Genomic DNA, 57671 nt, shown 5'->3' with positions numbered 1-57671 from the left:
CAGCAGTAATTTTACCAGTAGCATCCATTTGGATATTTGCCTGAGCAATCATCATTCCTTCTTCTTCTTCTGCGCTTAAGTAAACTGGAGTAGACTCTAAATCTACCACTCCATTAGTTACTTTACGGTAAGGTGTTTCAATGAAACCCATTCCGTTTACTTTAGCATAAACACCAAGAGAGGATATCAAACCAATGTTTGGTCCCTCCGGAGTTTCAATCGGACATAAACGACCGTAATGCGTATAGTGAACGTCACGTACCTCAAATCCAGCTCTCTCTCTCGAAAGTCCACCAGGTCCTAGTGCAGATAATCTTCTCTTGTGCGTAATCTCAGCAAGTGGATTCGTTTGATCCATAAACTGTGACAACTGGTTTGTACCAAAGAAAGAGTTGATAACTGATGATAATGTTTTAGCATTAATCAAATCAATTGGCGTAAACACCTCGTTATCTCTAACGTTCATTCTCTCACGAATAGTTCTAGCCATACGCGCTAAACCAACACCGAATTGTTGAGACAATTGTTCTCCAACTGTTCTAACACGACGGTTTGATAAGTGATCAATATCATCAATCTCTGCTTTAGAGTTGATCAATTCGATCAAATATTTCACGATAGTTATGATATCTTCTTTGGTCAAGACTTGCTTTTCCATTGGAGTATCTAAACCTAATTTTTTATTAATTCTATAACGACCAACTTCACCTAAGTTATAACGTTGATCAGAGAAGAATAATTTATCTATAATACCACGAGCAGTTTCTTCATCAGGCGGTTCTGCGTTACGCAATTGTCTGTAAATATGCTCAACAGCTTCTTTTTCAGAGTTTGTTGGATCTTTTTGTAACGTATTATGAATGATAGCATAATCACCTTGATTAGCATCTTCTTTATGTAACAAAATAGATTTAACGTTAGAATCAATGATTTCTTCCACATTATCTTTATCGATAATTGTATCTCTATCAAGGATTATTTCGTTACGTTCGATAGAAACTACCTCACCAGTATCTTCATCTACGAAATCTTCATGCCATGTATTTAATACACGAGCAGCTAATTTTCTACCGATATATTTTTTAAGACCTGTCTTAGATACTTTAATTTCCTCAGCAAGGTCAAAGATTTCAAGGATATCCTTGTCTCTTTCAAAACCAATTGCACGGAATAAAGTAGTTACAGGTAATTTTTTCTTTCTGTCAATATAAGCATACATTACGCTGTTTATATCTGTAGAAAATTCTATCCAAGAACCTTTAAAAGGAATTACTCTGGCAGAATATAATTTAGTTCCATTTGCGTGGAATGATTGACCAAAGAAAACACCTGGAGATCTATGTAATTGAGAAACAACTACACGTTCAGCACCATTGATAACAAAAGTACCACTCGGCGTCATGTAAGGAATTGTACCAAGATATACATCTTGAACAATTGTTTCGAAATCCTCATGTTCTGGATCTGTACAATATAGTTTTAACCTTGCTTTTAAAGGTACACTATACGTAAGACCTCTTTCTATACACTCTTGAATAGTGTAACGTGGTGGATCTACAAAATAATCAAGGAATTCTAATACAAAGTTGTTTCTTGTATCAGTAATTGGGAAGTTTTCCATGAAGGTATTGTAAAGCCCTTCGTCGCCTCTTTCGTCAGATTTAGTTTCTAATTGAAAAAAATCTTTAAACGATTTAACCTGAACATCTAGAAAATCTGGATATTGAGGTATGTTTTTTGTTGAGGCAAAATTTAATCTTTCAGTCTGATTTGTAATCATCAATGGAGAAATTTTGATTAAAAAAAGTAGTTTTTGTGCAAAACACTGTTTAATTTATAAAACAATCTATACTTTTTTTTTATAATCGATACATCTTTAAAAATAATTCAAGAGAGACTCTTTCCTATATTTTCTTTCATCGTATTGATTTAAAAACCTATTGTATTTATGCTATTTTATAATAAAACTTAAAAATAATTTTATTATACGAAAAATGGTTTAGGCCTTGGAAAAACATCCAAGACCTAAACCTTATTCTTAAAACAGAGATAAACTATTTAAGTTCAACCTCAGCTCCAGCTTCTTCTAAAGATTTTTTAAGACCTTCAGCCTCTTCTTTAGTTACACCTTCTTTAACTGTACTTGGTGCGCTATCAACTACATCTTTAGCTTCTTTCAAACCTAAACCTGTAAGTTCTTTAACTAATTTCACAACAGCTAATTTAGAAGCACCAGCTGCTTTTAATACTACTGTAAACTCAGTTTGAACATCTTCAGCAGCAGCTTCACCACCACCTGAAACTACTACAGCTGCAGCAGCTGGTTCGATTCCGTACTCATCTTTTAATATTGTTGCTAATTCGTTAACTTCTTTAACTGTAAGGTTAACCAATTGTTCTGCGAATTGTTTCAAATCTGCCATTTTTTCTATCGTTTTAAAATGATTTGTAAAAATATAATTTATTTATTGTGCGCTTTTTTAAATAAAATTAGAGTAGAACTCTATTTTATTATGCTTCCACTTCTTCTGAAGCCTCTTCGCCTTTTGCGAATTGGTTTTGAAGTGCAGAAATAACTCTTTGAGCTGGTGATTGCAATAATCCAATGATTTCGCCGATAAGCTCTTCTTTAGATTTAATAGTTGCTAATGCATCTAATTGATCATCTCCAATGTAAACTTCAGCATTAATATAAGCTCCCTTCAATACAGGTTTAGCCGATTTTTTGCGGAAATCTTTGATTATTTTTCCAGGTGCGTTAGCAACATCTGAAATAAAGATAGCGCTACTTCCAGTTAATACTGAAGGTAAATCACCATAATCATTATCAGAAGCTTCCATTGCTTTTGCAAGCAAAGTATTCTTAACAACCTCTAATTTTATACCTGCTTTAAAACAAGCTCTTCTTAAGCTTGAAGTAGCCTCTGCATTAAGTCCAGAAATATCAGATACATAAATAATATTTGTACCGGCTAACTGTGCAGTTAAATCTTCAATCGCGATTGATTTTTCTTCTCTAGTCATACTAAAAATTTTTAACTACCAATTATACTGCTTTAGGATCCAATGCAATTGCAGGACTCATCGTGCTAGTTAGGTAAATACTTTTGATGTAAGTTCCTTTAGCCGCAGTTGGTTTAAGTTTGATTAATGTTTGAATAATTTCGTGAGCATTGTCAATAATTTGTTCAGCCCCAAAAGAAACTTTCCCAATTCCTGCATGCACAATACCAGTTTTATCAACTTTGAAATCGATTTTACCAGCTTTAACCTCTGCAACAGCTTTTGCAACATCCATAGTTACAGTACCTGTTTTAGGGTTAGGCATTAAACCTCTAGGTCCTAAAATACGACCTAATGGACCTAATTTACCCATAACAGAAGGCATAGTGATGATAACATCAACATCTGTCCAACCGTCTTTAATTTTTTGTAAATAGTCATCAAGACCAACAAAGTCAGCTCCAGCAGCCAAAGCTTCCGCTTCCTTATCTGGAGTAACTAATGCCAATACTTTAACATCTTTACCAGTTCCGTGAGGTAATGTTACCACACCTCTTACCATTTGATTCGCTTTTCTTGGATCTACACCCAAACGAACTGCGATATCAACAGACTCATCAAATTTTGCAGAAGCAACTACTTTTATTAATGCCGCAGCATCTTTAAGAGAGTATAATTTGTTCTTTTCAATTTTTGAAGCAGCCTCTTTTTGCTTTTTTGTCAATTTTGCCATGTCTTTCTCTTAATTAAAAAGGAGCTTCTCCTGATACAGTTATACCCATAGATCTAGCTGTTCCAGCAATCATGCTCATAGCAGATTCGATTGTGAATGCATTTAAATCTACCATTTTATCTTCAGCAATTGCTTTGATAACATCCCAAGTAACGCTAGCTACTTTTTTACGATTTGGCTCACCAGATCCAGACTTTAGCTTTGCAGCTTCCATTAACTGGACTGCCGCTGGAGGAGTTTTTACAACAAAATCAAATGATTTGTCTTTATACACAGTAATTTGTACTGGGCATATTTTGCCGGCTTTATCTTGTGTTCTAGCATTAAATTGCTTACAGAACTCCATGATGTTCACACCAGCAGCTCCTAAAGCAGGTCCAACCGGTGGCGACGGGTTCGCAGCACCTCCCTTAACTTGTAGTTTAACTACCTTACTAATTTCTTTAGCCATTTTTTAAAAAATTTAACACTGCAAACATTGGAAGCGATTGCAATGGATATTATAGATGTAACAAAAAATTATACTTTTTCAACTTGCATAAAACTCAACTCCAATGGTGTTTTTCTTCCGAAAATCTTAACCATTACTTCCAGTTTACGCTTCTCTTCATTAATTTTTTCAACAGTTCCGTTAAATCCATTAAAAGGTCCATCAACAACCTTAATAGTTTCTCCAACGTTGAAAGGAATAGAACGAGTATCTGTATTAACAGCTAATTCATCAACCTTACCTAACATTCTGTTTACTTCTGAAATTCTCAAAGGAACAGGCTCACCACCCTTAATTTCCCCTAAAAAACCAATAACACTTGTTATAGACTTAATAATATGAGGTATTTCTCCAACAAGATTAGCCTCGATCATAACATAACCAGGGAAATAAACCTTGTCTTTGATTATTTTTTTTCCTTCTTTTACGGTAACCACTTTCTCAGTAGGAACTAAAACTTGCGAAACATAATCAGTCATTTCTAATCTTGCGATCTCAGTCTCAATATATGCTTTTACTTTATTTTCTTGTCCACTTACTGCTCTAACGACATACCACTTTTTAACATTATTATCTGCCATAACAAAAAAATTTAAGCTTTTATCCAGTTAAAAAATCCAGCTAAAGCTTTTGCGAAAATTTCATCAACTCCCCAAGTTGCCAAGGCGAATAATACTGAAAAAACGGCAACAACAATCGTTAGACGTTGCACCTCAGGCCATTCTGGCCAAGTTACATTTGACTTTAATTCCTCAAATGCTTCCGATATATAATTTACAACTTTTGTCATTATGATTAGTTTTTTGCACGGGCGGAGGGATTCGAACCCCCATCAACGGTTTTGGAGACCGCTATTCTACCCTTGAACTACGCCCGTATGTTAAAAGCCAGTTAGATTTCAGTTAAGAAAATTAACTGGCCTTATATAATATTTAGGATTAACCTACAATTTCAGTTACTTGACCAGCACCTACTGTTCTACCACCTTCACGGATAGCGAAACGTAAACCAACGCTCATTGCGATTGGGCTTAATAAAGAAACATTGATAGTTAAGTTATCTCCTGGCATTACCATTTCAACACCTTCTGGAAGAGTAATAACTCCTGTTACGTCAGTTGTACGTACGTAGAACTGTGGACGGTAGTTATTATGGAATGGAGTATGACGTCCACCTTCTTCTTTTTTCAAGATATAAACCTCAGCTTTAAAAGTAGCGTGTGGTTTTACTGATCCTGGCTTAATGATAACCATTCCTCTTTTGATAGATTCTTTATCAACACCTCTTAACAATAAACCTACGTTATCTCCAGCTTCACCTCTATCAAGGATTTTACGGAACATCTCAACTCCTGTAATAGTAGAAGTTAATTTTTCAGCTCCCATACCAATGATTTCAACTGAATCTCCTGTATTAGCAATACCAGTTTCGATACGACCTGTAGCAACAGTTCCACGACCAGTAATTGTAAATACATCCTCAACTGGCATTAAGAAAGGCTTTTCAGTATCTCTGATTGGCTCTTCGATCCAAGCATCAACAGCTGCCATCAATTCAAGAATTTTTGGTACCCATGCTGGATCATTGTTCAATCCTCCTAAAGCAGAACCTTGAATTACTGGACAGTTGTCACCATCATATTCATAGAAAGACAATAAGTCTCTAATTTCCATTTCAACAAGCTCTAACAACTCCTCGTCATCAACCATATCCACTTTATTCATGAATACAACCATTCTAGGAATACCAACTTGGCGACCTAAAAGGATATGCTCACGAGTTTGAGGCATTGGTCCATCAGTTGCAGCTACCACAAGAATAGCACCATCCATTTGAGCAGCACCAGTAACCATGTTTTTTACGTAATCCGCGTGACCTGGACAGTCAACGTGAGCGTAATGACGATTAGCAGTTTCATATTCAACGTGAGATGTATTAATTGTAATACCTCTTTCTTTTTCTTCAGGAGCATTATCAATTTGATCAAATGATCTTGCTTGACAGTAACCAGCATCAGATAATACTTTTGTGATTGCTGCTGTTAAAGTAGTTTTACCGTGATCTACGTGTCCGATCGTACCAATATTTAAGTGTGGTTTCGAACGGTTAAAGGTTTCTTTTGCCATTTTACTTAATTTTTAATCTTGTTATATATTAATTTTTATTTCTTACTTACTTGAGCCAACTACGGGAATTGAACCCGTGACCTCTTCCTTACCAAGGAAGCACTCTACCTCTGAGCTAAGTCGGCAGAGAATGATGTTATGGTTTTAAACAATCAATTGTTTTACCAATTGAAATCTTTCCACACACTCTTATTCGGATTAACTCCCAAAAGGTCGTTGATCCTGCATCGAAGTTTTCGGTGCTCAAACTTTTAAATCAAATTTACTCGAAAGAAAACTTTCTGATAAATCGTTATTTAAAAGATTGTGGGGAGAGCAGGATTCGAACCTGCGAAGTTTACACAGCAGATTTACAGTCTGCCCTCGTTGGCCGCTTGAGTATCTCCCCTTTTTCTTATCAATAAAACCATGAACATCTTCCAATCGTATTGGAAATTTAGAGCCGGCGGAGGGACTCGAACCCACGACCTGCTGATTACAAATCAGCTGCTCTAGCCAACTGAGCTACGCTGGCAATATCAATAAAAAAAGTCCGCTATTTCTAACGGACTGCAAATGTAGAGATTTTATCTATGAATCAAAACATTTTTTTAAAAAAATTTATATTAAATATGAGAACTTATCTTTTCTTTTCTTTTTACTAACAATCTCTCTAACGATTCTGAGGAAAGTTCTATAGCTTCTTCAAATGTTTTACATTGTTTTTTTACCAGAAAATCATCACCAGGAACATTAATTTTTATCTCTGCAATCTTATTCTCCTTGTCACTTGTGTTTTCAACTTTTAAAAAAACATCGGCAGAAACGACTTTGTCATAATACTTTTCAAGTTTATCTAATCTATCTTGAACAAAATCTACTAGCTTTTTGTCAACTGTAAAGTTAACTGCATGAACACTTACCTTCATAATTTTCTTTTTTAATTATTAATCATTCTCAAAATCACTTTCGTCCACGAGGATGAGCATCTTTATGCACACTTTTAAGCCCCGCTAAACTATTATGTGTATAAACTTGGGTAGAAGCAAGGCTAGAATGCCCTAACAACTCTTTAACTGAATTCAAATCTGCACCATTATTAAGTAAATGCGTCGCAAAAGTATGTCTGAGTATATGCGGGCTTTTTTTTACCTTTTCTGATACAGTACTAAAGTAAGTATTTATTAATCGATACACAAAAGTTTCATTCAATTTTAACCCTTTTTTATTGAGAAAAAAATAATCGTCATCTACAATTACAGACAAACCAATCCTTTCCTTTAAATACAACGAAAACTGACCCAGAACTACAGGCAAAATAGGAATTAGACGTTCTTTATTTCGTTTTCCTAATACCTTAATCAAAGCATTGGAAAGATCAACACTTTCAATCTTTAATTGAATTAGTTCTGCCCTTCGGATACCTGTTGTATAAAACAAATCAATTATCAGTTTATCTCTAACCTCTTCAAAACCACTTCCGTTTTGCATTTGATTTAAAACAGCATCTACTTCGTTTTCAGAAAATGGAATTTGAATATTTTTAGAAACTTTTAGCGCCTTATGTTTGACTAACGGACTAAGCGGAATTTGTTTTATCTTCAATAAAAACTTGTAATAAGCTTTTAAAGAAGCCATTTTTCTATTTACAGAAGCATTGGTGACTCCTTCATCAACTAACGAAATAATCCAATTTCGTATGTTATTGTAATCGACATGATCTATATTTTCTTGATTATAATTAACTTTGCTAAAAGACTGAAAAGAACTAATATCAGCACAATAAGCCATTAAAGTATGAGGTGAATACTTTTTCTCGAACTGTAGATAATCCCGAAATGCGTCTTGATTTGTAGCCATAAAAAAACCGTTAGCATCAAAGTTATAAATTTTTGATGACTAACGGTATTTTATTTAATGGAATCGATTAACTCTCTAAGTTATCTCTCATATTTTGGATATAAGCCGCTTTTTGAATTTTGATTCTATTGGTTACTGAAGGCTTAATAAAAGCAGTACGTGCTCTTAGTTGACGAACAGTTCCTGTTTTATCAAATTTTCTTTTGTAACGTTTTAACGCTCTATCGATATTTTCTCCGTCTTTAATTGGTATAATTAACATAATATAGACACCCCCTTTCTTTAAGTGTGCAAAAGTAATCAAACTTCTCAATTATAAGGCATGAATTAAGGAAAATTTAAAAATATAAAACAATTAAGCCTTACTATCACAATCAAACCAATAAAAAAAGCCAATTCATCAATGACAAATTGGCTTTTTTGATACAAATAAATACCTGTCTAAATTTAATACTTATTATTCAACAGCAGGTTTATAATTTTTATTATCAATAATCATTTTGGATAAAATTTCTTTTAAAATTTCAGAGGTACCACCACCAATTGGACCTAAACGACTGTCTCTTAACAAACGTGCCAACGGATATTCTTCCATATAACCGTAACCACCTAACATTTGCAAACAACTGTAAATTGTTTCATCCGCTACTTTAGTAGACTTTAATTTAGCCATGGTTGCCTCTTTAACCACGTATTCGCCTTTATCTAATCTTGCTACAGCAGCATAGTTAAAGACTTTACAGTGCTCTACATCTGTTGCGTGCTCAACGATTGTATGTCTTAATGCTTGGAATTTATCAATGGTTCTTCCAAAAGCTTCTCTTTGAGACATATATTCTATAGTATAATCTATAGCATACTCTGCTCTAGCATGACCGTTGATAGCCATAATCAAACGTTCTAATGCAAAATGCTGCATAATATATGGGAAACCTTTACCTTCTTCTCCCATCAAATTTTCAACAGGAATTTCGACATTATCAAATGCAATTTCGGCAGTATCTGAAGCTCTCCAACCCAACTTGTCTAATTTTGTTGCAGAAATTCCTTTTGTATTTTTATCAACAAGAAGAATACTTATTCCTTTATTTCCTTGACTAGGATCTGTTTTAGCAGCCACTACATAGTAATCTGCATAAACACCATTTGTAATAAAGGTTTTAGATCCGTTAATGATATACTTATCCCCTTCTTTGATTGCAGTTGTACGCATTCCTGCTACATCACTACCACCAAAAGGTTCACTAATACACAAAGCTCCTATTTTATCACCAGCAATACTAGGTACTAAATATTCTTGTTTGATTCTCTCATCCCCTTCAGCATTCAAATGCGTCATAGCTAAATATGAATGTGCCCACATTGCAGCAGCAAAACCTGATGATTTAATTTTTTGAAGTTCTTCTAGAAAAACAACCGTGTAGAACAAATCTAGATTTAAACCTCCATAAGCTTCAGGACATCTGATTCCAAAAAAGCCCATTTCACCAAACTTTTTCCATATAAATCGTTCAATTGTACCTGTTTTTTCCCATTTTTCAATATGAGGCACTACTTCTTTTTGTAAAAATTCTTTCAAACTTTTTCTAAACAATTGGTGCTCTTCTGTGAAATAAATTGATTCCATATAAATTCTATCTTTTTTTTAACAAATTAAGTTTACTAAAACACATCGCAATAGCAATGTATCTCAGCGTTATTATTTTTAAATGTCGTAAATGAGTGATATGTATAAATCTAAAAAGAACAGGTTGCAAAAGGAAGATTTTACAATTAATTATAGATTTTAGTAGTACCCAATTATAGACTTTTAATTAAAGTCCAAATATAAAGTAATTATTTTTGCTTTATCAACAGGAAAACCCTTAACTTTTGTTAAATCCTCAATATTTTTAAAATCTCCGTTCATACTTCGATAAGTAACAATCTCTTTAGTTAATGGATATCTAAAATAATAGAACTTTGATAATTCCTTTAAAGAAGCATTATTAATATCTATTTTTTTTATTTCAGGAAGTGCACCAATCTTAAAATGAAGATTTAATTTCTCAATTACTTCGGGCGATAATCCCCAAACGTCATTCATTTGTTCCATAGAAACAAAGCCACCTATAATTTCTTTTTGTTTCAAAATACGCGAGGAGATCACTTCACCTATTCCATAAACTTTTATTAAATCCTCTTGTGTTGCTTGATTTATATCTATGACAACTATTTTATCTTTTTTAAGAAAAACTGGATTAGAATTTGAATCATATTCTTTAAACTTCTTTTTATTGTTTACCCAATCAGGGAATTTAAAAAAAGGTGCTATCTTCTTTAATAAGGAATCTGATATTTGTGTTACTTTTTGAAATTCTTGTGCCGAGTTAACAAATTTATTTTCTTTTCTAAAATTTAACAAACGGTCTATTTCTGCAACCGACATTCCTAGTTTGTATCCTTTGTAATCTGTAATGAAATTTGGATTAAAAAGATAAACCATATTATTCTGGCTTTTATCATTACGTTGTATAGAATCGAATTCTGCTTGCAGGGAAAGCCACTCTTGTTTACCAGCCTCTTCTTTGAAAACAATTGAAAAGTCACCGAAAAAATAAACAAGCTGTAAAGAAATTATAATTAAAAACAAGAATAAAACTCCTATTCTCTGTTCCTTAGAAAAATTAAAATGAGATCGAATATTTTTAAACGCCATTAGATACCTTAATTTATTTAAAAATATAACTAATATTCAAAATAAAACACTTTTCGCCTATTTAATTTATAAATAAAATTACTACAAATAGAAAAACCTTGTTCTATAAACATCTGAAACATTTAAAAAATAAAAACACAATTACTTACTCTTACTTGAAAGCAAAATTTAAAACACAAGATTCAAAATAAAAATTTTAACAAGATTTTCTTATTCAAGAACTAGTATTAATGGAGTGAAAAACTCTAAAAATTATAAAAAACTATATTTTATCAGTGAAAACTTTAATTATTGTTTTTATTTTTTACAAAAAACAATACATTTGAGATCTAAAAACAACAAAACCAAAAAACATATGTCAATATGGAAAACGAAACCGCTTTCGGTTTTACTAAATGAAGCTTCAGAAGATGAAAAAGGATTAAAGAGAACACTATCTGCAAAATCACTTGTAGCGCTAGGAGTTGGTGCTATTATTGGTGCGGGATTATTTTCTCTAACAGGTATTGCAGCAGCAGATAATGCCGGTCCAGCAGTTACACTCTCATTTATATTAGCCGCAGTAGGATGTGCATTTGCAGGACTTTGTTATGCAGAGTTTGCCTCTATGATCCCTGTAGCAGGAAGTGCATACACCTACTCTTATGCTACAATGGGAGAATTTGTAGCTTGGATAATCGGTTGGGATTTAGTATTAGAATATGCCTTAGGAGCCGCAACAGTAGCGGTCAGTTGGTCTCAATATGTAGATAAATTTCTCGGGAATTATGGCATTCACATACCGCAATCCATCTTGCATGGTCCCTGGGACACGACACCAGGAATCATTAATTTACCCTCCATATTAATTATCTGTTTACTTTCTGTTTTATTAATACGCGGTACAAAAGAATCTGCATTAATAAATAACATACTTGTTATTTTGAAAGTTACCGTGGTAATTGTATTTATTGCTTTAGGATGGGGCTTTATGAATAGCGCAAACCACACACCTTTTATACCTGTAAATGAAGGAGAAGCTCTTTTAAGTTCTGGTAAGATGTCATTTCTTAATTTCTTTAGTAGTGATTATTTTGGTCATTATGGATGGAGTGGTATCTTAAGAGGTGCTGGAGTTGTATTTTTTGCTTTTATTGGTTTTGACGCCGTATCTACTGCTGCACAAGAAGCAAAAGATCCACAGAAAGGAATGCCAATTGGTATTTTAGGATCATTAATAATTTGTACTATATTATACGTTCTTTTTGCTTTTGTTTTAACTGGTTTAGAAAACTACCTTAATTTTAAAGGTGATGCAAGTCCTGTTACTACTGCATTTGCAAAAACAGGATACACCTTCTTAAATTCTGCACTTACGATTGCTATTATTGCAGGATATACTTCTGTAATGTTAGTGATGTTAATGGGACAAAGTAGAGTTTTTTACAGCATGAGTGTAGATGGTTTATTACCTAAATTTTTCAGCACTTTACATACTAAAAACAGAACACCTTACAAAACGAATCTTCTTTTTATGGTGTTTGTGAGTTTGTTTGCGGGATTTGTTCCTGTATCAGACCTTGGACACATGGTAAGTATTGGTACATTGTTCGCTTTCTCACTTGTTTGTATTGGAGTAATTGTTATGAGAAAATCCAATCCAGATGCAGTACGAGGTTTCCGCGTACCATTTGTACCATTGTTCCCTATTATAGGTGTACTAATCTGTTTAGTATTAATGGCTGGCTTACCTATTGAAAGTTGGGAAAGATTAGCAATTTGGATGGTACTTGGTGTTGTAATTTATTTTTTATACAGCAAGAAAAATAGTAAATTAAACAACCCAGAAAAATAATTTACCTCAATTAATAAAAAAAAGGATTATAAAGTAGTACTACTTTATGATCCTTTTTTTTTATTAATCAAATTATAATTTATAAATCAAATACAGAAGTTCTTTTGGCACGAACTAAATCTTTAAGCCTAATCCAAAAAGCCAAAGTAAGATAAACACCAAAACCTAAACCTACTGTTACAAACGAAATGTATATAAAGAATAATCTTACCGTACTTGCTCGCATCCCTAATGTATCTGCCAAACGAGAAGAAACATGAAAACCATGTTTTTCAAAAAAGAACTTTAGTTTTATAATAGCAGACATTGCAACTTAAATTTTTAGTTATTTACAAAATTACAAAATAAACCCATTCAGGAGTTACAAATAAGCTAATTGAATTATTATTTGATTATTAATTAGTTATCATTTTTTAACAATTCTATTCCAATTACACATTCTAAACATCTACTATTATTGCAATACTCTTTTTTAAGTTGCAGCAATGATTGCGTTTCTAAAGCATTCTTGGGTTTAATTCCAAAAGAAATAAACTTATCAATAATTGCATTTTTCTCTGCAGAAACTTCAGTTAAAAGTTCCATTAAATCCTCAGAAACTTCTTTTCCTAAACTTTTAGCATAAGCGAATTGCAATGGAATAATTGTATTTATGAGAATTAAATCAATAAACGATTTAGAAAGTGTTTTCTTTTTTTTGGGACTTTCTTTATCAAACTGATAATGATTTTGCCAATAGGGAGCTGCGCAAATTTGAAACAGCTGATAACTCTCTTTCAAAGATCGTAAATTACTTATTTTTGAAAACAAGTTCTGATGTATATGGTATAAATTAGCTAATTGTGACAATCTTATAGTTGGGAAGTTATCCGGTCGATGTTTAAAAAACTGTACCGGTGGAACAACTATTTTATCTAATTGATATTTATGTAACAAATAAAAATAGCGGAATTTTAAATCTTTAAAATAGTTATCTTCTTTTTCGTTATCTAATAATCCTGCAGTTCCAAAAATAAGAGCTTCAAGATTTTCGACTTCAAAACTTTCTTTACGAATTACTGAAAAAGGAATAGATTGGGCAATTTTCATAAAAATTTCACCGTTTGTGTTCAAACCGAAATTTTTTGCTAACAAACAAAATAAAACAGATTCCCAGTCTTGATTCGTTTTTTCTAATAAATCAAAAATTGGTTTTGATTTTGTCTCTAGACGTTCAAAAAAAAGACGCTCTTGCCAATTTTTAAAAGTAAATTCATCAATAGTACTCAAATCTTTTTCGCAATAAATCCATGATTTAGGTGCGACCAAAGAATGGTAATTATTTAGAGTATCAGAATCTACATAATCCTTAAGTTCTAATACCGGAATTTCGCTATTATCACTTCTAAAAACTGCTGCATCATTTTCCCATACTACATGCAAAATTACATTTTCATAACCGGAATCTTTCTCGTGCTGATGGAGATACCAATCCGATGATTTAAGATGAATCTCTACGTTTCCTGCCCATTTCTGATTTTCAATTTTAATTTGTGCATTGAAAAAATCGGGACCTGCAAGTTCTAGATACTGCCCAACATGGATGATCGTAAGGTTCTCTAAGTTCGAGGTTTTTAAATTTAAGGAATCAAACTTCTTGAATTTCCAGAGATAATGTAGAAAATCTTCTTTCATCTTTACCGTATTAGATTGAATACTAATGTAGTAAAAATAATTAAAAGTAAGTTATTTCGAACATAAATTGGAATTACATCCCTTTTAAGAATGGTAATTGAAAGATTATGAAGTAAATATTTAGCGCAGTAAGTACAATTTAGCGCAAGCACGAGCATCAGATAAAGCTTCGTGATGATTTAATTGAATATTCATTTCTCGGCAACAATCACTCAACTTTGTTGGTTTAAGCCCTTTAGCTTTATATATTTTTACGGTACATTCCCAACGAGAGGCAAGGTTTAAATCGTCATAATCTAAACTATAAAGCGCCATAGATTTAGACAAAACATTCCTGTCGAAACTTTCGTTATGCGCCACTACAATTTTGTTTTGCAGCCTTTTTTTTATTTCTGGAAAAACCTCGGCAAAACTTTTCGCATTCATGGTGTCTCTAGGATGAATTCCGTGAACTTGAATCGTAAAAGGAGAATATAAATTATTTGGAGGTTTGATCAAACTGACAAATTCATCCACTATTATTCCGTTTTCTACTGAAACAATCCCAACAGAACATGGATGAAAAGCAGTTGCTGTTTCAAAATCTATTGCGGTAAAAGTCATTTTTGGGAGTAAATTATTCAATTAAAAATTAAGAGAGATTCTTGTGTTTTTTTTTATGACACAATCACTTTTAATTAAAAAAGCCACAAATTAAAATAGTTAACGAAAAATAAATTTTAGCTAAATAGTCTAACTCGTGGCAAAAAAAAAAATCTTATTTTATAGAACCAATAATATCGTATTTCGTAATAATGTGGTGTGCACCATTTTCTAATTCGACCAATACGGCTGCATTATCTTTAGTAAATAATTTTGAAACTTCTTCTATAGCAGTTCCTTTTTTCACAATTGGGAACGGTTTACCCATAATATCCTTAATCGGTTTATCGGCTACATCTTTATTAGCTACATAACTTTGAAACAGATCACTTTCATCTACAGACCCTACAAAACCGGTAATATCTATTACTGGTATTTGAGATATTTTATATTTTCGCATGCGTTCTATAGCGTGTGAAACTAACTCTTCTGTACGAACTACGATTAATGGTTTAGTGATATGATCTTTGATTACATCTTCTGCTTTTGTGATTTCTTCTTCAAGAAAACCTCTTTCACGCATCCAATCATCATTAAACATCTTTCCTACATACCTGCTTCCTGAATCATGAAATAAAACAACTACTACGTCTTCTGGTTTAAAATGTTCTTTAAGTTGCAACAAGCCTTTTATGGCAGCTCCGGCTGAATTTCCGACAAAAATACCTTCTTCTAAAGCTATTTTTCGGGTATAAACTGCTGCGTCTTTATCTGTTACTTTTGTAAAACCATCTATCAATGAAAAATTTACATTTTCTGGCAAAATGTCCTCTCCTATTCCTTCTGTGATATACGAATAAATTTCATTCTCGTCAAAAATTCCTGTTTCATGGTATTTTTTAAATACCGATCCGTAGGTATCAATTCCCCAAATTTTAATGTTTGGATTTTTTTCTTTCAAGTATTTTGCAACACCCGAGATTGTTCCGCCTGTTCCTACTCCTGAAACAAAATGAGTTATTTTCCCTTCTGTTTGCGCCCAGATTTCTGGTCCTGTTTGCTCATAGTGTGCAATAGCATTGGATGGATTATCGTATTGATTTACATACCAAGAATTTGGTGTTTCTGTTGCTAATCGTTTGGAAACTGAATAATAAGAACGTGGATCTGTAGGCTCAACATCTGTAGGACAAACGACTACTTTTGCCCCAACAGCACGAAGAATATCCATTTTTTCTTTAGACTGTTTATCTGATATTACACAAATTAATTTATAGCCTTTAATGATTGCTACCAGAGCCAATCCCATTCCTGTATTTCCAGAAGTTCCCTCAATTATAGTTCCACCTGGTTTTAAGCGACCATCAGCTTCTGCATCTTCAATCATTTTAACGGCCATTCTATCCTTAACAGAGTTTCCGGGATTAAAAGTTTCTACTTTGGCCAATACTAGCGCCTCTACTTCTGCGGTAACTTTATTAAGTTTTACTAAAGGAGTATTCCCTATAGTCCCTAATATATTTTCTGCGTATTGCATTTAATTGTAATTTTTTAGATTGTAATTTTTTAGAAAAACTTTTGCAAAGATACGTTTTTGTTACAAAACATTCTTATGAATGCTATTTTGCGTTCGTGATAATAGCGACATCCTTTGCTTGCGTTCTTAAGCAAGGAAAGATATAGCGGATAGCACGTTAAAACGCCATGAAAAATTACAAAAACTTTTTTGTATGAATTTAGTTGAAGAAATTCCAGATTAAACCAAAACGAATGGTAAAATCGCGGGAAGGATTAGTGGGAGAAGCATAAAAATCATTGCCCATAAGTGAGGAATTAAAATGTTCTAGCTTGAAGTAAATTCTGGTTCTTTGCACTTTGGCATTTACAAAAAAATCAAGATTAGGATGATTGCCTATTTGCTTGTTGGTTTGTACAAAAAACTCGCCTATCACAGGATTATAATCATTCGCAAAATACTTAGAAAAGTAATTTAATGTTATTCCTGTTTGCAGAAACAAAGCTTTTTTGAACATGTAGGTTGTATAATAAATCGTGTTTCTGGTTACTATATCTGGAACGTTTAAAATTTCATTTGTTTGCTTTACTTTTTGATACAAGATGGTGTTGTCTAAAGCAAATTTTCCGAATTTAAATTCTCTACTGGCTTTTACCGAAAGGTAATTAATGGTACCATCATATTGCGCTGGGCCAATAATTTGAGTTCTAGCTGTTTTTTGAAGATCGGTAGAATTGTCCTTGAAATACAAATGATCATTCATTACTGACAAATATACTTCTGCATTTATCCAAGGTGAAATGGCATTGGCTTTTATAACATTAATTTTTTCGTTTTTAAAGTTATTTGACCAATTGTACTGCACATAACTACTCTGGTACAAATTATAATTGCTATTAGGCAGTTTGTTGATGTTTTGATACTGAAAAGCCAATTGAATATCGTCATTCCAATCGTATTTTAATTGCGCATCGAGATTAGAAAGAGATTGTGCTGTAATTGATCTTGAATATAAAAACGTACCGTTCCATTTATCATGTCTGTACTCATACTGTCCGCCGGCACTATTGATTTTTTGGCTAAATGCACTAGGAATCGTGTTTTGATTGTTAAAAATAAGGATTCTGTTGTAGTAATAATTGGATCTGAAATCATCTGCAAAAAAAACAAATTTCCCTAATGTAGTATTTTCATAAACCAGACCTGCACGATTATACATCTTATTGTACCTTGTTTGATCATTGATTCCGTAGTCTAAGAATGAATTTCCAAAACGTGATACGATTTTATTTCCCACAAAAGAAGGAATAGTGGCTTGATAGAATTCGAAAAACTTATTTTCGTAATTGAACTGATGCGTAATATAAAGATTGTTGGATCCTTTTTCAGGGTTGATTCTAAAATTATGATCTACAAAAATTCTCTTCCCTTTTAAGAATGACTTAGCATCGTTCAAATAAACTTCAAAACGTTGTCGATTGTTATAGTTAGGATCTTTACTTTCAAAATCTTGAATGGTGGTGATGCCGCCATTCTCACCGTTTAAAATATCTTGATAGGTATAATGCGCATTTGCAAAATAGCGTTTGTTTTTAGTATTATAACTTGTTGTAAATCTAAAATTTCCTGTACTAGCAAGTTGATTGATATATTCGCCCTCTGAACGCAAACCTTTGTAAGCTATAGAAAAATTAAGATTTTCAGAAGTGTTTAAGGTAATAAAAGCATCTACTGATTGCCCTTTTTTGATGGTGGTTTTAAAATACAATTCGGTTACAGGAGTAGCCACAGAATAATATCTAATTTGGTTGGCTTCTAAAAAATTAAAATGCTTTGCTTTAAAACCAAATTCTGGATAGGGAGATAAGTTCGTGAGGCTATATTGTAGCGTATTGTAAGTTTGTCCCTCATTTGCAAAAGGCAAAAGACCAAAAGTATCTTTTCTTAAATAATTATGACTGTACTCTTTTTGAATAGTCAATGAAGTATCGATATAGGTAGTGTCTCTCTCTAAAGTAATTACTCTATAAAGGTCGATTGGAGCTATTTTAATTTTTGTTGTATCCTTTACTTGCTTTGGCTGACTTGGAGTTTGCGCAATACATATATTAGTTAATAATAATAAAAGAAATATCGCTTTTTTCATAAATAAATAAACAGGAATTAATTGCTAAGCAAAAATAAGATTAGTGTTGAGTTTTACCTCAAAATTATAAAAACCAAAGGTAGTTAAATAAATAAAAAGATGTGATTAAAGCTGATTCAATATCATTTTTAAAACTTATTCCTCTACTAAAACTATAATTAAATTTATCAAGATTTTAATTACTGAATAAAAATAGCCGGGGAAATTTATTAACTATTATGCTACTCTTTGATTGTAAACTACAATTAAGATTTAAAATTGTATCTAACTGCGCTAGGATTGCAACAGCATTTTTTTTATTTCATTTTCAAATACCTCTAAGGTATAATTTCTAGACCAATTGGCAGCAAGAATTTGTTTTTTATCAAAAACCTGTTGATTATTAACCACAGTTTCGATCTGCAAAATATCTTGTTCAAAGTTCATATTTAATAGAATCCCACGATTGTTCTTGTCTAACATATAAGGAACACAAGAAACCGGAGTGGCAATTGGAACACAACCCCAAAACATTCCTTCGGCAATGGCTTTGGGCCAACCTTCACTCTTAGAAGGTAAAATTACAAAGTCACTTTCTTGATATGCTTTTTTTAAAGTTGCTTTGTTTTGATTCCCTTTTAAAACAACAATTCCATTTAACTGATTGGCATAGCAATAGTGTTCTAAATTCTTTCGTTCTTTTCCGTCACCATAAAGAGTTAATTTAACTTTATATCCTTTTTGAAACAATTGCTGTACCAACTGAATGGCATACAATGGGTTTTTACCTGAAACTAAAGCGCCAACAAAAACAAAATCAATCGTTTGCTGAAGAGTCTTTTCTAAAATAGGTGTCTTTTCGGCTTCTGAATACGTTGCGGTAAAAAAGGGTTTTATATTTTTTGTACTTCCCTCCCATTCTCCATAGACTAAAACGGTCATGTTACGAGTTAAAAAAGTATTCGACAAAATCCATTTTTGTAATTTATATGTCCAAGGTTGTTGTGATTTTGGATCCCAATTACCAGCATATTTAGCTGTTTTAGGTTTTGATGGAAAAGCAATTTGAACTAAACAACCTAACAAACCAATATTTCCAGGACAACGCAAGTGAATGTGATCGGCAGAACGCATGGCTCTGAAAATTTGCCAACTAATTTTTGGTGTTTTTATTACTGTTCGAAATAATCCCTTTAAACTCAATACATCAAAATTATCAATGGATAAAAACTTGATTTTAGGATGAATATAAGAACTATCAATTGCTGTTTTAACTGTGAATGTTAATGGAGCAACCACAATAAGTTCTGTTGCATATTTTGCCCAAATGTTCATTTCATTTACATAAGGGGAATAGGCAAAATAGTGGTTTTCGTATTTTAGATGAGAAACGTGAGTGATGATGAGGAATTTCATAAAATTGAATTAAAGTTTATCAAACGAGTAATGACACTTTTAGGAGATAAGAATTCCTCAAAATATTTTCTAGTATTCTTCTCTAATCTTTCTCTAACTTGTTTATTTTTTAAAAGAGTTTTAATTTTATCATCCATACTATCTAAATCATCTACATACAAAATATGTTCATTTTCTTTCAATTCACTAGGAAGTTCATTAATGTGGTGTGTACTAATAATTGATTTACCTAAAGCCAAAAATTCGGCTAATTTCCATCCATGACAAGACAAAACTGCTGGAGTATTAAAGACAACCGCAGATTTTTTTATCTTTTTAATGTATTCCTTTATGCTATATCTTTTAGTAACAACTAAATTTTCAAATCCCATATTATCGCCATTATTTCTAGGTGCAAAACCTCCCTCAAAAAAAACATTAGTTCTCTTACTTGACTTTATGAAAGCTGCACGAGCATTATTAGTTTCTTTTTCATTTCGCCATATTGAACCTGCAAAAAAAATATAGTTTTCTACAGCAGGAGTATAGTAATAGGATCGCATTGGTAGTCGTTTCGATTGTCTCCAATAGTTAGCGAAAAACTCTCTTTTATTAGAAATATATCGTTTGAACTTTATGAAATTAAAAAACGAAATATAAACAGCAAATGGTAAATTCCATATCTTAATAGCAAAACTAGGTCCAATTGGTTTAATCTTATGCAAAGATTCTGTTGGTAAACTAGAAGTATTATAATTTACTTTCCCATAGATATCGCACCATTTCAGTTCTTCCATATTTATGGTATTAGAATCTGTAGAGTCGATAATGATTTTAATATTTAAATTGCCTTCTTCTATAATCACCGCAAAAATTCCTTGTCTGAATTTTGGAAATTTATCGATGTTAAATGAATATTTAGAAAACACTTCCTGAAGTCCCTTTAAATAAAATGAATCATAATAAACATCACATAATGCGTAAACATATACCATTTTATTGAATTTTATAATTTATATAAATCAATTATTAGAATTTGGTTTGCTAAAAGTTAAGCTCCACCATCCCATAATTCTACCAACAGTTTCTGTAAAGACTTCTTTTCTATTGCTTTTTGTAAATACATTACTGAATCTTATCAAAGTTAATACGATAGTAATTGCATGCCATTTTAATTTATCCTTCAAAATTGGTTTTGGATTCTTCACCCTCCAGACATACCAACCGTTGCGTACTACCATTCTCCCATAATGATATTGGTTCGGTCTTCCGGAAGCATCATGATAATGATATAATTGAGCCGCTGTATTTAGATATAATTTCCCTTTTTTGGCCACTCTTATACAAAAATCGGCGTCTTCATATAAACCGTAGCCTTCAAAATAAGTAGAAAACTGAAAGCTATCAAAAACTGTTTTTTTAAAAGAAGAAACTCCACCCATTAATTGTTCTACTGGATATATTTCTCCACTAGGTGGCAAAAAACCAACACTTCTGCCGTGAGAAAAAAGACTAGAAAATCCAGGAGGGCAATCACTATCCAAACCTAACTTTTTTCGTAAAACAAAACGAGAACTCTCTTTGCGTTTCCAGCCATCAAAATAAAATTCCTTTTTCGAGGCCTTATATTCTTTGCCAACTTTTTTCCATTCTGTTTCATTAATGATGTAACCTCCAACTCCTAAAGCGTCAGGATGAATTTTATAGGTAAGTAACAATTTTTCGAAATAGTCAACTTCTAAAACCGTATCATCATCCAAAAAACAAATAATTTCGGAATGCGAATTTACCTTAGTAATTCCAAAATTACGTTGTTTGGTTAAACCTCTTTCTTGATCAGAAACTAGAAAATAAACTAGATTTTTAAACTGATTATCTTGTAAAGCAGTTTGTGTATTTTGATTGAGAGAGCCATCAACAATTAAAATTTCGTCTGGATAAATAGTTTGTTCCTTAACCGATTGCAATAATTTAAACAATGGTTTTGGACGCATGTAGGTACATATAATTAAAGAAAACCTCATGATTTTAATTTTAATTGATGAGCCCAATATACACTTCGTTGCCACTGTTTTTGAAAACAGATAAAATAGCGATAGGGATTCTTAATATTTTGATGTTTGTAATATTTAAAAAACAATACCGTTTTGTACCCTAAAATTTGTTCCTTTGAATTATGAATTATTTGATATAGCATTACTGTAGGAGATGGTTTTGGCTGAATCGCTTCTTCTTGCCAAAGTAATTTTGGCTTTGTACGAAAACCTCCAATAGGTGCTTTGAGATGAATAATTTCAGGATAAGGCAAATACAAAACATCATGACCTTGATTGCGCAACTGCATTCCGAAATCACTGTCTTCGCCATACCCAAATTCAAAAGCCATATTAAATCGAATGTTTTTTAAAACTTCAGCTTTTACAATACTGCAACCCGATCCAAAACTTCCCCATTGAAAACGAACATTAAAAGTTGGTCTTTCTATTTTTTGCAAACAACTTACAGAAACGGCATTAGCGCCTAATTTACGAATACCATAAAATACTTTTTCAATAAAATTATCCGAAATTCTGATGTCATCGTCAGCTAGAAATACCCACTCACTTTCTACTCCCTTTAATGCTAAATTTCTGGCTTTACAAGCGCCTGCTTGATGAATAAATAAATGCTGTATTTTAAAAGGCCATTTCTCATCATAAATATAATTTAAGCCACTTTCACTTCCTATTTCTGGATTTTGTTCGACAATTATAATTTGATGTGGCAATACTGTTTGTTTAGAAAGGTCACACAATATATCATACAAATAATGGGCCCTACCAATAGTCGGTATAATTATGTCAATCGTCATTTGGTTTATTACTTGTGCAGAAGATTGTATTTTAATAGGCTCTAAATTAATGTTTAGACCTTTTTTATTCTTGTAAAATAAAGAAAAAAGCATAGGAAATATAGGGAACTTTCGTTCATAAATCATTAAATTAAAGAATAATAAAAAGACCCATCTGGTTTTATAATATTGTTTTACAAAACGAAAAAGACTGAAAATTGATGCTTTTTTAGAAGTTACAGAAATTTCACTTTTTAAAAGTTTAGGTTCAGAATAACACAATAATCCTTTTGGCATTGCTAATTTGGCAATTGCATTTAAGTAATAATCAAAATTAGCCTCTTTTGAAACTTCCTCATCTACAATATTAAGAAAAGATGCAGAAATTACACCAACCAAACTACTCATTTGCCAAGTAGGAAAAGTCACTTTCTTATTAATATTTATAAATAAGGATTCCTCTACATAACCTATTTTAGAATCAAAAAAATTACAAGTAGCAGAGGAATAAGATAGCATCATTTTATTGTGATGAAACAAAAACGGAATAATCTCTAGGTTTAACTCTTCTTGCGCTAAAATGTTACACCATACCATATTTTTATCAGGAAACTGCTGGGCTAAAGCATGTAAGGAATCAGCAATTGTTCTTTGAGAATCAAATGGTATTGATTGATTATCAACTGTTACTTGCCTTACTTTCGAATTATAATGATAGATTACAACCAAAACTTACTGTATTATCGATTTATAAAAAGCCAAACTTTGTTTTGCCACAACCGAAATACTGAATTTTTCTATTACTTTTTTTCTTGCTGCAATTCCAAACTCTTGACATAGTTTTGAATTAATTAGCAATGTATTAATTTTTGAAGCGTATTCCATATGATTTTCAGGAATAACTAAAAAACCGTTCACTCCATCATCAATTACTTCTGTTGCCCAACCGATATTAGAAGCTACAATGGCTTTTTGCATCGCCATAGCTTCTAGCCAAGATACCGGTAATGCCTCAGCAAATGTGGGAAAAACACAAACCGTTGCAGCTGAAATATGCCTATTTATTTCTGGGTAAGCAACACTCCCTAAATAAGTAACATTTGAGGATGCCTCTTTAGTAAATAATTTCCGCATCATTTCCCAGGTCGATTTGTTTCCGGTAATAATATCTGGAACGTCTTTACCTACCAAAATTAACTGCGCTAATGGATTCTTACGAATAACTTCATTAAAAATAAAAGGAAGTTCTAACAAGCCTTTTTTTCTAATTAGACTTCCAAAATATAAAATCGTATTTTCATTTTTAGAGTTACTTGCAACAAAAGAATTAGTATCTATAGCATTATGAATAATTGTAAATTTTTTTTTAATGCCAAAAATTTCATTTGTCAAATTGGCTGTAAACTGGCTTACCGAAAGCAAGCCGTCTGCTTTTAATAATGCTCTTTTTTCATGAAATTTATTTATCCATTTTACAGGACGATTGTCTAAATGACAAAAATAGGTATCAGAGCCATTTAATCGAATTACAACAGGACACAGGTGAGGTTGTATAAATGAGGTGATGCCCGTCCAATCTGGAGCCTCGACGATATCTATTTTTTTTTCTAGATAAAGTTTATTGATTATTCCTTGTATTTTTTTTCGAGTAAAATACCAAGAAAGCCCTTTCAGTTTTATATTTTTTATCTGTTGAATACAAATCCCATTGTCATCAAAAATAGCGTCTTCTTTTTGTCCATAAACTAAAACGCGTACCGAACATCCTTCTAACAAAAGTCCTTTTGCTAGATTTTTAATACTCGTCCCAATTCCTCCAGAATTGCCTGTTTTAGCATGAGGATATTCTGGGGTTAGAAAAGCTATTTTCATTTTGTTTGATAATTAAAAACTAAATTGCACAGTACTTTAATAAAATAATATATTCGACAATAATATCTATTTTTTTATAAAAAAATCATTAAGAATTCGAGTCGTAAATAGTCGCGCGCCTGCATCATTCATGTGCCCGCATGAAGAGAAATATTGATCGCCCTCTACAGCATTTTCATAGTTATGAATTTCGGGATATATTTTTTTAACTTTCTCAAAATAATCCAATCCTTTTGTATTACTGCACATCGGCGTCATTACGGCAATTAAATTGATGTGATTTTCAGCACAAATTTTTTTGATCTCTTCATAATATTTATTTTGAATCGGCTTAAGAGCTCTGATATCATTTTTCATATTTCCTTTTTTATTTTTTGATAAGGAATAGAACCCCAAATTGTCTAAAACATTAGTCTTTTTATGAATTGTAGCATAAAAGACTTCTCTAAAACCAATTTTATTTTCATATTTTATATATCGATAAAACGGTATATAATACAAGGCATCAAAATCCTCTTCTGACATAAAGTGCTCTTTAATAAAATTTGAATTATGTAAGTAGGGCAGAAACTTAGCGGAAACACCTTCCGATTGTTTAAAATTAGCTATGCTTAAATCTGCGTCAAGAAGTATATTTTTAATCTTATATTTTCTTTCGATCATTAATTTTAAAAGTAATGATGTCTCAAATAAATGACTACCACTTATTCCAAAGTTAAATGTTTTCAGTCCTTTATCTTCGAACATTTGAGATACAAAATGATTATTAGCTCTAGACGATCCTAAAATAATTACATCATATTTCTTAGGACCCGAATTAAATACAGTTTCTATTTTACCCCTATTCTTGGATTGCAAGAAAACTAAGGTATATAAACCATCCAAAATTACCAAAGACAAAAAAAGGACGCCTATTATTTTAACTAAATAAATTAAAAAATTTTTCATTAAAACTGAAAATATATAAATTCTTTATAATCTGAAAAGGTTCCAAAAGCAGCAATTGCTACCATTGCTAACGCTAATTTAACCAAATTCCATTTGCCTGAAAAAGGTTCTAATCGAGCTCTACAATTCCATTCAATCAAAATGAATGCAAAAATCATAATGACTAATTCATAATTACTACGATCATTTGCTAAGAATTGGAAATTAAATTCACGATTGGTAAACATCCTCTTTATATAACTAAAAGCTTCGCCGATTGATTTTGCTCTAAAAAAGATCCAAGCAAAGCAAGTTATCGCAAAAGTGATTACAATATTAAAAAAAACGTTAACCGATTTTAAATCCCAATTTAATGAAACCATTTCTATATTAGAACGGTTCTTTTTTAATAGCAATAAGGGCAAAAAATAAAGCGCGTTGATGAAACCCCAGGCAATGAAAGTCCAATTGGCACCGTGCCAAAATCCACTCACTAAAAAAATGATAAATGTATTTCGAATTTTCATCGCCATTCCACCACTACTTCCTCCTAACGGAATGTATAAATAATCCCGAAACCAAGAAGACAATGAAATGTGCCAACGACGCCAAAATTCGGCTATATCTCGAGAGAAATAAGGGTAATTAAAATTGCGTAATAAATCGATACCAAATAATTTAGACATTCCCAGCGCCATATCCGAATAACCAGAGAAATCACCATATATCTGGAAGGCAAAATAAACCGCGCCTAGCACTAAAGATAACGAATTCATGGAGGAATAATTATCAAAAATTGCGTTGGCATAAGTAGCGCAAGTATCTGCAATTACCACCTTTTTGACTAATCCCCAAATAAACTGAAAAATTCCTTCTTCAGCCTTTTCATAATTAAACTCTCGTTTTATTTTTACTTGTGGTAATAAATGTGTGGCTCTTTCTATGGGACCTGCCACCAATAATGGAAAGTAACTTACAAATAAAGAGTAATCAACAAAGTTGTATTCGGCTTTAATCCTTTTTAAATAAATATCGATTACATACGATAAACCATGAAAAGTATAAAAAGAAATCCCAACTGGAAGAATGACATGTAGTAACAAAGGGCTCGTTTGCAAGCCGAATCCGTTGAGTAAATCCGAAAAGGAATCAGCAAAGAAATTATAATATTTAAATACACCTAAAAAACCAAGATTGACACTGATACTTAACCAAAACCAAAATTTTCGAATACTTTCTTTTTTGGCTTTCTCAATTTGAATACCTGTATAATAATCTAAAAAGGTAGAGAATACTAACAGAAATAAAAAACGCCAATCCCAACAAGAATAAAAATAATAACTCGCTATGATTAATAGCGCATTTTGAGTGCTTTTGTTTTTATTGAAAACAAACCAATACAAGATAAAAACAATAGGCAGAAAAATAGCAAAAGCAAAGGAATTGAAAAACATAAATAGATTAGCGTAATTTGATTAGCAAATTTATAATTAATTATGGATTAAGTAAGGCAAAATGTTGCTGAACCATACGTTCTAAAGAAAAATTATTTTCTATATAAGTTCTTGTTTCTTTAGTGTTTTCAAAAGTACCGTTCCAAACTTGAATAATTAAATTGCATAGTTGCTTTGTGTTTTTTGAATCGAATAAAAAACCATTTTCCAAATGAGTAATAATTGATAATACATTTCCACCTTCATGAGTTGTAATTACTTTTGTATTCGCTGCTAAAGCCTCAACAACACTATAACAAAAAGTTTCTTCATGAGAGGGATGAATCAAATAATCATAAATACAATAAATCGATTTTAATTCAGAATTGCTTCCTTTAAAATTAAAACAATTTTCTAATGACAAACTTTTGACCTGTTGTTTTAATTTATAAGCATATGGACCATTACCGTAAACATCAATAACAATTTCCTTTTTTATGTCTTCAGGTAATAATGAAACTGCCTGAATCAAATCTTGAATTCCTTTGGATTCACGCAAGTGGGAAGCGGTTAAAAAACTTGGTTTAGTGTTACTTCGTTTCGCTCTTACTTGAATGCTTTCTATATTAATTCCGTTGTATATTACTTTAGTTTTCTTTTTTATTTGAAAACCAAAATCTTTAACTATCTCTTTTTTTGTGTATTCAGAAACTCCAATAAAAGTATCAATGTATTTAGAATTCAATAACCCTTTGATTCTTTTCTTTATTTTTTTTACAAAAGAATAACCGTTCAAAGGTCTTGGATTGTGATCAATTACAATAATTTTTGTGTCTGAAAACTTTTTTACTTTTTTAAAAAAAGACGTACATAATTCTATAAAATGAGTAATTACATACTTATATTTTGAATGTTTTTGGGAACAATATTCTAGAAAAAAAGATTCTAGATTTTGATGTTTAGCATCCAAAATCGTCAATTTAGCATAATCGCCATGACTGGATTGATTTGGAAAAAACCAATCGACGTGAATGTTATTTTGTTTGCATTTTGCATCAAACTGCCAAAAAAAATAATCCATGCCGCCTACTCGCTCGGGCGAGAGTTCGTAATTACAAAGTATGGCTATTTTCATTTAAACGTATTTTAAAAATTAACTTTCGTAGAAATATTGTTATTTTACTTTCAATATATTTTGAATATTTAATACTTAAGATTATAAACAAAATAATCATCATTAATGGTGCAATAAAACTGTAAGGATAAAATAGATTAACCATCTTTTTTATTACAACAACCCCAATATATTCGTGAATTAAATATAAAAAATAAGAAGAATAACCAATTTTAATTAATACTTTATTATTTAAAAAAAATAAATAATTTGGAGCAAAAACCATAATAAGAAAAAGAATATACATTATTGAAGTAGAAATTATTTCTACTTCATTGTAAGAAATCCAAAAGGTAAGGTAATATATTGCTAGGACAGCAATCAAATATCTTATCCTAATTTTCCTCTTTTTACTAAACAATTGATAAAACAATGCACCAATAAAAAAAAATCGAAGATGTTTAATAAGTGAAAATAAATTAACTATTTTTTCAAAAATTACATTATTATCGAAATCAAAATAGGAAATAAAACCAAATCCTAAAATTATAAAACTTGAAATAACTAAAAAGTTATTGAAAAACTTACTTTTATTGTAAAAGTAAATTAAACTTGCATATAAATAAAATTGAATTTCTGGCCAAAGACTCCAATAACTTGAATTTATGTAGCTAAAGTGTATTTTTTTAGAAAAAATAAAGTCAAAAATATTGGGTAATAAAAAAGTAAGACTAACTAAATAATTCCTGAATAAATGACTATTTGGAAATACTTTTTCTTCATCAAAAACCAACAAAAAAATAAAGGTTAAAGAGCTGGCAATAAACATGGAAGGAAATAATCTAATAAATCTTTTTTTCCAAAAGTCAACAAATGTCAACGTATTTTCAAGAGTATAACAAATTACAAACCCGCTAATCATAAAGAAAAAAGGTACTCCCTTAAAACCATAATGAAATAGATTTGCATATAAATAAGGGTAGGTAGCATCATTCCATCTATAGAATAAATGAGTAAACAGCACACCTAATATTGCCAAACCTCTAAAACTGTCTAGTAAATCTATTCTCTTTGTATTTATACCCATTTTAAAAGTGTTAAAATGATTCGTTTAGATGTTCCTTCTAGAGGTTTTCCGATTTGCAGTTGAATTAATTCTTTTCTTTTTTCGGTATCCATCTCTGGATTTTGGAGATATAAATTTATGGCGTTTATTAACTCCTGTTCCGTTTTAACAATTTGACTGGCTTTGGAGTTAACAACGTATTCAATATGCGGATATTCTAAAAAACGCTGGTCATCATAAAGTCCATTTTCATTATTACCAAAAACAGGATTAATTACTGGTTTGTCAAATTGCATAAAATCCAGACTCATGGTAGACAACATATTAACATTTAAATCAGAATATTCTAAAATACTTCTTAAATCTATAACATCTTGTTTTGATGGAATTCGTTGTGACCATTCCTCTTGATGTCCTTTTCTAGATAAATGCCATTTGGGATAATTCCATTTTATGAAAGGATATTTGGCAACAAAGCTTTCAAAACGAATGGGATTTTCAGCAGGAGAAGTTCGAACTACAAAATTGACATCTGCAATTTTACTTTTTTGAATAGCTTCGGCAATTACAGTTATATACAGTTCATCATTCTTACTCGTCGAAATATCACCACAGCTAAAACAAATAGTTTTTTTTACAGCATTTAAATTAAATTGGGTATAAAAATCCTCTTTCGTAACTTTATATCGTTCCAAAACATAAGGCTCAAATTGTGGTGTACCAACAACTTCAATATCCTCAGCATTAACTTTTTTATAAAAATGTAGTAATTCAGTCTTCATCAATTCACTCCAAACCAGGAAGTAATCAAAGTCAGCCGCCATTCTCCCTTTCGAAGCCAGATTGTCCCAACTAAAAATAAACGAAGCCGTTTTTATTTTTAATTTCTCTGCCTGATAAACCAATGGTGCAATAAATGGAGGCCGTTGATGGGTAAAAAACAACATATCAAATTGTTCTTTTTGTAAAATTGTTTTATACTCTTTTACAATTGCATTATTTTTAAAAGAGAATTGTTGCAATTTAGTATATCGCTGAATCCAATTTTCCGAATGAAATAGTGAAGTCCATTTAAAAATAAACCGAGAAGCATATCCTCTCGGAGTTTTTGTTTTTGACCTGTTTACTTTTAAATTATCTGTAATTCCAAAATTACCTTTTTTATGCAGTTGCAAATGCGCTACTTCTTTAGCTTTCCTAAAAAACCAAGTTTGGAATTTTTCTTCAAAAACGGCTAATTCTATAACTCTTGTTTTTTGCAGAAAACCGTCATAAACAGATGCTGACAAACAAGATAAAATAACTACCTCATCAAATTGCTGTTCTGCTTCAGGTAGAAAATCACTTAGAATAAAATTTCTAAATCCGACTCCGTCTGTTATAACTATTGCTAGTTTTTTCATTACTTTAATTTTAAACAAATTCGCCTATATTGTTTTTTAATCATTTGTTCAATTGCAAATGTTTTCTTTTTGTAAAAAATAATTTTCGACTTTTGCTCTTTTCTATTAATTTCAAAATTTAAAGATTTACCTAATAAATTATTTATTCTTTTGGTATGTTTTTCACTTAAACCATAACTTCTAGCATACCAAGTATGGCATAAAATTATTTCATCATTAAAAATCATAACTTCATCTGTCATAATTAGCCATTCAATTCCCTTTTCTTTCAATCTGTGAATGTTTAGGGAGATAATTGAGAAGTTTTTTCACATAATTGAAAATTTACAATTGTAGAAAGTATTTCTATATTAGAACTTTCTACTACCAAATTTTAAAATCATATTTTTTAATATAATTTCTTAATTCTTTATCTTTAATATTTGGCATCAAAATTCTATAAACTTTTCTACTGGCTTTATTTTCACTGCTTGAATAATAATTATTAGCTAATAAAACTGCTGACAAATTCAAATCATTCATAACCTCAATTGTATCTTGATTATAGGAACCATGAGGCAGAGCCAGATATTTTATATTCTGAGTTGTTAATTCGTTTAACTTTTGTATCGATAATTGCAACTCTTTTTTTTGCTCTTCATAACTCAAAGTTCCTAAAGAGTAGTGGTTATGTGTATGTATTCCTATTGAAATCAAAGGATGCTCTGATAACAATTTCAACTCTGATCTTGTCAATTAACGAAATTCTTCTCTATGTGAAAAAGAGATATTGTTTATCTTTTCAAACGCTAAAAACCATTCCTCTTTCTCTTCATTTCGCAATGCATGAACAAAATCAGTAAGAAACGTATAGGAACGATTTGATTTTAAAATTGCGTTATTTTGTTTCGGAACATAAAATGATTCCTTGCAATTGGAATAATCAAAAACCAAACGATCCCACCAAAACTCGTCTTTAGAGTCTATATTTAAAGTCGTTACAAAAATGGTTGCAGGTAGCTGATATTTCTCTAATAGCGGTAATGCATTTATAATATTATCCGCATAACCATCATCAAACGTAATTACAAGTCCAGTTTTTTTTAGAGAAGTCCACTCTTCCTCTAGTCTTAGAATTTGAAAATTATTTTTATAAAAAAGTAAATGCTTTTCAAAATTAGAAATATCAACTGACAATCCTGTTAATTTTTCTCCAACGGAATTATTAATTCTATGATACATCATTACTAAAACAGGTCTACCGATTAGAAGCCTACTTTTTACCTTTAAAGAAATATAGTACCAATTTTTAATTGTCTTTAAAAAACTCATTCTCTGTCTCTAAATTGTTTTTGGTGATTCAACTGCCAAATATTCTCTTTTTGAAGACACTCGAGAAATAATGCTGTACTATTTCCTTTTCCAAAACTGGCATCTGACCTTTTAATTTTATGAATATCAATAACTGATAAAGCTTCTTTGATTGCTTGAAATCCATAATCAACATTAATAATATCGGCTTGAACTGCTCTATTTTGTTGACGAGTTCCAATATTAATAATTGGAATTCCATAATAAGGTGCTTCCCGAATTCCTGCGCTACTGTTACCTATTATAAACTGACTATTCTTTAATAGTGTCAAAAAATATTCAAACCGAAGTGAAGGAAAAATCCGGAATCGGGAATTGTATTTTAATTTTTTATATTCTTCTATTATAAATTGGCTTCCCAAATCATTATTTGGATAGATAACAATATAATTATGATTATCGGCTTCTAATGCATTAACAAAAGTTTCTGCATACGATTGCATCTGATTTACCTCTGTCGTAACAGGATGAAACATTACAATGGCATAGTTTTCAAAACCAATATCATAGTATTTTTTTACAACCGATAAATCAGGCAAATTATCCGAAAACATAATATCAATATCGGGTGAACCAATGGTAAAAATGGAAGATTGTATTTCGCCCATTTGCTTCAATCTTTTAGCGGCCTCATTATTAGATACAAAATGTATGTGGCTCAATTTACTCACACTATGACGAATCAATTCATCCACCGTACCTGATAATTCTCCTCCTTCTATATGAGCTACCAAAATATTATTTAAAGAACCTACAATTGCACCTGCTAAAGTTTCTAGTCTATCGCCGTGAACAACAATCAAATCAGGTTTGACTTGTTTACAGTAAGCCGACAACCCTTCGATGGTTTTTGCCAAAGTTAAATCCATCGTAGTCTCATGAGTATGATTTTCGAAAGTATGAATGTTTTTAAAATTACAGCGCTCAATTTCAATGAGGGTATATCCATATTGCTCCTGCAAATGCATTCCTGTAACAAAAACAAAAACTTCAAAATCTTGATCCCTATCAAGAGTTGAAATCAATGATTTTATTTTGCCAAAATCAGCTCGTGTTCCTGTTAGGAAAAGAATTTTTTTCAATTTAGTTTAAAGTATTTATTGTAATTATTTTATTATCAGAAATATCCTTATTTATTAATAGATGAGCTCCAATAATAACATTATCACCAATTGTAAGCTCTCCTATTATTGAAGAATTACAATATATGGTAACATTATTACCAATCTTGTTGCCATCACCATGACCATTTTTTTTATGTCCAATAGTACAACCTTGATGAACAATAAATCCTTTTCCAATTGTATTTCTGCTTCCAATAATAGTTCCTTGACCATGTACAATGTAAAAACCTACATCAATAATGTTATTGAAATAAATTTCACAGCAACATAATTCTTTTAATAACCAATGTATTTGAGGTTTCAACTCTTCTAAACCATGTTTATGAATTTCATTACCTAATCTATATAAGAAGATTGCCAATTCATTACTATTCGATTTAATACTAGTTTCAATATCAGCAGTTGATAAATTTGGAAAATGATACTGAACGTCCGCAACAGTTTTATCAAATGCTGAAAGTATAATTTCATCAAGAATTGTTTTACTATTATAAACCCTAATCAATAAAAAAGCTACAAATTCTTTCATTATTCAAAATCATTAAAATCTAATTGTTCATCATTTTCAATATCTCTTGTAGCAATTTTACCAAGAATACCACTAAAATTTTCCGCTAGTATTTTTCCTGTTCCTGGACGTTTTACCCAAATATTTTCTTTAGAAAACACTTCCCCCTTTTTAATATTTGCTATAGAACAAACCGTTGCAAAAGCAAAATCAATTGTGACTTGCTCTTCGTCTGCTGGTTTTTTAGTTCCACCACGCATCAATGCTATTTCGGCTGAAGAGTTAATTAATTCTTGACAGGCTTTTTCATCCATACTACAAACAATATCTGGACCTGTGCGCTGCATGTGATCTGTAAAATGACGTTCTAAAATACTCGCTCCCAAAGCTACTGCTCCTAAACAAGCATTATTATTCAACGTGTGATCTGACAATCCGAAGACTTTGTCTGGAAAAGCTTCATGCAATTCGACCATTGCACCAAAACGCACCAAATGAATTGGTGTTGGATATAAATTGGTGGTGTGTAACAAAGCTACTGGAACATTGTGTTTGTCAAATATAGCTACTGCTTTCTGAACACTTTCGATCGTATTCATTCCTGTACTCAAAATAACAGGTTTACCAAACAAAGCAATGTGTTCTAATAAAGGATAATTATTACACTCACCTGAACCAATTTTGAAGGCGGGAATATCAAATTTTTTCAATCTTTCGGCTGCTGCGCGAGAAAAAGGTGTTGATATAAAAATCATTCCTTTATTTTCAACATACTTTTTTAATTCTAATTCATCCGCTTCATTGAGTGAACAACGTTCCATTATTTCATAAATAGAAACATCCGCATTGCCTGGAATCACTTTTTTAGCAGCTCCACTCATTTCATCTTCTACAATATGCGTTTGATGTTTTACCACTTCAGCACCTGCTCTTTTTGCAGCGTCAACCATTTCTTTGGCTGTTTGCAAAGAACCTTCGTGATTTATTCCGATTTCGGCAATGATTAATGGCGGAAAATCTACACCTATTTTTCTGCCTGCAATTTCTATAAATGGATTCATAAATTAGATTCCTAATTAGGATTTTATATGTTTGTGGTATAAATATTTAGCGTAGTCAAAGTCTTCTTGTGTGTCGATATCAACGTTGGCAAAAATATGATCTATTTCGAAAGGATAAGCATCTTCAGATATAATTATATCTTCAAGAATTAAAGCCGCTTTTGTAATGTATAGTAATCCATTTTCAAAATACAGAGGATCGATATCCTGACTTCTTTGACCAATTTTATAATTTTCTGGAATAAACCTTTGATCTATTATTTTTCCGAATTTTTTATGATTTCTTGAAACCGTAAACAAACTGTTACACTTTTTTTTTTGATATATTTCAAAAGTTTCTTTCAATAAATTTTCTGGACGAATAGGATTGGTAGCTTGAAGTAAAATAACATTTTCAACCTCTAAATCAATAGATTGCAACACATGCTTTAATGCAGAGACTGTGGGTTCAAAATCACCAGAAATCTGCTCGGGTCTGTCAACTACTTTTGCTCCATATTCTAAAGCAATTTTTTTAATTTCGGCATCATCTGTCGAAACATACACTTCATCAATAAGTTCACTATTGGCTTGTGCAAATAATATACTAAAGGATAGTAATGGGACTTCATCAAGCAATTTAATATTTTTCTGAGGCAATCTCTTAGAACCACCTCTAGCAGGAATTATGGCAATGGTTTTCATATAACAGTTTATTTATCCTCTGGTCTCCAATACAATTTAGTTTCTTCTAGTTTCTGATATTCCTTATATTCCTTCATTGAGAGCCTATTTGAATTTTTAATAATCTTTGGAATAGCCAACAAAACATCTAACATAGCTAACAAAACTGCTTTTAATGCTTTCAAATCACCTTTTAACACTTTCGTTTTTAGTTGAATCCAAAGTGTATAAAATAATTTTCGAGGAATAACTGGAATTGGATAAAATAAAAAATAAAGATACCAACCCGAACGCAAGGAACGTTGCAAACGAACTTGATAATCGTTTTGTTGTTTGCGTGATTTTACCTCTACCCTATGTTGAACTAATATTTCTGGCAAATAATGAACCTCCCAACCTTTTTTAAACAATTGAAAAGCCGCAAATTCTTCTTCGCCATAAAATACAAACCATTCGGGATAATCAGGAATATTATGCCAAGCTAGCATATTCCATACGTGTCCACAACCTACAAAACTTTTTGCTCTTATTACTTGTTCGTTCGAAGATGTATGTTGCGGTAGTACTAAACCCCAAAATATTCTGCAGGCTACGACACCACATTTCGGATTCTTTTTAAAATGATTTTCTATATTCTCAAGTACATTCTTTGATTCAAAATGAGCATCATCATCTAAAGAAATCGTATAATCCGCTTTGGTTTGATTGAGCATTTGATTGCGACAAAAAAGATATCCTCTAGAAAACTCGTTTCGCAATAAAACTATATTGGGATAATTTTCTCTAATAAAAGTACTTGTATTATCTGCCGAGCCATCGTCATATATTATACATTCTACATTATTTTGATCAAGTAAATGCTGAATTTTAGCCAATGTGAATTCCAAATCGGCTTTTCGGTTTTTAGTAGTGATGAGTATGGAGAAAATAGGATTCATATATTTTAATAGTTCTGTGCGATATCTTTTGGTAGTCCTTTTTTAATCATAAAATAACGAAGTATAGTTTTGTTTTTCAAAAACCTTCTGAACAATTGATTTTTAATAAAATAGCTCAACTTGTTACTTTTTAGAGCGAAATTAGAATAGCCTGGAGTAATCCTTTTACTTTCATCCGCTAAATCATCTAATACTTTTTTCATCCAATCTTCATAAACATTCCCCATATGATAAGCAAAATTATTCTCCGTTGTTAAACGCCAACCTCCTTTTTTAGTAACTGGAACATCAAACAGCAATCGATCAAACTTTGAACTTATATATTCATCTATTTTTATTTTTAAATTTTGTTCCAAAACTTCATTCTTGTATGTTGCCACAAAATGCCCAGAACCAATAACTGCTTTACAATTTGAACTGTCTGAAATCGTTAATTGATAACGCAAATATTCTTTATTATAGTCATTATCCCAACCAATGCTTTTATAAAAATGTTTTATTCCTCCTGGGTTAATAACCTTTGTGAATTTTAATTTATTTGAAAAAAAATTATCAAATAATACATTCGCACATAAATACGAAAATGATTTTAATTGAGGGACTATTCCAACAACTCCAGCTTTAGGAAACGTATTAAAAACTTTCATTGTTTCATTTTGCCATCCATTCAAAAAAAGAACATCGGCATCAGCTATAGTTACATACATAAAATAATGTCCTTTCAACCCTTTTAATACCGCATTATTTTTACCAATATTAGAAGTATGAATGAGTTCCTTTATAAATTCATTGTTATAAAGTCCATTGAGATAATTCACTACTTCCTCACAACTCCCATTATTAACAATAGTAATAAAGGTTTTGGAATGAACCGTTTTAAACAAAGAATTCAAGCAAAGTTGTAAAATTTTAAAACAGTCGCTGAAATACCCTTCGTTATTAGGAATATAAACGGGAATGATTAATTGATGAAGATAATTAATCTTTTCGTGTTTTCCGTTTTTACGTGGATTGGTTCCTACTCGCATTATAATCTAATATCTTCAAAAAAAACATTACCTAAATCTCCACTTATTAACGTTTTACATATTATTCTATATTCTTTACTCTGCAAATATTTTGTAATTTCACTTTGCAAATCATTTTTCAAATCAGTATCAGATTCTACTAAAATTATTTTTGGTCTGAATCTTTCCCAATCATTAGATTGTAAAACTTCCAAATCAAATCCTTCAACATCTATATCTAAAAAATCAATCACTTCACCTTTTTCTAAATGTTTCGATAATATTGACTTTAAACTAACTGTTTGAATCTCTTTTTTTTCTACAATTTTATTTTCTAAGTTATGTTCTTTTATAAAACTATAATCTAATGTATTCATAGAGGAAAAAGCATCTTGTAACATATAATAGGTCAATGTTTCATTACCTATCCCTACAGCATTATTAATAAAAATATCTGATTTCCTTTTTTTGGTAAATAGTGTTTGCATTTTAGGATTAGGGTCAACGCAAATTCCTTTCCAACCTCTCAAATGAAAATAATAAGAATTAGAAGCTTTAACAGGATCCCAACAGCCAACATCAACATAAACGCCTATTCTATTAACCTTTAAAATTTGTTTTAATTGCATATCTTCTCCTGATTTAGAAAAGCTAATATTATATCTTTTATAAATTTTTCTCTTTATAATTTCTTTTATTTCATTTATCATCTTCTAAATGATTAAGTATTTTATACAACTGCTTTTTAAAATTAGCATCGGAGAAGTAATCTCTAAATGGGTTTACTTTTTCGTTAGAAATCATTCTATGATCTATCAAAGCCTTTAATTTTTCTTTTATCTCTTGTACATTATTCATATTTGCAATGAACTTTTTGTCTGTAATAATTTCTCTCAATTCGCTTTTTTCAGGAGAAACACATAAAACAGGTTTGCCAAAAGCAGCCAAAAAAGGTGCTTTTCCAACTAAAACATTACAGTACAAAGGGCCGTTTTCGAGAATAATAACAATATCACTGTCGTGAATTTGCTCATTTGATGAGTTAGAAAAATTCAAACAATCCAAAATCTGAAAATTTTCTATTGAGCTAAATTTTTGTTTTAATTGTTGTATTCCATCTCCTTTCAGTCTTAATACAAATTCTGTATTTTCTTTATAAATAACATCTTCTTGCAATAATTCTTGATAGGCAATCAATAAATTCTCAATATTTCTACCAAACATCAAAGCTCCATGATACGAAATGCTAATCTTTTTATTTTTAGCTAACATTTGACTTTTATCAGACAAATCAAATACTGTCTCATCAAACTGGTGTGGCAAAGTATAAAACTTGTTTTTTGATGCATATAAATGTTCTAAATCATGAGACATCCATTGTGCGGAAGTCGAACAGGTTTTAGCTTGAGCAACAATTTCCATCATTCTTTTTAATCTAAACAACTCTAAATTTGAAGAAGTAGTTTTTGTTCCTACATACCAAGATAGAGGATATGGATCGTGAAAATTAACTATTGCTTTTTTTAGAATTGGTAAATTATGAGTTGCCAAAATCATTTCGTGATCTATTCCTGCACTTCTAATAAAAATATGATCATAAGTTGTATAATCTAACGCTTCAATAACTTTTGCATATTGTTTATGAATATAACGTTCTTTTAAAGAAACATGAAACAACCTCCAATAAAACCGATTCCAAAATAAAGTCCAGAAAGGAACTTTAGTATTGACAATATGTTTTTTAATTGTATCAACGGGTAACAAATCCAAGCGATCCTCTGTATCAGTATGAGCAATATAAACTGAATCAATTACAGATTTTGAATAGGTTTTTCTCAATTTAGCAATAAAAGAACGAGAAACGATACCCTCACTTGTTCCTGAAACCCTCAAATCTTGAACAATAACTAAAAACCTCATCTAATACTTTTTTTTATCTTTAAACTTAAAGTGAAAAATCTTTTGAACTGCAAGAACTTAAGATACAATGAAAAAAGTTGTAACCAACGCTTAAGATTTTTCTTATTATCTAATAATGTTTTTTCAATACGATTAAAAATTTCTTGAACTAATTGCTTAGATAATTTAGTGTCATACTTATGTAACAAAAAATGGTAAAACTGAAACGTAGCAATATTTTTGATTACACTATCATCCGTTCTGCTTGTAATATTTATTCCACTTAATCTAAAATAAACAATTGCTTCATTTATCGTAAAAATCTGTTTCCAATTCGAAAATTCCAAAACTGCTAATAAATCACTATACCAAGCCAAAGGAAAATCTTTAAATTGTACCTTATCTACAACTTTCTTTTTAAAAACATACTCGCTCAAAGAACTGCGAGTTCCTCCTTTAAACTTTCTAATCAAAAAATCAACTGCTATTTCTATTTTAGGATGTTGATGAATTTTGGATATTGTTTTACCGTTTTTATCAACAACCTGAGTTGCAAAGCGTACTACAGTACTATCCAAATCTTCTATTTCTTTTAAATTTGAATAAAAAGATTCGACACAATTACTTTCAAGCACATCATCATCCCCCAAAATTATAATCCAATCTTCATTACTAGAAAGGGCAATACATCGATTCCATTGCTGAACTAAAGATATTCCTCCTAGATTTTCTTCAAATTTTTGATAAACAAAATTAAATTGATCCTGATATTTATCTAGTAATTCTTTTGGATTATCAAGACTCGCATCGTCTCCGATATAAACTTTGAATTGTTTATTGGTTTGATTAGCTAAGGATTCTACGGTTGCTCCAAAAAAATTTATTTTATAATATGGAATTACTATAGCTAAATTATTTTTCATCTTTAAAAAAATTAGCACTTAAAAAACTAATCACAGATAACAATCTAAATTTCTTCAACTTACTTTTTACAAAAAGTGCAGTTCTGAATGTTTTGCTTCTTTTTATTTCATTTAATTTATTTGCATTATCGTAAGCTCTTTTATAATATCTTTTTGTTTGATGTAGCATTAGTGATTTATAACTTTCTAAATCCATGTATTTTTCAAAAATCTCCATTGCTTTAAAATGATCTTCTTCGAATGAACAACTTTGTGTTCGACTTTTGTTGTGTTTTCTGTAGTAACTTAATACATTATCCAAAACCAATATTTTTGGATTTTTCTGAAACAAACGCAACCACACTAACCAATCTTCTTGGGCCGTAAGGTCACAATTATATTCAATACCATCAAACAAATCTTTTTTAATAATAGCGCTATGAATTGGGATTATTATTTTATCTCCCCAAAACAACAATAAATCATTAAAATTAAGCAAATTAGAATTTAATGTTATGGGATATAAAGTATTATCAACAGTGTTTTGAAAGTAATTCGTACAATTAAATACGATATCTAAATTAATGTTTTTCTGAAAACTAGAAATTGCTAAATTAACTTTATCGGGGTGAATTAAATCATCACCATCTAGAAATAAGATAAAATATCCTTTAGCACGCTTCAATCCAAAATTCCTAGCACTACTAACTCCTTTGTTTTCAGAATTTATAAATACAAAACGATTGTCCTTAGAAACATATTCGCTTAGAACACTAACTGAATTGTCACTGCTTCCATCGTTAATCAAAATACATTCCCAATTAGAATATGTTTGATTTACAACAGAATTTAATGTTTCTTTTAAATATTTTTCCTGATTATAAATTGGGATAATTATAGAAACTAAATTCATTTTGATTAACTATTAAATTAAGTTCGTGCATATTTCATAATTACATATCCTCTCTTGAAATAATACGCTAGATAAAAAGCGAGGAAAAAAGCAATACCTTTATTAAAAGAAAAGTATTTACAAATCATTTTGAATCCTTCATCAGTATTATATGTTTTCTTTTTTTTTAATGCTAAATCAAATGAAACTTGCATATATCCAGATAAAAACCATTTTATTAATCTTAGATCATTATACACCATCAAATCTTTTGCAGTTTCAAGTTTTAAATTAGCAAAAATTAACATGTAATTTGTCTTGTCTAGTTTATTTTTAATTGAAATCGAATCTTTATGTAATCTTCTATGTGTTACTACTTCTTTTATAAAAATACCATTTAAATGTTGCTGAAATACTTTAATGAAAAAATTATATTCATCTCCGTCAGTTATTGATTCATTAAATACAATATTTGTTACTTTTTTTCTGTGTCCTAAAAAATCATCTGTAATCCATCCTATCCTATATAATGCAATATTTTCTGCAGTAAAATCAACATTAGCTTTATACAATGCATTTGGAGAATCTAATAATTCTTTAGTTTCGTGATCAAAATTTATTGTTTCCGTAACAACAAAGTCTAAGTGATTTTTGATTAAAGTATCATGGGCAATTTCTAGATGTTTAGGCAACATGATATCATCACTATCAAACCATTTTATATAGGTGCCTGTAGCTTTGGTAAATCCAAAATTACGACACGCATTCGCACCTTTTTTTAATTGACTAGGTCTTTTATAAACTTTAAAACGATTATCCTTAATCTGATATTCTTTAATAAGACTAAAAGAGCTATCCATACTTCGATCATCAACTAGTATACATTCCCAGTCAGTAAAAGTTTGTTTAACAATACTATCTAGGGTAAAAGATAATAAATTTGCTCTATTATAGACAGGAATTATAATTGAAACTGCTGGACTTTTAGACATTTTTTCTTAAATATATTACTACACGTCTTGTGAATTTTATTGATTGCAAAAAATAAAAATTTGCAAAAAATAAAAATATTACTCTACAAAAGAAAATAGAATCAACCTGATTTATTTTATAAATTAGTTGTTCATATTGCAACAATATATCTCTGCGTTGGAATCGTCGAAATTTATTAATATGCTTGAAAACAAAAAATCTATAAAAATCCACCTTGGCATTTATCTTTTCTTCTGTTTTATAATTAGCTCTAGAAATATTCTCTTCGCTTATTCTAAAGCTAACACTTGATGAATTAATAGTGTAAATGTTTTGAAAACCTGAGAATTCAAGCCAAGCGCGGTCGTCAGAGTGCCATGCTAAAGAATAATGCTTAAAGCCATGTTGTTCGTAATTATTTCTTTTGAATATATATTCGGACAATGAACTTCGTGTTTGATCCATTAGTTTTCTGTAAAAAAAATCAGTACTTTTTTCGATTTTGGGATGTGTATAAAGACTAGAAAAAAGTTTGTCTTTTTCATTATATGTTATAGTCGCGAAACGTATTACATCGCATCTAAAATTAATTATTGATGGCATGTTATTATAAAAACCTGCAATACAGTCTTTATTAAGTGTATCATCATCACATAAAACCATCAACCATTCTTCATTACTTGATAAAGCAATACAGCGGTCCCATTGCTTTGTTAAAGTAGCTCGTCCTATATTTTTTTCAAAACGATGGTATTTAAAATCAAAACTTCCTTCAAATTTTCTAAGCAAAAAAGTGCAGTCTTCTGGACTGGCATCGTTGCCAATATAGACTTTGAAGCGCTTATCTGTTTGATCGGCTAACGACTGTAAAGTAGCCTCAAAGAAAGTCACCTTATAAAACGGGATGATAATTGCTAACATAAATTATAAGGTTTTTTTTTAATAAATTTTAAAAAACCTACGAATCCTATCACTTTTAAAAAAGCAACGATTTTGATAGCCAACTTAAATGTATTTGAATTTTTCAACACAGACAATTTATTCTTATGAAATTTAATCTCTGTTTCTAAAGTAGTTATTTGTAAATACATCGCTTTGAATTTACAAATAAATAACTGCTCAAAATCTACTATGTTCAAATGATTTTTGAGATAAATTAAGGCTTTTAAAAGATTTTCCTGCATTAAATCTAAATCCTTTGTCATGCTGCTGCAATGAATTCTATATAGAACTAAAGTTTCGTTAAGAAAAACACAATTAGGATTGGTTTGAAAAATTGATATCCACATTATCCAATCTTCTTTTGCTTTAAGCTCTAATGGAAATCTAAAATTATTGAAAAAACATTGCTTGAAAAGCCCGCAATGAATTGGTATTGAAAACAACACATCCCAATCATATAAAATAGATTTATAATTTAAGTATTCTTTCTTTAAAACGCAGTATGGCTTGCTGGTTGTAGTAAACTCTGTTGTAAACATTTCAAAATTTGAGACAACTAATTTTGCGTTATTTTCATTAATGCTATTGATTGATTTTTCTAATTTGAATTTGTTCAAAACATCATCACTATCTAAAAACTGAATATAATCTCCAATAGACAAATCCAAGCCAGCATTCCTGGCACTACTTAATCCCCCATTTTCTTTATAAACATATTTAAATCGATAGTCTTTTTCTAACCATCTTTTAGCTATTTGTTCAGTATCATCTGGACTGCCATCATTTACTATAATACATTCCCAATTAGTATAAGTTTGCTCTAATACAGATTGCAAAGCCTCAGACAAATATTGTGCTTGATTGTAACAGGGAACTATTATGGATATTTGTTGGTTCACTTGATTAATATTGCTTTAAAATGAGATAAAATTTTTCTAAAATATGACATCTCAATTTTACCTTTTATAAAAATATTTTTCAAAATTAATTTTATACCTAAAAAATACTTTCCTTTTTTTAAGTACTGAAATTCATTATAATCTATCCAAGATTCATTCCACAGATGGACTGCAAAACTGTCTGAGGACAAATAATCTTTATATTGTTTAAAATCTTCTTTATTACTATGCGGTAATGGATAAAAAAAAGTAAAGGGATAGATAACAATAATATCTTGCTCTGTTTTTTTATCAAAAGATAAAAAGTAATTATATTTTTTTCTATAAATATCTGTAATAATTCTAGGTATTGTAATATGGCTAAAATCAATATCATTATTTATGCTTATTAAATCATATTGCGATATACAATCCTTAATAAATTCATTATTTTTTACTGACCCGATTACCCCACAACTAATAAAAAATTTATCTTCCGCTCCAAAAAAACATTTGTTATCTAATAAATTATTGAAAGATTTCAAAACCATCATATCAGTATCTAAATAAATACCTCCATTTACATATAGAACATTCAAACGTATATAATCAGCAACAAAAGCCCATTTTTTTAAACGATATACTTCTTTTACAAAAAGATGAGATAGATCTGAGTTGTTTTCATTCCATTCAATAAATTTATAATCAGGCAAATATTTTCGCCAGGATTTGATACAATCCTGAACTAGTTTTGGCTTTCGTTTACCACCAAACCAACAATAATGAATAATTTTTGGAATCATTAAATCATTTTAATTTTATGCAAATCTATTCCTACAGTATCGCCTAATTCATGAAACAAATAATAACCTTCTTTCCTTAGCAATACTAATGAATTCTCTTTATCCTCTTTATTCAAATTCACGCTTTCAAATTTTATCATAGCTGGTTTAAATTCTCTAAAACTTAGCATTTTTAAAATTTCATAATCAAACCCTTCTGTATCTATTTGAAAATAATCTATACTAGTACTTTTATAATTGTATTTTATAATATTCATCAAATTTTCAGATATTACATTAACTTTTACTATATCAATTGTATCAATATTTGTTTTTTTATGATGCAAAGGATCAAGCGATGCTATTCCTTTTACCCAATCAGGGTATTTACATTGCGAGTTAGATGCAATTTTATAAATAGACACTTCTTTTTCTGTCGGATGAACGGCACTATTTATTTTAATGATTTTTGGAAAATTTTTATAATTTATTACTAATTCATCAAAATATTCCTTTATAGGTTCTATTACAATGCCCGTAGAATCTCTCTTTATTACAAAATCATATAAAAAATCAAAACTTATTCCATCATTAGCTCCAACTTGAATGAAATCAAAATTTGAATTTTCTTTAAAATTATTAATCAAAATATTTTCACTAGAGAGAAATCTTCTTTTTATGTAAACTCCTTTTCCAAATTTGTTTAGAATTTTTATTAAATACAGAAACAAACAATTAATTAAATATCTCATAATTTTTTTATCTCTAATTTTTTATGAATAATTTTATTCCAAGCCGTATCTAATTTTCTGCCAGATCCAAAAACATCTTCACCAATGACTTGAACTTTAATAGCATTTTCAAGGCTTTCATAATTTGGACCTTGATCCCCAAAATATAAATTAATCCAATAATCTTCTGAAGCATATAATGGAAAATCATATATTATGATTGATGCTATTCCTGGGCCTTTTTTAATTTCAATACTATTTCCTAAATGCTTATTGTTTAAACCTATATAAGAGATCTGATCACAATCTTTAAATACAATACCAATCTCACCCTCAAAAAAATCTCGTTGCGCATTAAAATATAGCTTCAATTCAAATTTAGATCCTGAATATACTGAATTACTCAATATTCCATCACAAAATAATTCAGCTTTTAATAATCCATAATTAGGATTTTTTTTGTCTAGATGAGAATTAAAATTAAAAACACCTATTTGCTCATCATAACTATTATAATCATCAGTCATAAAATATCTAGCAATACTATCTTCAACTTTACCCTCAAAAACAACTTTTCCATTTTCCAAAACAATCCCTCGCGTACACAAATTCTTCACCGCCGCCATATTATGACTTACAAACAAAACAGTCCTTCCGCCCTCTCTAGAAATATCCTGCATTTTACCGATAGCCTTTTTTTGAAATTCAGCATCACCCACGGCGAGAACTTCATCAATAACCAAAATTTCGGGTTCTAAAAAAGCGGCAACTGCAAAAGCCAAACGAACGGTCATTCCTGAACTGTATCTTTTTACAGGTGTATCAATATAGCGTTCACAACCAGAAAAATCAATAATCTCCTCTAATTTTGAGGCAATTTCTTTTTTGGTCATTCCTAAAATAGCCCCATTGAGAAATATATTTTCTCTACCAGTCATTTCACCATTAAAACCAGTTCCTACTTCTAACAAGGAAGCAATTCTTCCTCTTGATTTTATACTTCCAGTGGTAGGCGCTGTAACCTTAGATAATATTTTGAGCAAAGTAGATTTACCTGCTCCGTTCTTACCAATTATCCCAAGGACTTCTCCTCGTTTAACTTCAAAATTGATGTCCTGTAAAGCCCAAACATAATCACTATTTCCTTTTGTAGAACGGTCATTGACATCGCCAATTTTTAGATATGGATTTTCCTTACCTCTTATTTGGTGCCACCAACGATTTAAATCATGACTCAGCGTACCTATACCGACTTGGCCTAAGCGGTATTGTTTGGAAATATTTTCGGCTTTAAGAATAACATCTCCATTCTTCTCTTCAACATCATAAGAAGTGGAATGAATGTTTAATTCCTTATTTCGTAATTCTTTGTCCATTATTTACTTTGAGTTATTTCTTCTTCTTGTTGACTGTTTATTATAAGTGCAGTTTTTTGGTGGTCACTTTTATAAATAATTAAAAATCAACTCTTTTAAAAGTTTTCTAAAATCAATTCCTAAATTTTATAAACACAAATAGGCGACTATTTTACACGGCTTCGCAAACTCAGTCACAGGAATGAAAGAGATAAATTACACTTTATTTTACTTAGGAAACGTTACTTTTAATTTAAAAAAAACCTATCATTATGTCTTAAACAGTACATCTTGAAAAGATTATACTGTATCTATAAAGTTCTTTTCAGTTCTATTAAAAATTAAAACTCCTACTAAAAATAAACTTATTGTTACCACAGTTGTATAAATTAATCCTATAACAGAAACTTCACCCACATTTAAGAGCATATATCGCGTACTTTCAATAACATAAGCTAAAGGATTGTATTGTACCAGCCAAGCATAATGAGGTATTTTTTCTTTAATCAATGCCAGAGGGTACATCACTGCAGATACATACATGAGCAACTGTACTCCAAAACCTATTAGATAACTAAAATCCCTGTATTTGGTAACCAATGAAGAAATAACCATTCCCAAACCTAAGCCTAATATACCCATTAAAACTATTAGAAAAGGAAAAAATACAATCGCAGGGTTAAAATGTAAAGCAGCACCTTGAAAGTAATAAAGGAGATAGAAAACAATAAAAATAAAAAATTGAATTCCGAATTTAATTAGATTAGAAATTACAATTGAAAGCGGAACAATTAGTCGCGGAAAATAGACTTTTCCAAAAATACCTGCGTTGCTACCAAAGGTATTAGACGTTCCGTTGAGACAGGCCGTAAAATAATTCCATATCGTTATTCCTGCTAAGTTAAATAAAAACGGAGGAACACTGCCTGTGCTTATTCCTGCTAAATTATTGAATATAATAGTAAAAGTAATTGAGGTAAATAACGGCTGAATCAGATACCAAAGCGGCCCTAAAACGGTTTGTTTGTACATTGTTACCACATCTCTTTTGACAAAAAGAAACAATAAATCTCGATACTGCCAAACTTCCTTTAAATTAAGTGTGAAAAATTTATTTTTTGGCGTTATCTCAAACAACCAATCGTTATTTTTCTTTTCTGAATGATTCATTTATTTATGCTATAATCTATTACTAAAGTCTGTCTTAAGATAAACTAATTTTTCAACATTTCACATTAACTGGTTAGTATAAAAATGTTATTAGACAAAAAATATAAATTTAGTAGACAAAAAAATAGTGTAAAGGTAAATCATAAAAACGTATAAATAAAAAAAGCACCCAGTTATTAAACTGGATGCTCTTTCAACTAATTCTAAAACTTAATAATCAATATAATTTTATTTTATTAGTCATTAGGAAGACATAATTTATTATATAAAAGCTCATTTAATGGTATTGGCCATATGTACTGAGAATCTGTTGTAGCTACAGATGGAGCACCACCCTTTGCAGGGAAATTTTGTGCTAATCTCATAATATCTGGAGATCTAAAACCTTCACCTAGTAATTCAATCCTTCTTTCTATTGCAATTTGATTTAATAAATCTTGAAAAGTCGCAAAAGACGCCGCCGTAAATATAGTAGTAGCATCTGATCTACCTCTTACTGCGTTCAATAATTGAATAGCTCTTGCATCAACTGTTTTATTATCTCTTACAATCGCCTCTGAAAGATTTAAAAGTACTTCAGCATAACGAATTACAGCAACAAAATCAGGATCTGAAGCATTTTTAGTCCATTTATTCAAATACGTTTTTCCTGAATTCACGACATTTAAAGCTTTTCGTGCATCAGTAGACTTCCAACCAGCATTTGAAAGGATTCCTGTAGGAAGCAAGGAATATTCGCCAGTACCAACAGTTGGATTGTAATAACTAACTAATGAATTTTGCGTTCCAGGAATATCTGTAGGACTATAAGCAAATGAAAACATATTCTCAGTGGTTAATGCAGGAGTAGCAAAAACAGCACCTATAGTAGGAGCTAATTTATTTGAAACTCCGGTAATAGAAGAGAAAGGAGCTGACATTGTAACTATTTTATTAGCTTCAGCAATAACCTTATCATACTTATTCATACTTAAATATACTCTAGTTTTTAATGCAATAGCAGTATTTTTATGCGCTCTAGTTGTATTGTCATAGGCATTCGCATTAGTCAACTGTAAATTTGCCTCAGCGTAATCTAAATCAATTATGATTTGGTCATAAACAGCGGCAACTGATGCACGAGCTAAATCACTACTTCCACTATTTGTTTCGGGTTTTAAACGCAACGGTATTCCTGGTTTTGAACCATTACCATCCCAATAAGGTCTAGCGTACAAAGTAAGCATAGAATAATAAGACAAAGCTCTTAAAAATGATGCTTCAGCTTTATACTGAACTTTTAATGATGCTGGAATAGGAGCTCCTTCTAAACCCGCAATAACAACATTACATCTATTAATGGCTAAGTATCCAGCGTACCATAAATTATTAACTTCGTTAGTGCTAGATTGTAAACCAAAATTCCATGTAAATAAGTTGGTAACACCATTAGATCTATCATTATTAAACTCTTCCCCACGCACGTCTTGATAATTAAAATATCTTCCGCCATAAAACTGTCCTGTTTTGACACCACCATACATACCCAAAACCTGCTGTAAAGCTCTATCTGGTGTTTCAAATGCAGTAACGTCGCTAATTCTTGTTTGATTGACAGGTGACAAAGCATCTGTGTCGGTACAAGAAGATATTGCTATTGAGGCAATAAGTAATAAATATATTTTTTTCATTATTTCTTTTCTTTAAAATTATAAACTTAGATTTAAACCAAATGAAAACGTTCTAGCAATAGGTGCTGAATTTCTATCAACACTTGGCGAACCATTTGAATTTCCGTTTGTCGAAATTTCTGGATCAAATCCTGAATAATTAGTAAATGTAAAGGCATTCTGCACACTTAAATAGAATCTTAAGTTAGAAAGTTGAACTCTATCTAATAGACTCTTAGGCAAGCTATATCCAAAAGCAATATTTCTAACTTTTACGAAATCACCTTTCTCTAGATTATCTGAAATAGGCATAGAAGAACCATTTGAAATATTATCACCAAAAACAATTTTAGGAATATCTGTTACATCTCCTGGGTTTCTCCAACGATTTAGAACATCAGCCGAGTTATTCCAAACTCTCTGATCATGCAATCCAGCTTTTGTACCATTATACACATAGTTCCCTCCAGAGAAATACAAAGAAACATTTAAATCAAATCCTTTATACATAAATGTATTTGAAAAACCACCGTAATACTTAGGTAATGCTGGCCCTAAAACAACTGCATCTGCTGCTTGATTAGCCGCACGAGTAACAGATCCATCACTTACTTTAGTCCATCTTGAAGCTACTGGAGACGCATGATCGTACTGAACCGCTGTACCATCTCTATAATAAAAAATTCTTCTTCCGTTAGCAGGATTTACTCCTCCCGTTTTCACAATATAAAAGTTTCCAATAGACTCATTTACTCTAGTGATACTTGTGTTTTCTAAAGCAGTAGCAGTAATAATATCAGAATCATTAGCATCTAAAGATAAAACTCGGTTTTTTTGAGTCGAAATATTAAAACTTGTATTCCATTTAAAATCACCATTAGACAAAACTTTTGCGTTTAAAGTCAACTCATAACCTGTATTACTCATACTTCCAACGTTAGCCAAAATTGAGCTATCTGGAATTCCTGTAGAAGAGGCTTGTGGAACACTTAAAATCAATCCATCAATATTATTTTTGTAATAGCCTAATTCTCCTGTAATACGATCATTAAACAATCCAAAATTCAAACCAAAATCTGTTTTTTTACTTGTTTCCCAAGTTAAATTTTTATTTCCCGCTTGAGCATAAAAAAGTGTTGGATTTGTTCCGTTTAGACCTGCATTAAAGAAACTACTTGAAGCATAACTAGCAATTCCTTGATTATTTCCTACAAGTCCATAACTAGCTCTCAATTTGAACTGATTTAATACATTACCAATGGCAGAATTTTTAAAGAAATCCTCTTCAGAAACCGTCCAACCTAAAGATCCACCATAAAAATTACCCCATTTATTTCCTGGTGCAAAAGCAGAATAACCATCTCTTCTCCCGTTTATAGAAAAGTAATATTTTTTATCATAATCGTAATTAACACGTCCAAAATACGACTCAAGATAATTTTCAATCAATAAGTTACCCGCAGGAACTATTGTACTATAACCTCCTTGGTATTCATTAAAAAAAGGATCAGAAACCGTTTTTCTTGTAGCTCCCCAAGCATCTGTTTTAGAATATTGTCTTTCAGTACCTAATAAAGCACTAAAATTATTTTTTTCAGCCAAAGTAAGATTGTAATCTAATATATTTTGAATTGATTTTCTAGTATATCTATTCATGGTATTACTTGCTGTACCTTTATCAGTAAATCCGTCTCCTTGAAGTGGCCCTAAGAAATCTTTATTCTCGATAATTAAATTATCAATACCATACAAAGATTTAAAATTAAGCCCTTTAGCTATTTTTAATCCTATATAAAAATTAGAAATAATATGATCATTTTGAGCAATAAAAGTATTTGTATCGGTCAAGTATTTAGCATTAACATATTGCAACGCCGTTAAATTATTTCCATAACCTATCTGGTTTCCTCTTAAATTATAGGTTCCATCATTATTGAATGGTCCCACGTTTGGAGCTTGAACAAATGCTAACCTTGCTGCACCAGAAGCAGCAAAAGCAGCACCGTTTGCAGAACCTGTGTTTAAGCCATTGGTTTTAGCATTCGTGTAACTAAAGGTACCACCAATATTAATCCAACTATTTACTTTTTGATCTAATGTGAAACGACCTGTTTGTCTTCTAAAATCGTTATTAATAAACATTCCTTCTTGCTCTAATTGACCCGCTGATAAGAAATATTTAGTATTTTCAGTAGCACCAGAAATGCTAAGATTATGATTGAAGGCAACACCAGTTCTATAAGCATAATCATACCAATTAGTATCTACAAGATTACCATTAGCATCTTTCATAGTATAAAAACCTCTTGTAGTACCATTTGCTGGTGTTCCAAAATTAGCTAGACCTTCATTTTTAATTTCAGTAAATTCATTTGCGTTTAAAAGTGGAATTAAATTGTAAGCACTTGTAAAACTAACAGAAGAGTCAAAGTTTATAGAAACTTTACCTAGTTTTCCTTTTTTAGTTGTTATCAAAATAACACCTGCAGCTGCTCTTGAACCATATATTGCAGCAGATGAAGCATCTTTCAAAACCTCTACACTTTCAATATCAGCTTGATTAATATCTGACAATGGATTATTGGCAGCATTACTTTGATTTAAATTGTCTCCATTCCAAGAAGGAACTCCGTCAATTACAATTAAGGGGTAAGAACTCAAATTAATAGAATTTACACCTCTAATACGTATTACTGCTTGATTTCCTAATACACCGTTAGGAGAAGAAACATTTACCCCTGATGCTGCACCAGATAAAGCTTGATCAAAACTTTGAACAGCTATATCTTTAATTTTATCACCTCCAATTTTAGAAATAGCACCATTTACATCTCTTTTCTTTTGCGTTCCATATCCAACTACAACAACTTCATCTAAATCCTGAGAATCAGATTTCATCTTTACATTAATCGTATTAGAAGCACCAATAGTTACAGACGAGCTATTCATACCGATAAACGAAAACTGTAGTACTTCTCCAACTTTAGCCTTTATGGAATAGCTACCGTTAAAATCAGTCTGAACTGATCTATTAGTTCCTTTTACAATTACATTTGCGCCTGGTACAGGACCAGAAACATCTGAAACAACACCCGTTACAGTTTTCTCTTGTGCAAAAGCTAACTGCATAGATAACGCTATCAATAGCGTGTAGATCCATTTAAATTTTAATCTCATTTTTTTGTTTGGTTTAGTTAATTATTCAGCAAACATCTTAATAAATTGTTAAATAAACTATTATTAACATAAAATATTAAATTATTTAACATTAATAAAAACTAGAGTTCAGCAAATACAAGACTTAACATTAAATAGAAAAAATTATTATTCTATAAGATCTATTAATTAATGACTAAAACACAATGAAAAATTAACAATAAAAAATTAAGATCAAATAAGTTGGAATACTTCAATATAATTTGTTTGTAAAAAAATACTATTAAAAAATATAAAATTAAAACAAAACATATTAAGAGTTTTACAAAATTGAAGTTCAGATCAAATGTAAAACTTCAAATTAGATTAGGATTAGGTAAAATATTAATACAAACTAAAAATTGATTTCAAAAAAAAGGCCGTCCATTTCTGGATAGCCTTTTTAAAAGATAAGGGAATAATTAAATTAGTAGCCTTTATTCTGAATAGTATTAGAATTTGCATTTTTATCTCTTAATGGGATAAGAAAACTTGAAACCATAATAAATAATTATTGATACTCTTAACAACTTCTAAAGTATTAATAACACATCGCCAAAATTATTTATTTAACCAACAATAAGAAAAAGTATGCTAAATAAAAATACAATTACTCACAATCCGCAAAATTAAAAAAACCCGACTACATAAAGTAATCGGGTTTTTATTATTTTTGATTTTAAAGAAAAACTTATCTTGTTCCTCCTGCCCACCAAACATCTTCTGAATATACATATGATCCATCTCCAAAGGCAGCTTTTACTTTAGGATTTGTTGAAACATCTGAAGTACCATAACCAAACCTTTTTGGGAAAAATAGAGGTTTTGGATTAACTAAAGGAAGTAAGTCAGCGTTATTCATAGCTTTTAAACGTCTTACATCATTGTAAGCTTCAATACCTTCATTTTCATAAAAAGATATTTGTTTTTCCACCATAATTCTTTTTAAAAGATCATTTCCAGTTAAAACAGGAATTGTTGCAATGTAAGCATCTGCTTGTGCAGATGTAAATCTTACCACTTGTTCTTTAAGATACGCTGCTTTTATTGCAAGTTTCAAAGTATTTAATGCATTTAAATCTTGACCTAATCTCGCTTGAGCTTCTGCTTTCAAAAACAACAACTCATGGTAACTTAATAAATATATAGGATTTTTATCACTTATCAATGCTGAAATAGAATAAATTTTAACAGCATTTACTTCATTCAAGATAGAATTATTAAAAGTTTTAACCACTCCAGCTTTTTTAGTAAAATAACCATCTGCTCTAGCGTCTAATGGACCGTTTGCATTTACTCTATCATAAAAACTTTTAGATACTGCTAAGTAACTTCTATCAGTTTCAAATCTTGAATATGGATTAGGAATGAAATTACTAACCAATTTAAGCTCTTCATTCGCCGAAGCAAAAGAAGCATCTACATAATTAATAACATTAGGATAATCAGCCTTTTTTAAAGACAAACGCATTGTATATCTAGCCAACAAACCATTAGCAGCTTTTTTCCACTTTGCTGCATTTCCTGCATATATTAAATCTTGAACACCTAGACTTGGATAAGTTGTGGTTTTCTCTAAATTTGAAATACCATCGTTAAGCGTTTTAAAGATTTCCTTATAAACATCTTCTTGCTTATCTAATTTAGGCTGAAGAATTTCTTTAGGTCTTAAAGCTTCTGAATTAGGAATATCACCAAACAAATCTGTTAATACAGCTAAATTATATGCATATAAGATCTGAGCTATTCCTAATGTTGTATAATTACCAGATTCTGCACCACCTACAGAACATTTAGCGATAATACCCTTCAAAGTACTCAATTGTCTATAGCTACTATTCCAGTTATTATTATACGTAGATGCTAGTTGCGGTTGTCCGTCTCTGTTTTGTGCATCATACAATTGTCCAAAGACACCTGCATTCAATTCACTATAAACTCCAGCATAGAAAGAGTAATCTGAACCTGTTACATCAAAAGCTGTAGCAGTAATTACATCGGTAATAACTAATCTTGTTGGTACCGTTAATGGGTTGTTTTTGTTAGTATTTATTTCATCCATTTTGTCTTCTGAACAAGATTGAAATAAAAACAAACCTATAAAACCCGTTAATACAATTTTTATATTTTTCATTTTAAATATTTTATAAATTAGAATGTAAGATTTAAAGAGAATCCTATACTTTTTGCTTGAGGTATTGATAAACGCTCAAATCCACCACTGATATTATTATTTCCTTGAGATGCCTCAGGATCAATATTAGGTAATTTTGACCAAAGCAATATATTTCTAGCAAAAACACTAGTTCTTAATTCTACAGCTTCACTAAGTAATTTTGGAAATGTATATCCTAAATTTATTTCTCTTAATTTAACAAAACTAGCATCATAAACACTTGATTCGTGTATACTACTCAAACGGTTGTATAAGTTTTGTTGTCCATTAGGATTAGTTGCTCCTCCTAAGACGATATCATTTTTAGATCCATCAGCTTTAACTCCTGGATAAACATATCCTTTTTCTCTATCACCAGTAGCAACATCAACACCGTAAAGTGCCATAAGACTGTTAGAACCACTATAAATATTTCCACCATTCTTCCAATCAAAAGTAGCTCCTAAAGAAACTCTTTTATATCTAAATTGTGTAGAACCGCCTAAATTAAATTTAGGTGCAACTTCTCCAATAGCTTTAGCTTCACCAATCATTGGAAGACCATCAGTACCAACAATTACATTACCACCATTGTCTCTTTTAAAACTTTCTCCATAAATAACAGGAAATCTACTTCCAACACTAGCTCTAATCTGAGGAGTTACAAAACCACCTAAGAATATGCTCTCAACACCAGGAGCTAATTCATCAACATATGAGTCAATTTTTGAGAAATTTGCACTTAAATTCCATTCAAAATCTTTAGTTCTAACTGGACTAGCAGTCAACAAAATTTCATGAGCATCAGTATGAATTTTTCCACCATTTGTAACAAATGAAGCAGAACCTGTAGAACCCGCTAAAGGAACTGCAAAAATCTGATCCTTAACATCTTGCCTAGAATAAGTATATTCTAAACCGATACGGTTGTTAAAAAATTTAAAATCAAAACCTAATTCATAAGAACGAGTATTTTGTGCTTTTAAATTTGGATCATACAATGTTGTATTAGGAATAAATGAACTTACATCACCAATAGGATATTGTATTGGTGCTTGTCCCCAAAATCCACCACCATAAGTAGGTTTTGCATAAAAATCTTGTAAATAAGTACCTGCTTGTCCAACTTCAGCTACAGATCCCCTAAGTTTTGCAAAAGATAAAAAACTATTTTGTTTTAAACCTTCTAATTCAGTTAACACTACAGAAAGTGAAGCTGATGGGTATAAGAAATCTCTGTTACCACGTGGCATTGTCGAAACAAAATCTTCACGAATAGTTCCATTTAAAAATAAGAAGTTTCTAAAAGAAAGCTCAGTACTTCCAAAAAAACCAACATTTCTTTGCTGTGATCTGTCCTCTGATGAAGTCACAATTCTAGCATTAGAAATAGTAGCAAAACCACCAAGGTTAAAGCCTGATCCGTAATCGCTGTATCCTTTATTATTTTTATGATTATACTCGTTCCCTACAAGAACGTTAAGATTAAAATCTTCTGCAAAAACCATATTATAATTGACAGTAAATAAAGAGTTAATAACGTCAGATGTAATTCCGTACAAACTGATATTACTACTAGTACCTTTTAAATCGTGTTTACTACCAAATTCAAAAACATCTCTAAAATTAGTAGTGTAAGAATCCAAACCAATTTGATATTTAAATGTCAATTTTTTTGATCCATCTGAACTTATTGTAGGTGCATATTGAATATTTGCGTTACCGTAAAAACGATTAGTTTTTTCGCTGAATTCATTATATTTAGCAGCCCAATAAGGATTGTTAAACGCTCCAGTTCTATAATAAACTTGATCATATTGATTAGTTGCAGCTTCGAAACCGATACCTTTTATATCATAACTTCTTGGAGCTCCAAAAACACCTGCTAATACTCCATCATTAGCTGAAGGACTTTTATCAATTTTTGTTTGAACATAGTTAAAAGATGCACCTGTTTTCCAATGGTCATTCAACTTAGTCTCAATTACTCCTTTTACAGTATAACGATTCATTCCTGTACCAGGCATAAATCCATCTTGCTTAGAAGACCCAACTCCAAATGAATAATTTGTTTTTTCTGTAGACTGACCTATGTTTATAGAGTTATTTATAGTAACACCAGTTGTAAAATAATCATTTATATTATTATATGATTTTGGAGCAACCCATGGATCTAAACCAGCTTTCAAACGTTGCGGAACATAATATAAACCTGGTCTAAGTGTACCACCGTTTAAAGCATTTGGAACATTTCCTCCATAAATTGGATCATTAGGTAATTCTGAAATTTTCGGCCCCCAACTTAGAGAGTTTGTAGGCTCATATTTACCTTGTGTACCTTGAGCGTATATATTTTGAGTTTCTGGCTTTTTAGAAATAGTTTCAAAACTAACTGAGTTATTAAACGAAATAACTGGTTTTCCGTTTTTAGCTAAACCTTTTCCACTTCTAGTTGTAATAACAACAACACCATTAGAGGCTCTAATACCATAAATTGCAGCAGCAGCTTGCCCTTTTAATATAGAAATAGACTCTATATCTGCAGGATCTATATCTACTGCACGATTTGCAACATCAGCACCAGTTACACTATTACCTGTAGAATAATCTGATGTAGAAGCTACTGGCATTCCATCAATTACATACAAAGGTGTATTGTTTCCTGTAAAAGATCTAGCTCCTCTAATTACGATTTGTGAAGAAGCACCTGGCGCTCCACTTGAAGGTGTAATTTGAACTCCTGCTAATTTTCCTTGTAAAGCTCCCGCTAAACTATTATTAGAAGCCTTGTTCAAATCTGCTGCCTTAACTTCTTGCACAGCATATCCAACAGCTTTA

53 protein-coding genes and 4 tRNA genes (2 of these 57 cut by a window edge) are annotated in these 57671 nt (G+C 30.9%); 1 reads left to right on the top strand and 56 read right to left on the bottom strand.

Annotated elements, in window-relative coordinates; all coding sequences use genetic code 11:
* From rpoB to H2650_RS04665, 17 genes are all read right to left on the bottom strand, one after another.
* Positions 1 to 1780: the 5' portion of a DNA-directed RNA polymerase subunit beta gene (gene rpoB / locus H2650_RS04745; protein WP_188049614.1), read on the bottom strand. Its footprint begins 2033 nt before the window's first position; the window shows 1780 of its 3813 coding nt (coding positions 1-1780); its start codon is at positions 1778 to 1780; its stop codon lies off the left edge, out of view.
* 274 nt (positions 1781 to 2054) lie between these two features.
* Positions 2055 to 2423 carry a 50S ribosomal protein L7/L12 gene (rplL, locus tag H2650_RS04740; protein WP_188049613.1) on the bottom strand — a complete coding sequence of 123 codons (369 nt, stop codon included), beginning with the start codon at positions 2421 to 2423 and terminating at the stop codon, positions 2055 to 2057.
* Positions 2424 to 2511: 88 nt separating this feature from the next.
* The gene (gene rplJ, locus H2650_RS04735; RefSeq protein WP_188049612.1) at positions 2512 to 3024 is read right to left on the bottom strand and encodes a 50S ribosomal protein L10; all 513 of its coding nucleotides are present in this window, start codon (positions 3022 to 3024) and stop codon (positions 2512 to 2514) included.
* A 22-nt stretch (positions 3025 to 3046) separates the two neighbouring features.
* A complete protein-coding gene (rplA, locus tag H2650_RS04730) occupies positions 3047 to 3736 on the bottom strand; it encodes a 50S ribosomal protein L1 (protein WP_188049611.1) in 690 nt (229 codons plus the stop codon).
* 13 nt (positions 3737 to 3749) lie between these two features.
* Positions 3750 to 4187 (bottom strand): 50S ribosomal protein L11, encoded by a 438-nt coding sequence (gene rplK, locus H2650_RS04725; protein ID WP_121925843.1) that lies wholly within the window; start codon positions 4185 to 4187, stop codon positions 3750 to 3752.
* Between the two features lie 68 nt (positions 4188 to 4255).
* Positions 4256 to 4807 carry a transcription termination/antitermination protein NusG gene (gene nusG / locus H2650_RS04720; RefSeq protein WP_188049610.1) on the bottom strand — a complete coding sequence of 184 codons (552 nt, stop codon included), beginning with the start codon at positions 4805 to 4807 and terminating at the stop codon, positions 4256 to 4258.
* Between the two features lie 11 nt (positions 4808 to 4818).
* On the bottom strand, positions 4819 to 5016 hold the full coding sequence (gene secE, locus H2650_RS04715; RefSeq protein ID WP_188049609.1) for a preprotein translocase subunit SecE: 198 nt from the start codon (positions 5014 to 5016) through the stop codon (positions 4819 to 4821).
* 16 nt (positions 5017 to 5032) lie between these two features.
* Positions 5033 to 5103, bottom strand: a tRNA-Trp gene (locus H2650_RS04710).
* 61 nt (positions 5104 to 5164) lie between these two features.
* Positions 5165 to 6352, bottom strand: a complete 1188-nt coding sequence (tuf, locus tag H2650_RS04705) for an elongation factor Tu (RefSeq protein ID WP_188049608.1) — start codon at positions 6350 to 6352, stop codon at positions 5165 to 5167.
* Between the two features lie 53 nt (positions 6353 to 6405).
* Positions 6406 to 6477, bottom strand: a tRNA-Thr gene (locus tag H2650_RS04700).
* 182 nt (positions 6478 to 6659) lie between these two features.
* Positions 6660 to 6740: transfer RNA gene (locus H2650_RS04695), tRNA-Tyr, on the bottom strand.
* Between the two features lie 52 nt (positions 6741 to 6792).
* Positions 6793 to 6866, bottom strand: a tRNA-Thr gene (locus tag H2650_RS04690).
* A gap of 91 nt (positions 6867 to 6957) precedes the next feature.
* The gene (hpf, locus tag H2650_RS04685) at positions 6958 to 7260 is read right to left on the bottom strand and encodes a ribosome hibernation-promoting factor, HPF/YfiA family (RefSeq protein ID WP_188049607.1); all 303 of its coding nucleotides are present in this window, start codon (positions 7258 to 7260) and stop codon (positions 6958 to 6960) included.
* A 34-nt stretch (positions 7261 to 7294) separates the two neighbouring features.
* Positions 7295 to 8191: a tyrosine-type recombinase/integrase gene (locus tag H2650_RS04680; RefSeq protein ID WP_188049606.1), complete on the bottom strand. Its 897-nt coding sequence runs from the start codon at positions 8189 to 8191 to the stop codon at positions 7295 to 7297.
* 67 nt (positions 8192 to 8258) lie between these two features.
* The gene (gene rpsU, locus H2650_RS04675) at positions 8259 to 8453 is read right to left on the bottom strand and encodes a 30S ribosomal protein S21 (protein WP_035670421.1); all 195 of its coding nucleotides are present in this window, start codon (positions 8451 to 8453) and stop codon (positions 8259 to 8261) included.
* Positions 8454 to 8648: 195 nt separating this feature from the next.
* A complete protein-coding gene (locus H2650_RS04670) occupies positions 8649 to 9818 on the bottom strand; it encodes an acyl-CoA dehydrogenase family protein (protein ID WP_188049605.1) in 1170 nt (389 codons plus the stop codon).
* A 183-nt stretch (positions 9819 to 10001) separates the two neighbouring features.
* Positions 10002 to 10889 carry a helix-hairpin-helix domain-containing protein gene (locus H2650_RS04665; protein WP_188049604.1) on the bottom strand — a complete coding sequence of 296 codons (888 nt, stop codon included), beginning with the start codon at positions 10887 to 10889 and terminating at the stop codon, positions 10002 to 10004.
* 355 nt (positions 10890 to 11244) lie between these two features.
* On the opposite strand from H2650_RS04665, the gene H2650_RS04660 reads away from it, so the two are divergent.
* Entirely contained in the window at positions 11245 to 12723 is a 1479-nt protein-coding gene (locus H2650_RS04660) for an amino acid permease (RefSeq protein ID WP_188049603.1), read from the top strand.
* Positions 12724 to 12802: 79 nt separating this feature from the next.
* Here the strand turns inward: H2650_RS04660 and H2650_RS04655 are convergent, their stop codons facing one another.
* The 39 genes from H2650_RS04655 to H2650_RS04465 all read right to left on the bottom strand — a co-directional run.
* On the bottom strand, positions 12803 to 13030 hold the full coding sequence (locus H2650_RS04655; protein WP_188049602.1) for a PspC domain-containing protein: 228 nt from the start codon (positions 13028 to 13030) through the stop codon (positions 12803 to 12805).
* Between the two features lie 92 nt (positions 13031 to 13122).
* Positions 13123 to 14397 (bottom strand): DUF2851 family protein, encoded by a 1275-nt coding sequence (locus tag H2650_RS04650; protein WP_188049601.1) that lies wholly within the window; start codon positions 14395 to 14397, stop codon positions 13123 to 13125.
* Positions 14398 to 14517: 120 nt separating this feature from the next.
* Entirely contained in the window at positions 14518 to 15000 is a 483-nt protein-coding gene (locus tag H2650_RS04645) for a 3'-5' exonuclease (protein ID WP_188049600.1), read from the bottom strand.
* A gap of 154 nt (positions 15001 to 15154) precedes the next feature.
* On the bottom strand, positions 15155 to 16516 hold the full coding sequence (locus H2650_RS04640) for a pyridoxal-phosphate dependent enzyme (protein WP_188049599.1): 1362 nt from the start codon (positions 16514 to 16516) through the stop codon (positions 15155 to 15157).
* 199 nt (positions 16517 to 16715) lie between these two features.
* Entirely contained in the window at positions 16716 to 18641 is a 1926-nt protein-coding gene (locus tag H2650_RS04635; protein WP_188049598.1) for a putative porin, read from the bottom strand.
* A gap of 273 nt (positions 18642 to 18914) precedes the next feature.
* The gene (locus H2650_RS04630) at positions 18915 to 20036 is read right to left on the bottom strand and encodes a glycosyltransferase (protein ID WP_188049597.1); all 1122 of its coding nucleotides are present in this window, start codon (positions 20034 to 20036) and stop codon (positions 18915 to 18917) included.
* Positions 20033 to 21010 carry a glycosyltransferase gene (locus H2650_RS04625; RefSeq protein WP_188049596.1) on the bottom strand — a complete coding sequence of 326 codons (978 nt, stop codon included), beginning with the start codon at positions 21008 to 21010 and terminating at the stop codon, positions 20033 to 20035. The genes H2650_RS04630 and H2650_RS04625 overlap by 4 nt, the downstream gene beginning before the upstream one ends.
* A gap of 27 nt (positions 21011 to 21037) precedes the next feature.
* Positions 21038 to 22039 carry a glycosyltransferase family 2 protein gene (locus H2650_RS04620; protein ID WP_188049595.1) on the bottom strand — a complete coding sequence of 334 codons (1002 nt, stop codon included), beginning with the start codon at positions 22037 to 22039 and terminating at the stop codon, positions 21038 to 21040.
* Positions 22036 to 23574, bottom strand: coding sequence for a glycosyltransferase family 2 protein (locus H2650_RS04615; RefSeq protein WP_188049594.1), 1539 nt, complete (start codon positions 23572 to 23574; stop codon positions 22036 to 22038). The genes H2650_RS04620 and H2650_RS04615 overlap by 4 nt, the downstream gene beginning before the upstream one ends.
* 3 nt (positions 23575 to 23577) lie before the next feature.
* Complete coding sequence (locus H2650_RS04610) at positions 23578 to 24717, bottom strand: glycosyltransferase family 4 protein (RefSeq protein ID WP_188049593.1); 1140 nt, start codon at positions 24715 to 24717, stop codon at positions 23578 to 23580.
* Between the two features lie 66 nt (positions 24718 to 24783).
* Positions 24784 to 25665, bottom strand: a complete 882-nt coding sequence (locus tag H2650_RS04605; protein WP_188049592.1) for a hypothetical protein — start codon at positions 25663 to 25665, stop codon at positions 24784 to 24786.
* Positions 25665 to 27098, bottom strand: a complete 1434-nt coding sequence (locus tag H2650_RS04600) for an MBOAT family protein (protein ID WP_188049591.1) — start codon at positions 27096 to 27098, stop codon at positions 25665 to 25667. The genes H2650_RS04605 and H2650_RS04600 overlap by 1 nt, the downstream gene beginning before the upstream one ends.
* Positions 27099 to 27138: 40 nt before the next feature.
* Positions 27139 to 28212: a glycosyltransferase family 4 protein gene (locus H2650_RS04595; RefSeq protein ID WP_255462795.1), complete on the bottom strand. Its 1074-nt coding sequence runs from the start codon at positions 28210 to 28212 to the stop codon at positions 27139 to 27141.
* Entirely contained in the window at positions 28190 to 29278 is a 1089-nt protein-coding gene (locus H2650_RS16000) for an acyltransferase (protein WP_188049590.1), read from the bottom strand. Before H2650_RS16000 ends, H2650_RS04595 begins: the two co-directional genes overlap by 23 nt.
* Positions 29269 to 30660 (bottom strand): hypothetical protein, encoded by a 1392-nt coding sequence (locus tag H2650_RS04585; protein WP_188049589.1) that lies wholly within the window; start codon positions 30658 to 30660, stop codon positions 29269 to 29271. The genes H2650_RS16000 and H2650_RS04585 overlap by 10 nt, the downstream gene beginning before the upstream one ends.
* Complete coding sequence (locus H2650_RS04580; RefSeq protein WP_188049588.1) at positions 30660 to 30932, bottom strand: hypothetical protein; 273 nt, start codon at positions 30930 to 30932, stop codon at positions 30660 to 30662. The genes H2650_RS04585 and H2650_RS04580 overlap by 1 nt, the downstream gene beginning before the upstream one ends.
* A gap of 91 nt (positions 30933 to 31023) precedes the next feature.
* On the bottom strand, positions 31024 to 31395 hold the full coding sequence (locus H2650_RS04575; protein WP_188049587.1) for a polysaccharide deacetylase family protein: 372 nt from the start codon (positions 31393 to 31395) through the stop codon (positions 31024 to 31026).
* Positions 31396 to 31971, bottom strand: coding sequence for a polysaccharide deacetylase family protein (locus H2650_RS04570; protein WP_188049586.1), 576 nt, complete (start codon positions 31969 to 31971; stop codon positions 31396 to 31398).
* Complete coding sequence (gene neuC, locus H2650_RS04565; RefSeq protein WP_188049585.1) at positions 31968 to 33092, bottom strand: UDP-N-acetylglucosamine 2-epimerase; 1125 nt, start codon at positions 33090 to 33092, stop codon at positions 31968 to 31970. The genes H2650_RS04570 and neuC overlap by 4 nt, the downstream gene beginning before the upstream one ends.
* 1 nt (position 33093) lies before the next feature.
* Positions 33094 to 33663, bottom strand: a complete 570-nt coding sequence (locus H2650_RS04560) for a hypothetical protein (RefSeq protein ID WP_188049584.1) — start codon at positions 33661 to 33663, stop codon at positions 33094 to 33096.
* A complete protein-coding gene (neuB, locus tag H2650_RS04555; RefSeq protein ID WP_188049583.1) occupies positions 33663 to 34703 on the bottom strand; it encodes an N-acetylneuraminate synthase in 1041 nt (346 codons plus the stop codon). The genes H2650_RS04560 and neuB overlap by 1 nt, the downstream gene beginning before the upstream one ends.
* Positions 34704 to 34718: 15 nt before the next feature.
* A complete protein-coding gene (locus H2650_RS04550; protein ID WP_188049582.1) occupies positions 34719 to 35387 on the bottom strand; it encodes a cytidylyltransferase domain-containing protein in 669 nt (222 codons plus the stop codon).
* 8 nt (positions 35388 to 35395) lie between these two features.
* On the bottom strand, positions 35396 to 36304 hold the full coding sequence (locus H2650_RS04545; protein WP_188049581.1) for a glycosyltransferase family 2 protein: 909 nt from the start codon (positions 36302 to 36304) through the stop codon (positions 35396 to 35398).
* Positions 36305 to 36309: 5 nt separating this feature from the next.
* Positions 36310 to 37332, bottom strand: a complete 1023-nt coding sequence (locus H2650_RS04540; protein WP_188049580.1) for a glycosyltransferase — start codon at positions 37330 to 37332, stop codon at positions 36310 to 36312.
* Positions 37332 to 38021, bottom strand: coding sequence for an FkbM family methyltransferase (locus tag H2650_RS04535; protein WP_188049579.1), 690 nt, complete (start codon positions 38019 to 38021; stop codon positions 37332 to 37334). Before H2650_RS04535 ends, H2650_RS04540 begins: the two co-directional genes overlap by 1 nt.
* Entirely contained in the window at positions 38011 to 39231 is a 1221-nt protein-coding gene (locus H2650_RS04530; RefSeq protein WP_188049578.1) for a hypothetical protein, read from the bottom strand. Before H2650_RS04530 ends, H2650_RS04535 begins: the two co-directional genes overlap by 11 nt.
* On the bottom strand, positions 39228 to 40133 hold the full coding sequence (locus tag H2650_RS04525) for a glycosyltransferase (protein WP_188049577.1): 906 nt from the start codon (positions 40131 to 40133) through the stop codon (positions 39228 to 39230). The genes H2650_RS04530 and H2650_RS04525 overlap by 4 nt, the downstream gene beginning before the upstream one ends.
* Positions 40123 to 41025 carry a glycosyltransferase family A protein gene (locus H2650_RS04520; protein WP_188049576.1) on the bottom strand — a complete coding sequence of 301 codons (903 nt, stop codon included), beginning with the start codon at positions 41023 to 41025 and terminating at the stop codon, positions 40123 to 40125. The genes H2650_RS04525 and H2650_RS04520 overlap by 11 nt, the downstream gene beginning before the upstream one ends.
* 17 nt (positions 41026 to 41042) lie before the next feature.
* Complete coding sequence (locus tag H2650_RS04515; protein WP_188049575.1) at positions 41043 to 41996, bottom strand: glycosyltransferase family 2 protein; 954 nt, start codon at positions 41994 to 41996, stop codon at positions 41043 to 41045.
* Complete coding sequence (locus tag H2650_RS04510) at positions 41989 to 42897, bottom strand: glycosyltransferase family 2 protein (RefSeq protein WP_188049574.1); 909 nt, start codon at positions 42895 to 42897, stop codon at positions 41989 to 41991. The genes H2650_RS04515 and H2650_RS04510 overlap by 8 nt, the downstream gene beginning before the upstream one ends.
* Complete coding sequence (locus tag H2650_RS04505) at positions 42891 to 43817, bottom strand: glycosyltransferase family 2 protein (RefSeq protein WP_370566806.1); 927 nt, start codon at positions 43815 to 43817, stop codon at positions 42891 to 42893. Before H2650_RS04505 ends, H2650_RS04510 begins: the two co-directional genes overlap by 7 nt.
* Positions 43814 to 44599, bottom strand: a complete 786-nt coding sequence (locus H2650_RS04500) for a glycosyltransferase (protein WP_188049573.1) — start codon at positions 44597 to 44599, stop codon at positions 43814 to 43816. The genes H2650_RS04505 and H2650_RS04500 overlap by 4 nt, the downstream gene beginning before the upstream one ends.
* Positions 44599 to 45330: an FkbM family methyltransferase gene (locus H2650_RS04495; RefSeq protein ID WP_188049572.1), complete on the bottom strand. Its 732-nt coding sequence runs from the start codon at positions 45328 to 45330 to the stop codon at positions 44599 to 44601. Before H2650_RS04495 ends, H2650_RS04500 begins: the two co-directional genes overlap by 1 nt.
* On the bottom strand, positions 45327 to 46685 hold the full coding sequence (locus H2650_RS04490) for an ABC transporter ATP-binding protein (protein WP_188049571.1): 1359 nt from the start codon (positions 46683 to 46685) through the stop codon (positions 45327 to 45329). The genes H2650_RS04495 and H2650_RS04490 overlap by 4 nt, the downstream gene beginning before the upstream one ends.
* Before the next feature lie 279 nt (positions 46686 to 46964).
* A complete protein-coding gene (locus H2650_RS04485) occupies positions 46965 to 47834 on the bottom strand; it encodes an ABC transporter permease (RefSeq protein WP_188049570.1) in 870 nt (289 codons plus the stop codon).
* A gap of 236 nt (positions 47835 to 48070) precedes the next feature.
* On the bottom strand, positions 48071 to 49504 hold the full coding sequence (locus tag H2650_RS04480) for a RagB/SusD family nutrient uptake outer membrane protein (RefSeq protein WP_188049569.1): 1434 nt from the start codon (positions 49502 to 49504) through the stop codon (positions 48071 to 48073).
* A gap of 18 nt (positions 49505 to 49522) precedes the next feature.
* Positions 49523 to 52660, bottom strand: coding sequence for a TonB-dependent receptor (locus H2650_RS04475; protein WP_223151074.1), 3138 nt, complete (start codon positions 52658 to 52660; stop codon positions 49523 to 49525).
* A gap of 709 nt (positions 52661 to 53369) precedes the next feature.
* Entirely contained in the window at positions 53370 to 54812 is a 1443-nt protein-coding gene (locus tag H2650_RS04470; RefSeq protein ID WP_188049568.1) for a SusD/RagB family nutrient-binding outer membrane lipoprotein, read from the bottom strand.
* 17 nt (positions 54813 to 54829) lie between these two features.
* Positions 54830 to 57671, bottom strand: partial view of a SusC/RagA family TonB-linked outer membrane protein gene (locus H2650_RS04465; RefSeq protein WP_188049567.1) — the 3' portion only. Its footprint extends 341 nt past the window's final position; 2842 of the gene's 3183 nt are visible here — the last part of the coding sequence; the start codon falls outside the window, past its right edge; the stop codon is at positions 54830 to 54832.

Source organism: Flavobacterium sp. GP15, from assembly GCF_014281985.1.
Lineage (GTDB): Bacteria > Bacteroidota > Bacteroidia > Flavobacteriales > Flavobacteriaceae > Flavobacterium > Flavobacterium pygoscelis.
Note: the sequence above shows the minus strand (reverse complement) of the source record. Positions and strands in the feature narration are given on the sequence as shown.

What these genes read in the sequence shown, in the direction of transcription:
- rplL (WP_188049613.1), bottom strand. Translation starts at nt 2,423, where the DNA reads ATGGCAGATTTGAAACAATTCGCAGAACAATTGGTTAACCTTACAGTT.
- rplJ (WP_188049612.1), bottom strand. Translation starts at nt 3,024, where the DNA reads ATGACTAGAGAAGAAAAATCAATCGCGATTGAAGATTTAACTGCACAG.
- rplA (WP_188049611.1), bottom strand. Translation starts at nt 3,736, where the DNA reads ATGGCAAAATTGACAAAAAAGCAAAAAGAGGCTGCTTCAAAAATTGAA.
- rplK (WP_121925843.1), bottom strand. Translation starts at nt 4,187, where the DNA reads ATGGCTAAAGAAATTAGTAAGGTAGTTAAACTACAAGTTAAGGGAGGT.
- nusG (WP_188049610.1), bottom strand. Translation starts at nt 4,807, where the DNA reads ATGGCAGATAATAATGTTAAAAAGTGGTATGTCGTTAGAGCAGTAAGT.
- secE (WP_188049609.1), bottom strand. Translation starts at nt 5,016, where the DNA reads ATGACAAAAGTTGTAAATTATATATCGGAAGCATTTGAGGAATTAAAG.
- tuf (WP_188049608.1), bottom strand. Translation starts at nt 6,352, where the DNA reads ATGGCAAAAGAAACCTTTAACCGTTCGAAACCACACTTAAATATTGGT.
- hpf (WP_188049607.1), bottom strand. Translation starts at nt 7,260, where the DNA reads ATGAAGGTAAGTGTTCATGCAGTTAACTTTACAGTTGACAAAAAGCTA.
- H2650_RS04680 (WP_188049606.1), bottom strand. Translation starts at nt 8,191, where the DNA reads ATGGCTACAAATCAAGACGCATTTCGGGATTATCTACAGTTCGAGAAA.
- rpsU (WP_035670421.1), bottom strand. Translation starts at nt 8,453, where the DNA reads ATGTTAATTATACCAATTAAAGACGGAGAAAATATCGATAGAGCGTTA.
- H2650_RS04670 (WP_188049605.1), bottom strand. Translation starts at nt 9,818, where the DNA reads ATGGAATCAATTTATTTCACAGAAGAGCACCAATTGTTTAGAAAAAGT.
- H2650_RS04665 (WP_188049604.1), bottom strand. Translation starts at nt 10,889, where the DNA reads ATGGCGTTTAAAAATATTCGATCTCATTTTAATTTTTCTAAGGAACAG.
- H2650_RS04660 (WP_188049603.1), top strand. Translation starts at nt 11,245, where the DNA reads ATGTCAATATGGAAAACGAAACCGCTTTCGGTTTTACTAAATGAAGCT.
- H2650_RS04655 (WP_188049602.1), bottom strand. Translation starts at nt 13,030, where the DNA reads ATGTCTGCTATTATAAAACTAAAGTTCTTTTTTGAAAAACATGGTTTT.
- H2650_RS04650 (WP_188049601.1), bottom strand. Translation starts at nt 14,397, where the DNA reads ATGAAAGAAGATTTTCTACATTATCTCTGGAAATTCAAGAAGTTTGAT.
- H2650_RS04645 (WP_188049600.1), bottom strand. Translation starts at nt 15,000, where the DNA reads ATGACTTTTACCGCAATAGATTTTGAAACAGCAACTGCTTTTCATCCA.
- H2650_RS04640 (WP_188049599.1), bottom strand. Translation starts at nt 16,516, where the DNA reads ATGCAATACGCAGAAAATATATTAGGGACTATAGGGAATACTCCTTTA.
- H2650_RS04635 (WP_188049598.1), bottom strand. Translation starts at nt 18,641, where the DNA reads ATGAAAAAAGCGATATTTCTTTTATTATTATTAACTAATATATGTATT.
- H2650_RS04630 (WP_188049597.1), bottom strand. Translation starts at nt 20,036, where the DNA reads ATGAAATTCCTCATCATCACTCACGTTTCTCATCTAAAATACGAAAAC.
- H2650_RS04625 (WP_188049596.1), bottom strand. Translation starts at nt 21,010, where the DNA reads ATGGTATATGTTTACGCATTATGTGATGTTTATTATGATTCATTTTAT.
- H2650_RS04620 (WP_188049595.1), bottom strand. Translation starts at nt 22,039, where the DNA reads ATGAGGTTTTCTTTAATTATATGTACCTACATGCGTCCAAAACCATTG.
- H2650_RS04610 (WP_188049593.1), bottom strand. Translation starts at nt 24,717, where the DNA reads ATGAAAATAGCTTTTCTAACCCCAGAATATCCTCATGCTAAAACAGGC.
- H2650_RS04605 (WP_188049592.1), bottom strand. Translation starts at nt 25,665, where the DNA reads ATGAAAAATTTTTTAATTTATTTAGTTAAAATAATAGGCGTCCTTTTT.
- H2650_RS04600 (WP_188049591.1), bottom strand. Translation starts at nt 27,098, where the DNA reads ATGTTTTTCAATTCCTTTGCTTTTGCTATTTTTCTGCCTATTGTTTTT.
- H2650_RS04595 (WP_255462795.1), bottom strand. Translation starts at nt 28,212, where the DNA reads ATGAAAATAGCCATACTTTGTAATTACGAACTCTCGCCCGAGCGAGTA.
- H2650_RS16000 (WP_188049590.1), bottom strand. Translation starts at nt 29,278, where the DNA reads ATGGGTATAAATACAAAGAGAATAGATTTACTAGACAGTTTTAGAGGT.
- H2650_RS04585 (WP_188049589.1), bottom strand. Translation starts at nt 30,660, where the DNA reads ATGAAAAAACTAGCAATAGTTATAACAGACGGAGTCGGATTTAGAAAT.
- H2650_RS04570 (WP_188049586.1), bottom strand. Translation starts at nt 31,971, where the DNA reads ATGAGTTTTTTAAAGACAATTAAAAATTGGTACTATATTTCTTTAAAG.
- H2650_RS04560 (WP_188049584.1), bottom strand. Translation starts at nt 33,663, where the DNA reads ATGAAAGAATTTGTAGCTTTTTTATTGATTAGGGTTTATAATAGTAAA.
- neuB (WP_188049583.1), bottom strand. Translation starts at nt 34,703, where the DNA reads ATGAATCCATTTATAGAAATTGCAGGCAGAAAAATAGGTGTAGATTTT.
- H2650_RS04550 (WP_188049582.1), bottom strand. Translation starts at nt 35,387, where the DNA reads ATGAAAACCATTGCCATAATTCCTGCTAGAGGTGGTTCTAAGAGATTG.
- H2650_RS04545 (WP_188049581.1), bottom strand. Translation starts at nt 36,304, where the DNA reads ATGAATCCTATTTTCTCCATACTCATCACTACTAAAAACCGAAAAGCC.
- H2650_RS04540 (WP_188049580.1), bottom strand. Translation starts at nt 37,332, where the DNA reads ATGCGAGTAGGAACCAATCCACGTAAAAACGGAAAACACGAAAAGATT.
- H2650_RS04535 (WP_188049579.1), bottom strand. Translation starts at nt 38,021, where the DNA reads ATGATAAATGAAATAAAAGAAATTATAAAGAGAAAAATTTATAAAAGA.
- H2650_RS04530 (WP_188049578.1), bottom strand. Translation starts at nt 39,231, where the DNA reads ATGAGGTTTTTAGTTATTGTTCAAGATTTGAGGGTTTCAGGAACAAGT.
- H2650_RS04525 (WP_188049577.1), bottom strand. Translation starts at nt 40,133, where the DNA reads ATGAAAAATAATTTAGCTATAGTAATTCCATATTATAAAATAAATTTT.
- H2650_RS04520 (WP_188049576.1), bottom strand. Translation starts at nt 41,025, where the DNA reads ATGAATTTAGTTTCTATAATTATCCCAATTTATAATCAGGAAAAATAT.
- H2650_RS04515 (WP_188049575.1), bottom strand. Translation starts at nt 41,996, where the DNA reads ATGTCTAAAAGTCCAGCAGTTTCAATTATAATTCCTGTCTATAATAGA.
- H2650_RS04510 (WP_188049574.1), bottom strand. Translation starts at nt 42,897, where the DNA reads ATGTTAGCAATTATCATCCCGTTTTATAAGGTGACTTTCTTTGAGGCT.
- H2650_RS04500 (WP_188049573.1), bottom strand. Translation starts at nt 44,599, where the DNA reads ATGATTCCAAAAATTATTCATTATTGTTGGTTTGGTGGTAAACGAAAG.
- H2650_RS04495 (WP_188049572.1), bottom strand. Translation starts at nt 45,330, where the DNA reads ATGAGATATTTAATTAATTGTTTGTTTCTGTATTTAATAAAAATTCTA.
- H2650_RS04490 (WP_188049571.1), bottom strand. Translation starts at nt 46,685, where the DNA reads ATGGACAAAGAATTACGAAATAAGGAATTAAACATTCATTCCACTTCT.
- H2650_RS04485 (WP_188049570.1), bottom strand. Translation starts at nt 47,834, where the DNA reads ATGAATCATTCAGAAAAGAAAAATAACGATTGGTTGTTTGAGATAACG.
- H2650_RS04480 (WP_188049569.1), bottom strand. Translation starts at nt 49,504, where the DNA reads ATGAAAAAAATATATTTATTACTTATTGCCTCAATAGCAATATCTTCT.
- H2650_RS04475 (WP_223151074.1), bottom strand. Translation starts at nt 52,660, where the DNA reads ATGAGATTAAAATTTAAATGGATCTACACGCTATTGATAGCGTTATCT.
- H2650_RS04470 (WP_188049568.1), bottom strand. Translation starts at nt 54,812, where the DNA reads ATGAAAAATATAAAAATTGTATTAACGGGTTTTATAGGTTTGTTTTTA.